Raw genomic sequence first — 57229 nt, forward strand, 5'->3', positions numbered from 1 at the left:
GGCTGCAAAGAAAACAGGAAAGGAGACCGCAACATTGACCACATCATAAACTACAGCGCATAACTGAAGGTGGGTCAAATCTCGGTGAAAATACCGGGTCAGTTCTCAGTGACAATCAACAGCTTCATATCCGATGATCCGGAAATGAGCCGGTTCTTTCCTGATCAAGCATTGATTGCCAAAGCCAAAGCGGGTCAAAAGAAACACTGGGAGTTGCTTCTGTCTGGCGAGTTTACACAGGAGTATTTTGACTCTGCCTATCGCATTGGCCGAATTCATCCACGGATTGGACTTCCCTTCCTTTTCTACCTTTCCGGCTATGCTCAGGCGACCTCGTACATACAAGAATCCTTGTTAAATAAGTATGTAGGTGGGCTCCGCCTGTTCAGTAAGCGAAACCTTCCGAAGATCATGGGCGCAATAGCCCGGGCCTTCGCACTGGACACGCATCTGGTTCTGGATGCCCATTTTGCGGCTGAAAAAGAAGAGCAAGACCTGGCATTCAAGTATCTGACGAACGGCATTCAGGAGATGGCCGCGCGCGATCTGACACAGTTGATCCCATCCTCCAAAGAGAGCGACTACCCTGTGCGCTACGATCCGGTTAGAGAAGCCTTCAACGGCTTGGTGCTATCGCAACGAGAAGTTCTCCAAAGAATTCAAGAATCTGCGGCGAACCTGAGTTCTCGGGCAGACGAAGTGGCCCAATCCGCAGAGGATCTTTCGCACCGCACGGAAACGCAGGCCGCGACCCTGGAAGAGACGGCGGCGGCAGTCGAAGAGATCAGTATGAGCATGCAATCTGCGGCAGAAGCCACGCACGAAACGAACCAGACCGTCAGCGAAACACGTCAAAGTGCCGATCACGGGAGCAAGGTGGTTCAGGAAGCAATTCTCAAGATGCATGAAATCCAAGAGTCTGCGAGTGAGATATCTCAGATCATCAATGTCATCGATGACATCGCCTTTCAGACAAACTTGCTTGCACTGAATGCAGGTGTGGAAGCGGCCCGTGCGGGGGACGCTGGGCGTGGATTTGCTGTTGTTGCCTCTGAAGTTCGCGGGCTTGCTCAACGCACTGCTGCATCGGCGAACGAAATCAAGTCATTGATCGAGGACAGCACCCGTCAGGTGGAAGGGGGGGTATCGCTTGTCAATGAAACAGGCAAAGCGCTGGAGAAAATGAGCGGCGATGTGAAACGAACGGTCGTGCTTACCTCCCAGGTTGCTAGTTCTGCTGAGGAACAGGCGACCGGGTTGTCGGAAATCAATCTGGGCGTCAGTCAACTTGATCAGGTCACGCAGCAGAATGCTGCGATGGTCGAGGAAGCGACGGCGGCCATGCTATCCATGAAGCAAGATGTCTCCATGCTTCATGGACTCGTCGGTTCATTTAAGATCGGTGACGCAGATGGCACACCGAGTTCAAAGATTGGCTCCCCTGAAATGGTTGATGCCGGATCAAACCTGAGAGTTGTTGGAACCTGACCCAAGCTGAGCCATGCGCGGATTGAGATTTCCAGATTGCCTGATGGGCAATTGATCAGCCCGCCTAATCGGTCCAGTTTGATTGTTGGTGCATGACCGGCCTTTGATCCATAGGGGTGACGGTTTAGGTTGATAAGCCTTTGCCCAACGCTACCGCTCTCCCTAAAGGGCGTTCGAAGTTACTCCCTTTAGGTGCACCACCACTTCAGAAATAATCCCGCTTCACTAGATTGACCTGGTCACCGCAAGACACGGCCAACTTTTGAATACCGCCTTATGTGCTGGAAGACCTGACCGCGAAGTCCCTCCGCCTGCCGCGGCGCGCTTGGGAAGTATGCCTGGCCCACTCCCTCCTGGCCCTAACCATTTCTGAGACAGCCAAGCGCAACAATGCACAACAACGCCAGGACGCGCCCATATGATAAATAGAGGCACCGATACCCGGCACCAAATCCAGTTCGCCCCATGCTTCCCAACCGGCACCATAACACGCTGCTTGAACTCAACCGGAAACCGAATTCCGTTAGCTATATACCTCTCTCATTGGTTCTGCGACGAGGTCAGCCGACGCAGCACAGATGGAAGCGCCTCTGGCAGATCTTCCGAAATCAAACCGGGGCCAAACTCTAGCGCGCAGTCCACATGTAGCCAGGCCGCCGCTTCTGCCGCCAACATTGGCCCAACCCCACGCGCCATAAGTCCGGTAATAAACCCGGCCAAGACATCTCCCGCCCCCGCCGTCGCCAGCCAGGGCGCGGCCCGTTCATCTTGGGCTGAATGCACTGAACAGCGCCCTTCCGGATCGGCAATCACCGTATCCGCCCCCTTGTACAGCACCACACAACCTGCCCTGGCGGCAGCCGCACGCGTCGCATCAACCTTGGAATAGGCCGGGCCGATCAGTGTCGGCGCTGCCAGTTTTTCAGCCAGATCCGGGAACAGTTTGGCAAATTCCCCTCCATGGGGCGTCATCACGCAGCCCGCGTGCAACAGATCAAACAAGACCTGCGGGTTTCGCTCAAACCGGGTGAGCGCATCTGCGTCCAAAACCGTAGCCCTCTGCGCTTTTAGCGCCGCAATCACCACCGCCTGCGTATCCATGCCGCGCCCAAGTCCCGGCCCCAAACAAAGCGCATTGAAACGCTGGTCCTCCAACAACTCAGTGATCCCATAGGCCCCATCAATCTGATGCAGCATTATCGCCGTCAATTGTGCGGCATTTTCAAACATGGCAGATCGCGGAGACCCCAGCGTCACCAGCCCCGCCCCCATGCGCAACGCCCCCCGCGCCGCCAGCCGGGCCGCACCGGTTTTGCCATGCCCGCCGGATAAGACAAGCGCATGGCCATGAGAATACTTATGCCCACGTTTCCCTTTGGCTAAACAATCACGGTGCGGCTGATCAACTGTGCGGCAGATAGCCCCGCGAGGGTCAGCGCCCCGCAGTGATGTTTCACCGAAAGCCAAGCCATCCCCAGCCCGCGCGCCCATAGCGTCAAGCCCGATGTCAGCCACTTTGACAGGCCCGCAACACTCGGGCCCGCGCGCGAGTAGATGGCCGATTTTTTTCCGATGAAAGGTAACGGTCAGCGCATAATCAGACCACAGATCGTCGCCCTCCTCCAAGAGCAGCTTGCCACTGTCAGCACAGAGTCCACTGGGCATATCAACGCCGACCCACCTTGCATGACCCACAGAAAGGCGACGCTGCAAAACGGATAGGGATCTTGAAATCCCCGCCCCGACCGACCGCACCAAACCCGTTCCGAACAGGGCATCAATGACCAGATCTGCTTGGCCTCTCCGCTCCGGATCTGTCGCCTCTTCCCCGGCACGATATTCGGGGAACGGCTTGACCTTTTCACAGGCCACCCAGCGTTCATAGTTGGTCTTTGCATCAGCTGGCAGCCTGTCGGGCTGCCCCAAAAGGAACACCTCCACCTCCCAACCGCATCTGCGTAACAAACGCGCCACCACAAAGCCATCTCCGCCATTGTTGCCTGGCCCGCATAGCACCACCGCTTTCATCTTGCCCAAAATACCTCGGGGGGGATCCGCAGGATCGGGGGCAGCGCCCCCCTCTTTCTTGCGATGCTCTTCCAGATCGCGCCCTGCGCCCACACCCGTGTCCTGTAGATCCAGCTCGGGCCAGGTCTCGAAAATGGCCGCGACCACCCCCTGCCCGGCACGTTCCATAAGCTCCAGCCCGGTCACCTCCGCGGCCTCAATCGCGGCCTGTTCAATGCTGCGCATCTGCGCGGCAGTCAGCAGTTCAGCCATGACACCCTTTCCTTGTGTTTGATTGGGCGATTCACTTTCGCACAATATTTAATCGCATCGCTCATTTTTTAATCGCTTGCATGCAAAACTGCAGCACCACAACACCTGAGACAGCACAGCGCATTGTCGTTCCCATTCAGAAATGATCTGAGGAGCTTCGACAAGGTTGTGAGGAGCCCCAGGCATGAAAAAGATTGAAGCCATCATCAAGCCGTTCAAACTGGACGAGGTGAAGGAAGCGCTGCAAGACGTCGGCGTTCAGGGCCTCTCCGTCATCGAAGTGAAGGGCTTTGGCCGTCAAAAAGGCCACACCGAATTGTACCGCGGCGCAGAATATGTCGTGGACTTCCTCCCCAAGGTGAAGATCGAAGTTGTGCTCGAGGCCGACCAGGTCGATGCCGCCATCGAGGCCATTATTGAGGCCGCAAAAACCGACAAGATTGGCGACGGCAAGATTTTTGTCTCTCCCGTTGAACAAGCCATCCGCATTCGTACCGGCGAGTCCGGCACGGACGCGCTGTAAACCGAATTACCTGACATTAAAATCAGAAGGACCAAGGGAATGAGCACAGAAGCAGTTCTCCAGATGATCAAAGACGAAGATGCGGCCTATGTCGACATCCGCTTTACCGATGTGCGTGGCAAGCTGCAGCACGTCACCGTGGATGTGGATCTGGTTGATGAAGACTTCCTTGAAGAAGGCTTCATGTTTGACGGCTCTTCGATTGCAGGCTGGAAATCGATCGAGAACTCCGACATGAAACTGATGGCAGACACCACGTCCGCCTATGTAGATCCTTTCTACGCCGAGAAAACCATCTGCATCCACTGCTCCATCGTAGAGCCCGACACCGGCGAAGCCTACGAGCGTGATCCCCGCGGCACCGCGCAGAAAGCCGAGGCCTATCTGAAGGCATCCGGCATTGGTGATGTGGCCTACATGGGCCCCGAAGCCGAATTCTTCCTGTTCGACGACGTGCGCTATTCCAACTCGATCAACAAGGTTTCCTATGAGGTCGACGCGACAGACGCCTCCTGGAACACCGATACAGAGTATGAAATGGGCAACATGGGCCACCGCCCAGGCCTCAAAGGCGGCTATTTCCCGGTAAACCCCACCGACGAAAGCCAGGATCTGCGCTCTGAAATGCTGTCGACCATGAAGCGTCTGGGCATGAAAGTGGACAAGCACCACCATGAGGTTGCGTCTTGCCAGCACGAGCTGGGCCTGATCTTTGACAGCCTGACCAAACAGGCCGACGAGATGCAGAAATACAAGTATGTGATCCACAATGTGGCCCACGCCTACGGCAAATCCGCAACCTTCATGCCCAAGCCTATCTATGGCGACAATGGCACCGGCATGCACGTGAACATGTCGATCTGGAAAGACGGCAAGCCGCTCTTTGCTGGCGACAAATACGCTGATCTGTCGGATGAAGCCCTGTATTTCATCGGTGGCATCCTGAAGCACGCCAAGACCCTGAACGCCTTCACCAACCCGGCGACCAACAGCTACAAGCGCCTGATCCCTGGCTTTGAGGCCCCCGTTCTGCGCGCCTATTCCGCGCGTAACCGGTCCGGCTGTGTGCGGATCCCATGGACTGAATCGCCCAAAGCCAAGCGCGTTGAAGCCCGTTTCCCTGATCCGGCCGCCAACCCCTACCTGTGCTTTGCAGCCCTCTTGATGGCTGGTCTTGACGGCATCAAGAACAAGATCGACCCCGGTGAGGCCATGGACAAGAACCTCTATGATCTGCCCGCCGAAGAGCTGGCCGATATCCCAACCGTTGCGGGTTCCTTGCGCGAAGCCCTCGACGCTCTGGCAGCCGACCACGACTTCCTGATCCAGGGCGACGTCTTCACCAAGGACCAGATCGAAGGTTATATCGCTCTGAAAATGGAAGAAGTTCAGACCTATGAGCACACGCCGCACCCTGTTGAATACGGCATGTACTACAGCTGCTAATCCCTTGTGATTAGACTGGTTTTGAAAGGGCGCCCCAATCGGGCGCCCTTTTTTCATTGCAGTGTTTACGCCACGGGCTGTGCAAGATGGGCGTGGGCGCGCTTGTCTCTTGAAGCAGATGCTTGGCTTCTGTAGGAAGGCGCGTTCCAGTCCCCTGAAGAGGAACCATCGAATGCCTGACACCGCCCCTGCGCCCACCGCGCCGATGACCCTTGGCATTGACTTTGGCACCTCGAATTCCGCTGCTGGGATCGCCGTGGGGGGGCGCCCTTTCCTGGTTGAAATGGAGCCCGGCGAAACCACTTTGCCGACAGCGGTGTTCTTTGAACCCAAACGCCCCATGCGCATTGGTCGCGCGGCGACTCGCGCGCTGATCAATGGGGAAGAGGGTCGTTTTATGCGCGCGCTCAAGAGCCTGCTGGGCACGCCGCTCTTGCGCGAAGAACGGCGGCTGAACGGAGAGGTCACCGACTTTATCAAAATCATCGCCCGATTTTTGGCAGAAGTGAAATCCCGCGCCGAAGCGGCCACAAATCAAAGCTTCACCTATGCGCTGTCCGGCCGCCCCGTGCATTTTCACAGTGCCGACCCGGCCCGCGACGCCCAAGCGGAAATCGACCTGCGGGATTGCTACCTCGCGGCCGGCTTTGAAGATGTGCAGTTCCTGTACGAGCCAGAGGCCGCCGTGCGCTCTGCCGCGCCGGCAGCGGGGCTGGGGCTGATCGTGGATATTGGCGGCGGCACCTCGGATTTCACCCTGTTTGAACAGGCCGCCAGTGGCGAGACGCAGATCCTGGCCTCGCATGGGGTTCGGCTGGGCGGCACCGATTTTGACCGCCAGATCAGTATTGATCATGTGATGCCGCTGTTGGGGCGGGGTGGCCAGATCCGCAACGCCTTTGGCAAGGATACCCTGCCCGCCCCCAACCGGTTGTTCAATGATCTGGCCACCTGGCAGATGATCCCCTTTCTCTATGCGGCCGACAGTCGCCGCGCTGCCCGTGATCTGGCCAAATACGCGGTTGAACCAGAGCGGCTAAACCGCCTTGTTTCAGTGCTGGAGGATGAGTTGGGGCACGATCTGGCCTTTGCGGTGGAACGTGGCAAGATCCTGACCAATGGTGCCGATACCAGCAACCCGCGCATCGATCTGCGGATCCTGGAACGCGGGCTGTCGGCCCCGCTGGCCCCGGCGCAGATGCAGCACAGCCTGGCCGCGATGATGGATCAGATCGCCCGATGCGCTGCCGAAACCCTGGCGCGCGGCGCTGTCACGCCAAGCCAGATCGACCGGCTGGTCATGGTGGGTGGCTCCTCCCTTCTGTCCTCGCTAGAGGCCGCACTCTGCCAGCTGTGCCCCAATGCCCAGATTGAAAACCACAATGCCATGACGGCGGTGGCCGATGGGCTGGCGCTCAGCGCCGCCGGGGCCTTTGCCTAGACCAAAAGCCCACAGGCAGACTGGCAGTGGCACGTCTGACCTGCCACTGCCCGATTGGGCAAGCAGGGCTCACTGGGAAGCAGGGCCAACTTTTCCCGCTGGATTTTACCAGCAGGCAGGCTAGGCTTTGCAGGCCCTTTTGCTTTCAGGATCCCATTTCATGCGCGTCTTTGCCTTGCCTGCCTTTGCCCTTTCTCTTGCCCTGACGAGCGCTGCCCATTCTGCCCCCTGCGGCAATACTGCTGCCGGGTTTGACAGCTGGAAAGCAGATTTTGCCAAACATGCCCGCCGTGCCGGGGTAAAGCCCGCCGGGTTGCAGGCCCTGGCACAGGCGCAATATGCCAGCCGCACCATCGCTGCCGACCGCAACCAGAAAAGCTTTCGCTACAGTCTGGACAAGTTCATGCAGATCCGTGGTGCCGCAACAATCGTGGCCCAGGGACGCAAGCGCAAAGCCCGCAACCCGGAGTTCTACGCCGCGCTAGAACGCAAATTCGGCGTCCCGGCCGGCGTTCTGATTGCCATCCACGGTATGGAAACCGCCTTTGGCAATTTCATGGGCGATAGCCAGGTGGTATCGGCCATTGTCACATTGACCTATGATTGTCGCCGCTCTGACTTCTTTGAACCGCACGCCCTGGGTGCGCTCAAACTGGTTGATCAGGGGGCTATAACCAGCGCCACCCTGGGCGCCAAACACGGGGAACTGGGCCATACCCAGTTTCTGCCCGGCAATGCGCTGCAGTACGGCGTCGATTGGGATGGCGATGGCCGGGTCAATTTCTACGACATGGGCGATGCCCTGGCCTCTACCGCGCGCTATCTGCAAAAGAATGGCTGGAAACGCGGCAGAGGATACCAAGAGGGACAGCGCAATTACCAGGTGCTAAAGCAATGGAATGCCGCCACGGTGTATCAACAGTCGCTGGCAATCATGGGGCGGCAAATTGATCAGTAACCAGTGCAGGCCCATCCGCACTGCCCTGCCGCGCAGCAACAGGGAATCTGTGGCGGGCTGAACAATCGTGCCCACATCCCGCAATTGTAGGGGATGCGGCATCAAAGTGGCCGCAGAGCGCCCATTTGTTGCCCCATTCTGGCGAACTGAAGCCAGGGCATACATACAAAAACCTGATTTTGTTTAATTTTTACGGATCATATGCCATTTGGCGAAAATCTGAAGTTTCATTCCCCTATTGACCCTGACTGCCTCACTTTTGATCCAGATCGCCGCCTATTGTTTCCCCAGAGCATCCCGAATGGAGGACCCTGACGGTGGCACAGATCGAGCATTACAAAGGCAAGCTGGGGTTTAACCACCGCAGCGAGGAAACACTGGCACTGGCGCTGACAGAGCTGCTGGACACGATGGAAGAGTTTGGCCATCCCGCACTGCAGATCACCGCCCGCGAGCCCCACCGCATTGGCCTGGACTGCGATCACTACCGTGTGAGCCTGCGTCTGCGCCGCATTCCCCTGCGGCTGGGGGTGCGCACCCCCAAAAACCTGCCAACGCCCGCCGCCTATATCGAACTCAAGATGACGCCCAGTTTTCATCAGGGCTGCGACCAGGAGATCACTGAAATTCTGCTGGCCGAGCTGTTGAAACGGCTGACACTGGCGCTGGATCCGCTGGTCATCTTTTGGCAGGAAACCGATAAAGCCCTGACACCGAAACAATTCCTTGGTGCCTTTGAACAGGCGGAAACCTGGGCAGAACCGGTGCTGGAACCCGATGCGACACACGCAGTAGAACCGAAAAAAGAACCGGCAGCCTTGGCTTGCGCGCAGGCTGCGCCACAGAACGATATGTCCAGCGCCACGGCAGATATGGTACCGCAGCCCCTGAAGCGGACCGCATCAGAACCCACAATCACGGACACGGATGCGGATGCGGCGCACAGCACAACAGGCAGAGCCCGGGCAGCCGCAGCCGACCGCCTTTGGAAGGCAGACAAGGCCCGCGCCGAAGCCGAGGCAGAGCGCGCCCGCGGACAAGCGCGCTTTGGCTCGCCGGATGCAGTCACCCCGGAGCTGGAGCGCCATCTTGATGAACTTCAGCCCCTTCCTGGCCGTGCAAGGCTCTCGCGTGCTGCAAAACCGGTGCCCGCTGTCGCGGCCCCACAGGTCAGCTATCAGTCGGTCTTTGGCAAAAACCGCCTGCACCGACTGCTGGCCCTGCCTCGTGCCACTGTTTCGACCCTGACAAACGGTCTGCGCGGGGTTGATCTGATCTTTTCTCTGCGGGCTGTGCTGACCGCCTTTGTGGTGTTGTTCCTGCATGGTTCGGGCATGGTGCAGGCCGCTGCCCGCGCTTTTCTACCCCAGTAATCCGCTTATCGCGCTGCGGATACACTACCCCACTGCGCCATGACATCCTGTTTGTGAACCATATAGGTATGGATCGAAAAGATCACCGCGCGGGTCTTGGGCAAGCGCAGGATCACCTGTTGTTCGCTGCGCATATAGGGCGCGTCGTCGGCATGGCTGTCGTCACGCGGGGCATTTTCCAACCGTGGCGCATGCAGATCGGGTGCCTGGTACCACAGCGCGTTGAACCGCCAAAGCGGACGCCCTACCTGAACCCCATCAAACAGGCGCTGAACACGGGCGGCGATATTGCCGTCATAGCTGTCCACAGTATGGTGAATGCCAATCAAAGGGCGCATGAATTTCTCGCGCAGCGTCCAACTGGCCGGAAAACACAGCACCGCCCCTGTCAGCACATGTTCGCGGCTGTCCTCATGCCGTTCCAGTATGCAGAAATCTTCCTGGCAGATCTGGCCCAGCGTGGCCAGCGGGTCTTGCCAGTCCAGGCTCACCGTAACCCCGTCGGGGCGCGTAACCTGGTCCCGGGCACCGCCATAGCGATGATCCAGCACCAGTTGCAACAGCTCTTGTGCCGCCGGAAAGGCCGCGGGATCCAGCTGCAGCACCTGATCGCGCGCCGCCGCCAGCAATGCTTCGCGTTCTGCCATCTGGCCTGCAAAGGCTTCATCCGGTTGCAACCAATCCGCCATCTGCAAAGGCGCGATTCCTGGCAGTTTGTTTTCGGCCAAAGGGTTATGAGGAATGGATTTTTGCAGAATCATATGCGTGGCCCCCGGCGTACTGTTGCGCATCTGCATAACAAATCCCGCCCCCAGGTTCGCGCAAAAACGACAGCGCTCTAGCTCAGGCTTTGGACCAGCATGCCTGCCGCAGCAAGCGCGATCAGAAACCCGGCCCCCACCTCTAACACAGGCACCACCTGTGCCGCCCGCCCGGCCCTTGTGAACAGCGCCAGCGCACTGCCGCGCAGCCCAAGCGCCGCCAAGCCGACAGCAATGGTCACCGAGGCCGTCCCCAGGGCCATGGCAAAGGCCCCTGCAACCCCAGCCAGAGCAATGCCCATCTGCCAGGTGATAATCAGCACGAACAGCGCCCCCGTGCAGGGCCTGACTGCGATGCTGGCAATCAATAGCAGGGCTTCTCGCCACCCCGAGACCGCCTCGACCTCGGCCAGGCTGGGGCCGTGGTGGTGGCCGCAGTCGGCGCAGGGCTGCGCTACCGGAGCAGCAGAGGGCGGCACATGGGAACAGTGCTGATGCCCGCCATGTGCATGCGGGCTTGTAGCAGGCTGGGGATCGCCAGTGCCATCTGCTGGATCCGACCGGCGGAACATCTTGCCTAGCCCCCGCAACAGAAGCCACAGACCAATGCCCGCAATCGCCGCATAGCTGACCGGAGCCATGGTGTCTTCGGCGATACCGATCATGCTGTCGCGGCCCAGCTGCAACAGCATGATCGCGCCATAGACCAGAACCACCGCCGTCACCGCCTGCCCCAGGCTGGAAACCAGTGCCAACACACCAAGACGCGCCCAGGGGATCGCCCGCGCCATGCCATATCCACCAATCAGGATCTTGCCATGACCCGGCCCAATCGCATGAAAGAACCCATAGGAAAAACAGACCAGCATCAACACCGACAAGGCCCCAGGTTCCGCCGCCCGCAGGGCCCGCAGGCTGCGGGCAATCTGGTTTTGAAACGCGCGCTGGTGTCCCGCTGCCCATTCCCCCAGTGGGGCCAGAACATCCTGCGCCCCCCACCAGAGCAGGAAACAAAGCACAAGACTTGCGGCCAGTAGGGCCAGGGGTTTTACGAGGTGGAGCATGAAACACGGATCTCTGTTGCGAACTCGCCGCCGATCAAGGGGAAGTCGTTTTCTTCCAAGTCGGCATTGGCATCCAGCCGCAACAGCTGCGCCTGCATCTGCGCCAAACCGCCGACGATATCTGGCTCTATCAGTTCCAGCAGGCATTCCCCTTGCTGTCGCGTAGGCAGGGTCACCGGCAGCGTGATATCATAGGCTGTGTAATAAGACGGATCAAAGGCTTTCATCGAAATCGGCCCCTGCCGCGATCTATCCCTGGGGGCGATGCGCCGAATATGACTGCTGATGATGCGCCCCTGATCCAGCGCGGTGGTCGCCTCCAGCGGCCCCGAAAGCGCCAAGAGTGCGCCCCCTGCATGAATTTCGAGATCGCCGTTAAATCCCTCGTCCCAGTTGGTATCGAAACCAATCAGCCGCGCCCGCTCTGCCGGGGTTAAGATCCCATCACCATCCTGATCCAGCTGCAGGTCTTCGGTGATCAAAAGCGAATAGAATTCATCATATTGCCACGTGACTTTTACCTGAGACAGACGGCCTGCATCGTCAAATTCCAAGGCAAACCCGGTATCCACAAAGATATGCGGATGCGCCGCGGCAGGCACAGGCAGCAGCACCGCTGCCAGCACCCCGGAATAGAAAAATCGAAACCTCATAAGGCGAGAGTCTATGGCGAGACCAGGCCCGCCGCAATCGCGCAGCCCAGCCCCAGGACGTCGCATCGGCAATAAGGCGCTGACAGGCCAGAGGTTTCCGGCGCCACCCTAAGGCATGCAACAGAAACAACACCCCAAACGATAGCGGCCGCACAGGCGGCCAGAGACCTGTGCCAGCAAGCACAGTGCATCACCTTCACGTGACCTTTCGCCCGACCGCCTTGTCGCCACGCCGATGACTGCGCAGTCTAGAGGGACCAAAAGCGAGAAAGCCCCCATGCCCACCGAAGCCATCACCTTTCCCGGCCATTCTGGCGATACCCTGGCCGCGCGGCTGGACCTCCCCAATGGGCCGGTGCTGGCAACGGCGCTCTTTGCCCATTGCTTTACCTGTTCCAAGGATATTCCGGCCGCGCGGCGCATTGCCGGACGTCTGGCCGCCATGGGCATTGCCGTATTGCGTTTTGATTTCACAGGCTTGGGCCATTCCGATGGCGAATTCTCCAATACCAGTTTCAGCTCTAACGTGGCGGATCTGATTGCCGCCGCGCAGTATCTGGCAGGGCGCGATATGGCACCTGCCTTGCTGGTTGGACATTCGCTGGGCGGTGCGGCCGTCTTGCGCGCTCGGGCAGGCATTCCCACCATCAAAGGCGTTGTCACCCTAGGGGCCCCCTTTGATCCGGGTCATGTCTCGCATCACTTTGACGCCGCCCTGCCTGAAATCCGCGCCAAAGGCCAGGCCGAGGTCTGCCTGGGGGGGCGCCCCTTTGTCATTACCCGCGATTTTGTCGAAGATATCTCGGCGGTGGCACTTGCCCCGGCCATCGCCGAACTGAACGCCGCCCTGCTGGTGATGCATGCGCCCCGCGATGACACCGTCAGCATCGACAACGCCGCCGATATCTTCACTGCCGCCAAACACCCCAAGAGCTTTGTCACCCTGGACAATGCCGATCATCTGATTTCGCGCAGCAAAGACAGCGAATATGCGGCAGAGCTGATTGCCACCTGGGCCGGGCGCTATATAGATTTGACCCCGCCCGCGCCGCCCCCCGGTGCCCCCGAAGGTGTGCTGCGCGTCACCGAGGCAGACCCGGACGGCTTTTTGCAAGACATCCAATCCGGCCCCCACCACCATGCCTATGCTGATGAGCCGCTGGCCTATGGTGGCACCAACCGGGGCATGTCGCCCTACGGCTTTGTCTCGGCCGGGCTGGGGGCCTGCACCTCGATGACCCTTCGCATGTATGCCCGCCGCAAAGGCTGGCAGCTTGATAGCGTCAGCGTTGATATAAGCCATGATAAAGTACACGCACAGGACGTGCTGCCCTCGGGGCCTGCCAAGATCGACCAGTTCATCCGTGTCATTCGCATTTGTGGCACCCTGAATGCAGAGCAACGCGCCAAGCTGCTGGAGATCGCTGATAAATGCCCGGTGCACCGGACCCTGGAACACAGCGCCAAGGTGGTGACAACGCTGGAGGAAGAGCACCCGATGATGTGACCGCCCGCGCCTGTCCCCTGGCAGGCCTGAACCAAGCCTCCACCACGCCACGAAATGATATTGATACATATCAAAGCGCCCCTCTCTGCTCCCTGTCATCTTGGCCATAGCAAAATGGACGACCAACCAATCTGAGGAGACAGGCATGGGACTTTTTTCGAAACTCGGACAGAGCACCGATCTGGTGGAAGGCATGGCGGAGCGACTGGGCGTTGACCTGATCGACGGTATCGCCAAGGATCCAGTGGGCGAGGCCCGCAAACTGCGCCGCGCCGTGCAAAATTGCAGCCATTGCACCAATCAGGTCGGCTGTTCCGACCTACAGGCTAGAAACAGCGAATTGGCCTCGGCACCGCAATATTGCCGTAACCGCGACACGCTGGCGCATATGTCCAAGCGCTAGCCTACCTCAGCACCACAGTTCTGTCCTAATGGCGGTCCCTACGCCACAAAGGGGCCGCTACTGCTTTGGCGTGGGCCAGTCTGCCCGCCCCGACAGCTATGACGCCTGCGCAGGATGCGACATATTTCATATTCACCTGCCCAGACTTGCCCAATTGGCCCGTCTGCCGTATGAGGCGCCCTATCAACTGGACAATCCCATAAAGGTGCTTTCGCCGATGATCCCTCGCTATTCCCGCCCCGAAATGGTCGCCATTTGGTCGCCCGAGACCAAGTTCCGCATCTGGTACGAGATCGAGGCCCATGCCTGCGAGGCAATGGCCAACCTGGGTGTTATCCCGCGTGAAAACGCTGATGCAGTCTGGAAAGCCAAGGATGTGGAATTTGATGTCGCCCGCATCGACGAAATCGAAGCTGTCACAAAACATGACGTCATCGCCTTTCTGACACATCTGGCCGAACATGTGGGCAGCGACGAAGCACGTTTTGTGCACCAGGGCATGACATCGTCGGATGTGCTGGATACCTGCCTCAATGTACAGCTCGTGCGCTCGGCGGATATCCTGATCAAGGATATGGAAGCCCTGCTGGCTGCCCTGAAGAAACGCGCGCTGGAACACAAAGACACCGTCCGTGTTGGCCGCAGCCACGGCATCCACGCCGAGCCCACGACCATGGGGCTGACCTTTGCACGTTTCTATGCCGAAATGGACCGTAACCTGGCGCGTCTGAAACTGGCCCGGACAGAAATTTCCACTGGCGCGATTTCCGGCGCGGTTGGCACCTTTGCCAATATCGACCCCGCCATCGAAGAGCACGTCTGCGCCGCACTAGGCCTGTCGCCCGAACCCATTTCGACCCAGGTGATCCCCCGTGACCGCCATGCGATGTTCTTTGCCACCCTCGGGGTGATTGCCTCCTCCATTGAAAACGTCGCCACCGAAATCCGCCACATGCAGCGCACCGAAGTGCTGGAAGGCGCGGAATTCTTCTCCATGGGCCAAAAAGGCTCTTCGGCGATGCCACACAAGAAGAACCCGGTTCTGACCGAAAACCTGACCGGTCTGGCGCGGCTGGTGCGTTCGGCTGTCATCCCGGCTCTGGAAAACGTCGCCCTTTGGCATGAACGCGATATCTCGCATTCCTCCGTTGAACGCGCCATCGGTCCCGACAGCTGCGTCACCCTGGATTTTGCCCTATCCCGCCTGACTGGCGTGATCGACAAGATGCTCGTTTTCCCAGAAAACATGCTGGACAACATGAACAAATTCCCCGGCCTGGTGATGAGCCAGCGGGTACTGCTGGCGCTGACGCAGGCCGGTGTGTCGCGCGAAGACGCCTATTCCATGGTGCAGCGCAACGCGCTGAAGGTCTGGGAAGAGCGGCTCGATTTCCGTGAGCTGCTGCTGGCGGATGCCGAAGTCGTGGCAGCGCTTGGTGTTGATGGCGTCGAAGAAAAGTTCAACATGGACTACCACACCAAACACGTCGACACGATCTTTAGGCGGGTCTTTGGCGACTGATTGACGCCTTTGGGTGTCATCGCCCAATCTGATCACAAGCACAAGAAACGCCCCCTTAAATTGAGGGGGCGTTATTGATTTTAAGCATATTTTTGCCTGAAACCGGCATTGGCAAACGTAACATTACAATAAAACGATATGGGCGATCATGCTTCCATTTGCGCAATTTGACGAAGAACTGGTTCTGTCCTGCGTGGAAGAGTACAGCCACCACACAGGCCAAACAAAACCATTTGCCATCACCTGCCTGGATCAATCGACCCGCTTTCCGACAGAACGTTTTGTCTTTGTGCTGTCGCAGGATGAGAAACCGCAGCTGGTATTGAAACTGGATTGCGCCCCCAAGGCAACCCGGCTGATCAAAGAGTTCAAGCTGCTGCAACAACTAGAGGCAGAGTTCGCACCAGAGGGGCGCCTGACGGTCATAAAGCCGCTGTACCTGTCCCCTCATGGGCATTTTCATGTTACTGCTTTTGCTGCTGGAAAAACCGCAAAGCAAAAAATCTATGCAGATCCTACCCCGGAACAGGCCCGGCAAGTCTATCGCCGCGGCGGGGAATGGCTGCATCGCCTTCATGCAAGCGCCCCGCAGGAACGGGCTGATATCTGGCTGAACTGGATGCTGGAAGAGGTTGAAAAACATCGACATCCCGGGGGGATTCAACCCTGCGCGAATAGCCTGAAACGGTATATTTCGATCATGCAGAAAGATCTGTCGCGATTTGATCATCGCCAAGGTACCACCGCGCTGAGCCATGGCGATTTTCATGGCGGAAATCTAATTTTGGCACAGGGTTGCAGCTATGGGCTCGACTTCACCGAAACCGATACCAAGCTTGCAGTTTATGACATCGTAGATTTTCTCAAGATGGATATCTTTGCCACTGCCCAGCCCGATCACATTGGCCCGGATGGCATTCGCACTAGCAGCCGAGAGATGTTCCTAAAGACCTATCGCCACCCCGTAGATGCAGAACTGTTGAGCTATTGTCTGCGCGGGCGCCTGCTGATCGAATGGGTCAAGATCAGCTGTGACGCCTATAACAGCAGCGCCTTTCAGCGCAAAAAGTTCAGCGCCTTGCAAGATCGCCTCTCAAAAGCCTTTGCGCAGCCTCTGCAGGGAAGCTGACGCCCGCATCAGGCGGTCACGTCAACGTGACCCGGTGCCATATGATACTTGTACCCCAGTCTAGGTTTTGCGCTAAACTACCCGCTATCTTGCCCTCGTCTCGCGGAGTTGCCCTATGCGTTACCTTGTTCTAGCCGCGGCCCTGAGCCTGCCCCTGCCCGCCTTTGCCGCCGGGGACAACACCTGGTCCCCGCCAACACCGACGGAGACAACAAAAACCTGCAAGGGTAAACGCGTCTGGGATGAAGACAAAGGGCGCTGTGTACGGCCCAAAGAATCCTCGCTCAACCAGGATGAGCTGTTTGATGCCTTGCGTGAACTCGCCTATGCCGGGCGCAACGCCGATGCCCAGGCGGTGCTGGCCACCATGCAGGATCAAACCGCAGCCCGCGTTCTGACCTACTGGGGATACACCCACCGCAAACTGGGGAACCGCAGCCTGGCCAATGCCTATTACGAACAGGCCATCGCCCAAAACCCCGACAATCTTCTGGCGCGCTCTTACATGGGGCAAGGCTATGTAGAAGAAGGCCAATTTGGCCTGGCCTTGGCGCAGTGGAAGGAAATCCGCGCCCGTGGCGGAAAGGGCAGCTGGCCCGAGGTGGCGCTGCTTCAGGCTTTGGAAACCGGTGCCACATCAAGCTATTGAGCTTCAGCATTTATTTACTGCTTATGGGGTAGTTTGAACCTGACCGAAAAAGAATCTTTTTGGCTAGGGTGCTAGAATGCTGCAAGATGATATGTTGGCGCTACCAATGTCCACCGGTATGGGTGGCGACATGGGTGGAATGGGGGACTTCTCTGCTCCTGCTCCGGTGGCCATGGGGGGCGGTGCCGTAACCACTCCAAAGCTCAGCGGTAAGGCCAAGGCCGCCATCGTTGTGCGGCTACTGCTAAATGAAGGCGCAGATATTCCAATCGAAGACCTGCCAGACGAACTGCAGATGGAATTGACCCAGCAGATGGGTAAGATGCGTCTGGTGGATCGCGACACGCTCTATGCGGTTGCCAGTGAATTTGCAGAAATGCTCGACAATGTCGGGCTGACCTTTCCCAATGGCCTGGCTGGGGCGCTTACGGCAATGGACGGGCGCATCAGCCGCCATACCGCCAGCCGCCTGCGCAAAGAGGCCGGTGTGCGCCAGTTTGGCGACCCATGGGAACGCCTGAAGGCCCTACCGCCAGAGGATCTCGCCGCACTGGCCGAGGCCGAAAGCATTGAGGTCGCCGCCGTTCTGCTATCCAAGCTCGACACTGCCAAGGCGGCACAAATGCTGGTACACCTGCCCGGGCCCGTGGCGCGCCAGATCACCTATGCTGTCAGTCACACCAGCAACGTCACCCCAGAAACAGTTGATCGTATTGGGCTTTCCCTTGCGGGTCAGGTCGACGCGCGGCCAGATCTGGCCTTTTCGTCCACCCCCGGCCAGCGGGTTGGCGCAATTCTCACCGAGGCCGCCGCCGCCAAGCGCGAAGAGGTTCTGTTTGCACTGGAGGAAGAAGACCAGGAATTCGCCACCGATGTGCGCAAATCCATCTTTACCTACGCGCTTTTGGCACAGCGGATGCAGCCGCTGGACGTGCCAAAACTGATGCGTATCCTGGCCGCGCCAGATGTCATCACCGCAATCGCTTTCGCCTCGGATCCCGACGATGTTGCCACCAGCGAGTTCCTGCTAGACAATATGTCCAACCGTATGGCCAACAATATCCGCGAAGAAGTGGCCGAACGGGGCAAGGTCAAACGCGCCGATGGCGAAACAGCCTTTGGCCTGATTGTTGGGGCCATGCGTGATCTGATCAACACCGGCGAGATCGAACTGATCTCGGAAGAGGACGAAGAGGCATAGGAGCATAGAGGGGCGGAAAACCGCCCGCTTTCATGCCAAAGCAGAGGGCAAGGGACAACAGTTGTGTCCATGTTCACCCAAGGTTATGATCCGTTTCTGATCCATGATCCCTGCAGGCTGCGCCCCTATGCCCCAAGACCCTTCGCACCTTTCCTTCAAACAACGTGCCACCTATTTTTCCAGCAATCTTGCCCTGCGCGGGATTCTGGGCATGGCAGGACTGGTGCCCTATCGCTGGCGTATTCCGCTGATTGGCAAGCTGGTCTCTGCACTTGGGCCGGTGGTTGGCTTTGATCGCAGGGTGCGTGAAAACCTGGCCCTGACCTGCCCCGAACTTGATGAGCCAGAGGTCGCGCGCCTGTGCCGTGAGGTGGGCGATAATGCCGGGCGAATGATCACCGAACTCTATGCTGGAGGGCCCTTTATTACACGGGCAACCGCAGCGCCAATCACCGGGCCGGGGCTAGAGGCACTGGAGGCCGCGCGGGCAGCGGGTCGGCCCGTTATTCTTGTCACCGGTCATTTTGGGAATTATGACGCTGCCCGCGCCGGGCTGATCGCGCGCGGCTTCTCCATGGGGGCGTTGTATCGACGTATGGCGAACCCCTATTTCAACGCCCATTATGTACGTGCCATGGAACGCGTTGGCACGCCGATGTTTGAACAGGGCAAACGCGGCATGGTGGAAATGGTACGCCATCTGAAAAAAGGCGGCATCATTGCGATTGTCGCCGACCTGCATGTGCATGGCGGCGAACTGATTGATTTCTTTGGCAAACCTGCAGTGACCTCAACCGTGCCTGCAGAACTGGCGCTGAAATATGGCGCGGCGCTGATCCCAGTTTATGCGGTGCGGCAGGAAAACGGCCTGGATTTTGAGATCATATTAAACCCTGAAATCGCGCCGAGCGACCCGGTCACAATGACCAAGACGATCTGCGATGACCTCGAAAGCCTGGTCCGGCGGCATATGGGGCAATGGTTCTGGATCCACCGCCGCTGGAAACCCTATGTGCCGCTTCCAAAGAAGCCACACCCCGACAGCACCATAGAGAAAAATTGATACGATACAGATCGTTACCGAGATAGGTTAATGCATTGAACCGCAGGCGGCTGGCTTTGGCTCATTGCGCGATCCCTGCCGCAGCCAAAACCGCGCCATAGGGGGCGTTCTGCACCAAAACGGCCCCCGGCAACCCCTTGGCATAGGGCACGGTAAAGACGGCTGCCGCCTGCCCGTCCCAGGTTGCGACCTGACGCAGATCCTCAACGATATTGGCATAGTCGATGCGCCGCCCTGCCAATTCCCCTCGGGTAATATCTACGGTTTTCATGGGGGTATAGCGCAGAACATAGATCGCGACGGGGTGATCTGGCAGGCCCTCCCGCGCGCTCACCGAAAGCGACAGTTCGTCGCCGCGCCGCTGCACCTGCAAGGCAACCGGACGCGCAGTACCGTGTTGCACCGCGATGGCATCTGACAGCGCCATCGCATCGCCGCCCAGGATATCTTTTTGCCCCATCACGACCATCTGCGGGGTATAGATCATCTTGCGTCCCGCTGCATGGGCATAGCCTTTTTGCCGCTGGGTATAGTCGGGGCTGGCAAAAATATCCTTCCAGCCAATGTAATCCCAGTAATCCACGTGCAGCGCCAGCGCGAGGACATCACGCCGCCCGGCCAGCTGCTCTAGCAGCGCATCTGCCGGTGGGCAGGACGAACACCCCTGCGAGGTAAACAATTCCACAACCACTGGTTCGGACACAGAGACGCCCGTCTCTTCGGCCTGGGCCTGCGCCGGAAGGGCAAGGCCGATGGCCAGGGCGAGGGCCGCAAGGGCCGCAAGGGATTTCATGGCTGCTCCATCCTGATCTGAACGCCCCAGAGATACTGCGCCAGGGGCGTAAAGGCCAATCAATCATTCTTGAAGCGGTAAACGGTCAGCGGCCGGTATGCCGCCAAGGCGCAAAGGCACTGACCGACAGAAAACTGTGACCAATCGGCTATTGAATGCCCCCAGTGGCAATGGCAACAATGGGGCAAGTCCCGATCAACAGCTTGCAACTGAACACCAAGGGAGCCAGATATGCCCATCATCGTCGGACAGGACACAGCCAAAACCCGCCGCAGCCTGCGCGCAGGGGACAAGTCGATCTCCTACTACTCTATCCCTGCTGCCAGCGAAGCTGGGCTTGGCGATTTCTCCAAACTCCCCGCCGCGCTCAAGGTGGTACTGGAAAATCTGCTGCGATTTGAAGACGGCGGATTTTCCATCTCGCTTGATGATATCAGGGCCTTTGCAGACTGGGCCGAAAATGGTGGCAAGGCAGCGCGCGAAATCGCCTATCGCCCGGCGCGGGTCTTGATGCAGGATTTCACCGGGGTGCCTGCCGTTGTCGACCTGGCGGCGATGCGCGATGGTATCAAGGCGCTTGGCGGTGATGCGCAAAAGATCAACCCGCTTACCCCGGTGGACCTGGTGATTGACCATTCCGTGATGATCGACGCCTTTGGCACGCCCCGCGCCTTTCAGATGAATGTCGACCGCGAATATGAACGCAACATGGAACGCTACCAGTTCCTGAAGTGGGGCCAAGGTGCCTTTGACAACTTTCGTGTGGTCCCCCCCGGCACCGGGATCTGCCACCAGGTCAATCTGGAGTATCTGGCCCAGACCATCTGGAGCGATACCGACCAGAACGGCGAGGACGTCGCCTATCCCGATACGCTTGTAGGGACAGACAGCCATACCACCATGGTGAATGGCATGGCGGTGCTGGGCTGGGGCGTTGGCGGTATCGAGGCCGAAGCCGCAATGCTGGGACAGCCGATTTCTATGCTGATCCCCGAGGTTGTCGGCTTTGAACTGACAGGCCATTTGGTGGAAGGCACCACCGGAACTGATCTGGTGTTAAAAGTGGTCGAAATGCTGCGTGCCAAGGGGGTTGTTGGCAAATTTGTCGAATTCTTTGGCACGGGGCTAGATCACCTGCCCTTGGCTGATCGTGCCACAATTGCCAATATGGCCCCTGAATATGGTGCCACCTGCGGCTTTTTCCCAATCGACGGCGAGACCCTGCGCTATATGGAAAACACCGGCCGCGACAAGGATCGTATCGCCCTGGTCGAAGCCTATGCCAAGGCAAACGGCCTGTGGCGCGATGCCTCTTATGCGCCGATCTACACCGATAGGCTGCACCTTGATATGGGCAGCATTGTGCCGGCCATTTCCGGCCCCAAACGGCCGCAGGACTATACCGCGCTTGATCAGGCATCCAGGGCCTTCCTGAACGTGGTCAACGAATACCGCGGTATCGACACCTCGAATGGGGCGGCGAACATGGCCTCCGAAGGTCCGACCCCTACCGGGTCTTCTGACCTGCGCAAATCCGTCAAGGTCAAGGGCGAGGATTACGAATTGCGCGACGGCTCGGTGGTGATCGCTTCGATAACATCCTGTACCAACACCTCGAATCCCTATGTCATGATCGGTGCCGGGCTGGTGGCGCGCAAGGCGCGCGCACTGGGCCTGGACCGCAAGCCCTGGGTCAAGACTTCACTGGCGCCGGGCTCGCAGGTCGTGTCGTCCTATCTGGACGCCGCCGGTCTGACCGAGGATCTGGACGCCATCGGGTTCAACCTGGTCGGCTATGGCTGCACCACCTGCATCGGCAACTCTGGCCCGATCCAGAAAGAGCTGAGCGAAGCCATCGCCGAGGGCGACCTGATCGCCACCTCTGTGCTCTCCGGCAACCGCAACTTCGAAGGCCGCATCAGCCCCGATGTGCGCGCCAACTACCTGGCCTCGCCGCCGCTGGTGGTGGCATATGCATTGGCGGGCACAATGGATATCGACCTGACGTCTGAACCGATTGCCAAAGGGCAGGATGGTCAGGACGTCTATCTGAAAGACATCTGGCCCTCGACCAAGGAAATCGCCGATCTGGTCGAGACCACCGTCACCCGCCAGGCCTTTGAGGAAAAATATGCCGAGGTCTTTACCGGCGATGAAAAATGGCAGGCGGTAGAAACCACCGAGGCCGAAACCTACGACTGGCCCCCCCAGTCGACCTATATCCAGAACCCGCCCTATTTTCAGGGCATGGGGCAAGAGCCCGGCACCATAGAAAATATCAACAACGCCAAGGTTCTGGCAATCTTGGGCGATATGGTCACTACCGATCACATTTCGCCTGCGGGCAGCTTTGCCACCACCACTCCGGCTGGGCGCTACCTGCTGGAACACGGCGTTCAACCGCGCGAGTTCAACTCTTATGGGTCACGCCGGGGCAACCACGAGGTGATGATGCGCGGCACATTTGCCAATATCCGCATCAAGAACGAAATGCTCACCACCAAGGATGGCACGGTCGAAGGCGGCTATACCAAAGGCCCTGATGGCAGCCAGATGTCGATATTCGACGCCGCAATGGCCTATCAGGACAGCCAAACGCCGCTGGTGATCTTTGGCGGCGCGCAATATGGCGCCGGCTCCAGCCGCGACTGGGCGGCCAAGGGGACGGCCCTGCTTGGGGTCAGGGCGGTCATCGCAGAAAGCTTTGAGCGCATTCACCGCTCGAACCTGGTGGGCATGGGGGTCATTCCCTTTGAATTCACCAATGGCGACACCCGCAAAAGCCTTGGCCTTACAGGTGAGGAAACCATCACTATCCTCGGTCTCGACAGTGTCACGCCACAGCAGCAGCTGCCCTGCGAAATCACCATGGCGGATGGCACGGTCAAGGTGATCCCCCTGAAATGCCGTATCGATACCGCCCCCGAGATCGCCTACATCGAAAACGGCGGCGTGCTGCACTATGTGCTGCGCAACCTGGCCAAATCTGCCTGATCTCAAGCAGCCAGCCAAGCAGACGGGCGCGATTTCTGCGCCCGTCTTTTGCGCAACACAGGATACGCGCCGATGAAAACCGTTCTGGTCACTGGCGGTGCCTCGGGCATCGGCGCCGCGATTTCTGCGGCTTTCGCCCCCACCCACAACTGCGCCCTGACCTGGTGCCACCGAGCCCCCGCCGCACAAACGCGACAGCAGACCCTGATCATTCAGGCGGATCTCACGCAGGAGGGCAGCGCACAGCAGGTTGTCGACGCTGTCTTGGCCCGGTTTGGCCGCCTTGATGTTATCGTCAATAACGCAGGCTCCCTGGCCGCCAGCCCCGTTGCCGAATTTGACGCAGCACAGCAACGGGCGATTCTGGAGCTCAATCTGCTTGCACCAGAGGCGATCCTGGCGGCGGCCCTGCCCCATCTGCAGCCCGGAGCCGCAATTGTCAGTATTTCCTCGGTCAATGCGGTACTGCCGCCAAAGGGCCATGTCACCTATGGCGCCAGCAAGGCCGCACTCAACCTCTGGACCCGCGCAATGGCCAAGGAACTTGGCCCTCGGGGCATTCGCGTCAACGCGGTAGCCCCCGGCGCGGTGAATGTACCCGAAGCACCCCGCGATGCAGAATTGACCCGCCGCTTTACCGATGAAACAGCGCTTGGCCAACTGGCAACCCCCAGCGACATCGCAGCCGCAGTCACTTTCCTCGCCTCAGATGCCGCCCGCGCAATCACCGGAGAAATCCTGACCGTATCCGGCGGCTACCGTCTGTGACCGCTGCACAGCCCCTGTGGATCGCTGCGCAATTGCCGACAGCATCCTGATCCGGCAGGGTAAGAGCATGAAACAGATAGAAACCATCCGGGGCTATCATGCCCATGTCTATTTCGAGGCCGAGAGCTTAGAAATAGCCAAAGCCCTGTGTACCAAAGCTGCCGAACTGTTTGGCGTCAAAATGGGGCATCTGCATGAACGCCCCGTTGGACCACATCCGATGGGGTCTTGTCAGCTGGGCGCAACACCTGCGCAATTTTCCCAACTGCTGCCCTGGCTAGTCCTGAACCGCCAGGGATTGATCATTTTTGCCCATCCAGAAACAGGCCAGGAACTTGCTGATCACCGCGACCATGGCATCTGGCTCGGCACCGGGTTGACGCTCGACCTGTCGATCTTTGCCTGACGCCGCCGTTTCGCAGGGAACCAAAGCTTTGCCACCAACAGGAAAACCAATCGTGACGATTGCCGCTACTGGCCGCGGGCTTTTTCGATCGCAGGGCCGAGGGTGCTTTCGATAACCCGCTGGGTCACAGGGCCCGCAAAGCGCAGGATGATCTTGCCCTCGCCATCCACTACATAGGTTTCCGGCACGCCGTAGACCCCCCAATCCAGCGCCATGCGCCCCTGTTCATCGCGTCCGATCGCGGCATAGGGGTTCCCCAGCTCTTGCAGGAAACCTTCAGCGTTTTGCAGCTGGTCCTTGTAGTTGACCCCGTAGATCTTGATCCCGGACTCAGCCAAAGCAGTCAGACTGGGATGTTCCACCCGGCAAGGGGCGCACCAGCTGGCCCAGTAGTTGACCAGCTTCACCTCTCCATCGCGCAGGGTTGCGTCGTCGAACAGCGGCTTGTCGGCAAATTGGGTCAACACCACGGGCGGTGCCTGCTGCCCCTCGCGGGCCGAAGGCAGGCTATCGGGATCATCACGGTACATGCCGACCACAGCCAAGCCAACAAAGCTGGCAAAGACCGCCACTGGCAAAACCATCAAAGGGGAAACCTTAGCCATCGCGCCGCATCCTTTGTTCCAGATCTTCCATGATGCGCCGCACCCGCTTGCCGCGCCACAGGGTCAGGACCACCAGCACCCCCAACAACAGAAGTGAGGCCGCATAGGCCGACAGTACTGTCTCGCCATATTTTCCAAGATCAGGCCACATGATCAGGCCTCCTGCCGTTGCCGCGCCAAAAGCGCCTTGATGCGCCGGGCACGAATTTCAGTCCCGGTGCGGTAGAACACCAGCGCAAGAAAGAACAGAGCAAACCCCGCCATGCAGACATAGAGCGGGTTGGAAAAGGCATCCGCGACGTTCTCTTTTTCATCCAGCGACAGCGACGCCCCCTGATGCAGACCTTGGTTCCAGAAATTCACCGCATAGCGGCTGAGCACCGCAAAGACCGTGCCCACAAGGCACAGAATTGCTGTCAGATCGGCTGCCGTATCAGGGTTATCAATCGCTTCCCACAGGGCGATATAGCCGAGATAAAACAAAAACAGCACCAGGAAAGAGGTCAGCCGTGGATCCCAGGCCCACCAGGTGCCCCACATCGGTTGACCCCAGATTGCCCCGGTGGCCAGCGCGATCAATGTCATCACAATGCCCACAGGGGCAGCGGCCTTGGCGGCCAGCGCACTGACGTGATGGCGGCGCACGACCCAGATCAGCGAGGCCACCAACATCATGAACCAGGCATTGATCGCCATCAGGGCGGCGGGCACATGCAAAAAGATGATCTTGACCGTTGACCCCTGACGATAGTCATCCGGGGTGAAAAAGAACCCCCAGATCAGCCCGACCGAGATCAACACCCCCGAGCTAAGCCAAAGCACCGGCATCACCCGTTCTGAGCTTTGCAGGAATTTTCGCGGATTGGCATATTCCCAGATCGACATATTGGCTCTTTCGTTTGGTCAGTGTGTTTCGTGAAATCGCTAGCGCAGATTGATACGCAAAACTGCAGCACTGGCAAAGGGCATCAGGGCAATAACCCCGGCGGAAATCCCCGCAAGCATCAGCAAAGGCGTCTCGACCCCCATGCCCATGGCACCGCGCCGGGCAGCCTCGGCGCCAAAGATCAGCGTCGGCACATAGAGCGGCATCACCAAGAGCGACAGCAGCAGCCCGCCGCGCTTCAGCCCCACTGTCAACGCCGCGCCAAAGGTCCCAATCACCGACAGCGCCGGCGTCCCCAACAAAAGCGAGACCACCAGCCAGCGATACCCGTCCAGCGGCAGGTTCAGCAAGACCCCCAGCAGTGGTGCGGCCAAAACCAGCGGCAATCCGGTGGTGATCCAATGGGCCAGCGCCTTGATGCTGATAACCGCTTCCAGCGGCAGCGGCGCGGTGGCCAGCAGATCGAGAGACCCATCTTCCCAGTCCAGCGCCAGCAGACGGTCGAGCGACAACAGGCAGGACAACAGCGCCCCCAGCCACAACACGCCCGGCGCAATCCGCGCCAAAAGATCCGATTGCGGCCCCACTGCAAAGGGCACCAATACGGTGACGATCAGGAAAAAGGCCAGCCCCAGCCCAAAGCCGCCGCCCGCCCGCACCGCCAGGCGCAGATCCCGTATCAACAGCGCCATCATAGGAAGGCCCCGTCGAAATCATCCAGCGCCAGCGGCTTGGCCCGATACGGCCCAAGATCCAGAACATCTGCCGCAAGCCCAAGGTCGATATGGGTAGCAATCAGCGCCAACCCGCCGCTGGCCAAATGCGCCTGCACGGCCGCCGCAAACAGCGCCACCGAAGCCTGGTCCAGGCTTACCGTGGGTTCATCCATCACCCAGATTGGCCGCCCGGTCACCAGCATCCGCGACAGGCCCAGACGGCGTTTCTGCCCGGCAGACAGCGTCCCGGCAGGACGGTCATGCAGCGCCGTCAAATCATAGGCCGCAAGCGCCGCCTCGATAGAGCGGGTGCCAAAAACACTGGCCCAGAACTGTAGGTTCTCTGTCACCGTCAAGGCGGACTTCAGACCGTCGGAATGGGCCGAATAGGCGATCCGGTCTTCGCCACCGCGCACCTCGCCCCCCAGCGGTGGCTGCAACCCGGCGATACTGCGTAGCAGGGTTGTCTTGCCAATTCCATTGGGGCCACGCAGGATCAACGCCCCACCGGGGCGCAGTATGAAACTGACCCCTTCCAGCACCGGCAGGCCGCCACGGGCAATGCACAGATCTGATACATTCAATGACATGAATACAGGCTTACCCTATTGTTTGGGGGCACAAAAGTCACAAACCACCATCGCGCACCTTGCGCCAGATCAATTCAAACGATCCAGTGCCATGGACCTGCGATACAGGCCAGTTAGACAGGCAGAACGGCAAGCGCAATCCGTCGGCCCTCTGACAGCAGGACATTATAGGTCCGGCAGGCCGCAGGAGAGTTCATCACCTCGACCCCGACGCCCACGCCTTCCAGCGCGCTACGCAGCGCGGCGGGGATATGGGCGATCTCGGCGCCGGTGCCGACCAGCAGCACATCCACCTGCCCCTCAAGGGCCAGCAAGCCCGCGTCATCCTCATAGCCAGCCCAGGGGGCAAGCGAGGTGGCGGAGACCAGCAGCGCGCCTTCATGCACTTCTCCGCCGACGCGGAAAAAACCAGGACCATAGCCATCAATCGGTCTCGCTTCGCTAAAGGTCACTTCATTCAGCTGCATGGAAACCCCTTTCATTCGGCGGCCCGCAGGCGGCGCATTTCGCAGGCCCCTAGCACGGAGCAATCAATGCCATGCCTATCACCAAACAGCCAATCGAGGCGAGCCTGTCTTGGCTGTTTTTTGACGCGACGATGTGACCTATGCGGCCCACCAAAACGGAAAAAGCCGCGGAACAGATCCGCGGCTTCATCCTGGTTACTCGAAACGCTGGCCTGGGGCCCTAGGCATCCACATTGGCAAACTGGTTGCCTGCGGTATTGCTTGGCTTGCTCCAGTCGCGTTTGACGCCCAGCCACAGCAAAATGGTCGAGGCCACAAAGATCGACGAATAGGTGCCGACGATGACACCCCAGATCATCGCAAAAACAAAGCCGCGAATCACATCCCCCCCCAGCACATAGAGCGAGATGAGCGCCAGCAGGGTGGTGACCGAGGTCATCACCGTCCGGCTAAGGGTTTCATTGATCGACAGGTTCAGAACCTCGGCCAGATCCTTCTTTTTGTAGCGGCGCAGGTTTTCACGCACCCGGTCAAACACCACAACCGTATCGTTGAGCGAGTAGCCCACGATGGTCAGCAGGGCAGCGATGATTGCGAGGTCGAATTTGATCTGCAATTCGGAAAACACCCCAATGGTCAGCACCACGTCATGCACCAGGGCCACAACCGCGCCCAGGGCAAACTGCCATTCAAAGCGCAGCCAGATGTAGATCAGAACCGCGCCAATCGCCAGCACCACCGCCAAGACGGCAGTTTGCACCAGCTCGCCGGAAACCTTGGGGCCGACAGATTCGACCGAAACAAATTTGATGCCCGGCGCCACCGCATCCAGCGCCGCTTGCAGCGACTGGATCACCTCCCCTGAAATTGCCTCACCATCGGCCTGGGCCTGAATGCGGATCATGGCAACGTGCTGGTCTTCCTCGAAGGTCGGGTCAAACACCTCTGTGATCGAGACATCGCCCAGTTCCAGCGGCGCAATGGCATCGCGGTATTGGCCTACATCAATTGCCGTGCTGCTTTCGCTTCGCACTGTGGTGCCACCGCGAAAATCGATGCCAAAGTTCAGCCCCTGCAGGCCAAAGGACGCCAGCCCGACAAGCATCATAAGGGCAGAAATACCCAGCCAGATCTTCCACTTACTGAAGAAATCGAATGAGGTTCCCTCGGGTACAAGTTTCAACCGCATGATTACACCTCAATCTGTTTGGGACGACGACGTTCAAACCACATCACAATCATCAACCGGGTCACAAAGATCGCGGTAAAGACCGAGGTCAAAATGCCCAGTCCCAGCGTGATCGCAAAGCCGCGCACCGGACCAGAGCCCATGGCGAACAGGATCACGGCGGTGATGAATGTGGTGACATTGGCGTCCAGAATAGCGCTCAGCGCCTTGGAGTAGCCTTCGTCAATGGCGCGGGCCGGGCCACGACCTGCCTTCAGCTCTTCGCGGATCCGTTCAAAGATCAGCACATTGGCGTCCACCGCCATACCAACCGTCAACACGATACCGGCAATCCCCGGCAGCGTCAGCGTTGCGCCAATCAGACTAAGGAAGCCAAAGATCAGCGCCACGTTCAGCACCAATGCCACATTGGCAAAGATGCCAAACAGTCCATAGCTCAGCGCCATGAAGACCAGAACGCCGATAAAGGCGACGATCGTCGCAACCTTGCCGGCATCAATGCTGTCCTGGCCAAGTTCTGGGCCGATGGTACGCTCTTCCAGGAATTCCAGCCCCGCAGGCAGGGCACCTGCGCGCAGCAGGATGGCCAGATGGGTGCTTTCCTCGATGGTGAAATTGCCGGTGATGATGCCGGACCCACCTGGGATATGCGACTGGATCACCGGGGCCGAGACCACCTCGTCATCCAGTACAATGGCAAAGGGAGAGCCGATGTTTTCTGCCGTGTAATCACCAAACTTGCGCGCACCAGAGGTGTTGAACCGGAAATTCACCGCCGGGCGACCGTTCTGGTCAAAGGCAGGCTGCGCGTCGACAAGCTGTTCGCCGGTGACCACAGGTGCTGCTTCGACCGTGTAGTAGGTGCCTGGTTCATCCAGTGACGGGATCACCTTATTGCCTACACCCGCCGCCGCATCCGCGTCAGATCCGCGACCGACAACCGGGTTAAAGGTCAGCTGCGCAGTGGTGCCGATAATCGCCTTCAGCTCAGAGGCCGATCCAATGCCGGGCACCTGGATCAGGATCCGATCTGCACCTTGACGCTGAATGGTGGGTTCACGGGTGCCGACCTCGTCGATCCGGCGACGCACGATTTCCAGCGACTGGCGCACGGTACGATCATCGGATGCCAGGCGCTCTGCTTCCGACAGTTCCACGGTGATCAGGTCGCCGCTTCCCGAGACAGTGATATCGGAGGCCCCGGCCCCGGTCAGCGTGGTGATCGGGTTAGCCAGGCCACGCAGGATCTGCAGCGCCCGGCTCATGCCGTCGGGTTTAGAGATCTTCAGGCGAATCTGCCCGTCCGGTGCTTGCTGGCGGCGAAAGCTGCCAACCGTGTCGCGCTCGGGGCGCAGCGCATCACGCACTTCAGGCCAGAGCGCATCCATACGGGCGGCATAGACATCCGCCACTTTGACTTCGGCCAGCAGATGCGCGCCACCGCGCAGATCGAGGCCAAGGTTCACCAAGGATGACGGAAGGTAAGATGGCCATTGCGCCACGACCTCTTGCCGTTCGGGGCTGTCACCTTTGGCGATAATTTCTGCTGCAGCATCGTTTGACTGCTCGACGCGGGTATAAAACCCATTTGGCAGGGCAAGCAAAAGGCCGGTCACACAGACCAGCCAGATGAGAACCCTTTTCCAGAGATCAATTTGAAGCATTGCCCTGCCTTTTCAGTTTGTTAAAGGGGGCTTATTAAGCTGCCGGCTCGGTCTTGGTCAGAACCTGGGCAATGGTGGATTTCACCACCCGTACCTTGACACCTTCGGCCAGTTCAACTTCGACTTCGTTGTCGTCCTTGACCTTGGCAATCTTGCCAATCAGGCCACCCTGGGTGACCACCTGATCGCCACGACGCACATTAGACACCATGGTCTGGTGCTCTTTCATCTTTTTCTGCTGCGGACGGATCAGCAGGAAATACATGATCGCAAAGATCAGAATAAGCGGGAGGAACTGGCCAATCTGGTTCATATCCAAGGGGGGTTTTCCTTTTGTCTATTCAGCGCCCCTATCGGGCTGGCTGTTAATTTGGCGCGAACCTATGCGCTCGCCCCCTGCAATGCAAGGCAGCGGCAAAGCCGGGACAGGACAGAACCCGCGTTTTTGGGACTTGCGACAACAATTCCTGCCTTTTCCCCGCCGCTCTGGCCCTGGGCTCTTCCTCTTTGGCACCACCTACGGCATAGGTTGGCTATTGATTCAAAAAACCGTCGAGGAGCCGACACCATGCATGACATCCGTGCAATTCGCGAGAATCCATCCGCTTTTGACGCCGCTTTGGCGCGGCGTGGCGATGCCGGTGTGTCCTCCCAGATCCTGGAACTGGACGAGGCGCGCCGCGCCAAGATCCAGGCTGCCGAAGAGGCCCAGGCGGCACAGAACAAGGCGGCAAAGGAAATCGGTGCCGCCAAGGCCAAGGGCGACACTGAAACCTTTGAACGCCTGCGCGCCGAAGTCGCCGAGAAAAAGGCCATGGTTGCCGCCCTGCAGGCCGAAGCCAAAGAGCTGGTGGCCAAGCAGACAGACATGCTGGCCCGGATTGCCAATCTGCCCGCCGATGATGTGCCTGATGGCGCTGATGAAGATGACAATGTCGAAGTGAACCGCTGGGGCACCCCGCGGGAATTGGATTTCACCCCCAAGGAACATTTTGAAATCAAAGGCGTTGTCGGCGCGATGGATTTTGAAACAGCCGCCAAGACCTCTGGCGCGCGCTTTGTTTTCCTTAAAGGCGGCGTTGCCCGCATTCATCGTGCCCTGGCTCAGTTCATGGTCGATACCCATGTGGACGAAAATGGCCTGACCGAGGTGCAGACCCCGGTGCTGGTACGCGATGAAGCAATGTATGGCACCGATAAGCTGCCCAAGTTTGGCGATGACAGCTATCAAACCACCAATGGCTGGTGGCTGGTGCCAACCTCCGAGGTCACGCTGACCTATTCGGTGGCTGGTGACGTTCTGGAGGCCAGCGACCTGCCAATCCGCATGACCGCCCACACCCAGTGCTTCCGCTCCGAAGCGGGATCGGCGGGCCGTGACACATCCGGCATGCTGCGCCAGCACCAGTTTGAAAAGGTCGAGATGGTTTCGATCACCCACCCAGAAGAATCGGACGCCGAGCAAAAGCGCATGCTGCGTTGCGCCGAAGGCCTGCTGGAAAAACTGGGCGTGCCCTATCGCACAGTGGTGCTCTGCACTGGTGACATGGGCTTTGGTGCGCGGCGCACCTATGACATCGAAGCCTGGCTGCCCGGACAGGATACCTACCGCGAGATCTCCTCGGTCTCCACCACCGGGGCCTTTCAGGCGCGCCGCATGAACGCGCGGTTCCGTCCGGCGGATGGTGGCAAGCCAGAGTTCGTGCATAGCCTCAATGGTTCTGGTCTGGCGGTGGGGCGCTGCCTGATTGCCGTGCTGGAAAACGGCCAACAAGCGGATGGCTCTGTCATCCTGCCAGAGGTGCTGGCCCCATATCTGCGAAACAAACTGACCCTCACCGCCGAGGGCGATCTGGTTTGAACCAGGCGCGCTGATGCTGTGGTGGAATCGCACCCCACCTGCATAAAATATCAAAGCCGAGGGCCCCGAAATGGCCCTCGGCTTTGCCTTTCCCCCCTATGCAAAAGGGGGGGCGGTTGAAATCTGGAAAAACTGCCAAGCTGGCGCTGGCGCGGCGGCCCTGCATCAGGGCTCTATTTCTTTGATTTCTTTTTGCTTGCCGATTTGGACCCGGATTTGGGTTTCTTGTCCTTTTCGTTGGGTTTGTCCTTCGCCTTGCGCTCCAGCTCGGCCAGGGCAGCCTTGGCATTGGCTTTCTCTTGCTCGATTGCGCGGCGCGCGTCGGCCTTCACTTTTTTCGCCTTGGCACGGGCCTTTTCCTTGGCCTCAGCAAACTCCGCCATCAGGCTTTCGGCCTTGCGCGCTGCCTTCTTTGCCTTTGCCTTGGCCTTGGCAGCCTTTTGCTCGGCTGCAACGCGCCCCGCTTCGGCTGCTGCAAGGGCTGCGCCTAGATCTTCGTCGCTTGACGGTTGCGGTGCCTTGGCCGGTGTTTCCGCCCTCGCTGCCGGTTTTGCCACCTTTCCCCCGGCGCCGGGCTGCACCAGGCTATCGGCTGCCGAATGCACCTCAGCCGCCTGTTTCAATCGCGCCGCACGGGCTGTTCCAATGCCGGGAACGGCTGTCAGGCTTGCCAGAGGGGCTGACAACACCGCGTCGATTGAGGCCAGCCCATGGTCCTGCAAGGTCTTCGCCAAAGCCGGGCCAACCCCGGACAAATTAGTCACATCGCGCATCGTTGCGGTACTCCTCATTGAAAATTAGCCTTCCACGCCCCGCTGGACGATCTGTTCGCCGGTTGATCACGCTGGAAAAGGAACCAACCGTTTGCTCTCTTCATCCCAGAGCTTGAGCGACAGCGCATGCAGCGCCTCGCCAAACTTGATCCGCCGCAGCGCATATTCCGCAGGCAGCCCGTAGTGGCATTCCCGCAAGCGATAGCAGGGGATGCGGGCGTTGAAATGGTGAATGTCATGCAGCGTGATATTGGCCACGGCGAAGTCGAAGAACCAACCAAAATCCAAACAGGAAGAGCCCTGCAAGGCCGCCTCTGCCGGGTTCAGATCTGGCCGTCGATCCCAGTATGTGTCTTCGAAATTATGTTGCAGATAGACCAGAAACACTCCGATCATGCCACCAAGAAAGGAAAAGCCAAACCAGATCACCACCCCCTGCTTGCCCGCCAGCTGGTACAACAGGACAAGCAGCAGCCCGATGACGATATTGTGCAGGATCACACCAAGGGCGCCAAACTGGCCGCTGTTCTTGGGCCAGCGATAGCGAATGAAATAGGTGAAAGCGGCCCCCAGTGGCACCAACACCACGGGATTGCGATAGAGCCGATAGCACAGCCGCTGCCAGACGCCCGCCCGCTGCCATTCTGCCAGGGTCATGGTATGGATCTCACCGGTCTCGCGGTGTTCCAGATTGCCGATATTGGCATGATGCAGGTTGTGATTCTGCTTCATCACCTCAAAGGGCGCAAAGGTGAAGGGCGACAACAGATGGCCCGCCAATTCATTCTGGCGCCGGGTTTCAAACAGGGAATGGTGACCGGTGTCATGCTGCAGCACATAGAGCCGCACCGCGGCAAAAGCAAAGACCACCCCGGCAGGCAGCAGCACATACCAGGTGGATGCAAAGCGGATCGCCAGGAATAACGCGGCAAAATAAACCGCAAAGGTGCCCAGAAAATTGCAGAGCGCCCATCGGTTGTCTGACTGGGCATAGCGCCGGGTATAGGTTCTCAGATCCATGCGGCCCTCATAAATATTCATTGTAACGCCTGGATAAAAAATGCAGGCGAAGAAATTTCAAAACAGTCGTATCGACGCCCCTGCCCGTCATACCGCCCGGGGCTGGCCCGGCGATGCTCGGCATCAATAGTTAACCTAGCAAAGCAAAAGATTAATTCAATCAACTTTGGGGAGAGCCCACGTCCAGCCCGGTCCTGTGCCAGAAAACAAAAACCCCCCGCACCCAACAAGGGTCCGGGGGACTTTTTCAAATTACAAATACAGGCGCGTTACTGGCCCTGTGCGCGCAGGGTCAGACGCGGCGTCCGGAAATATGTTTGCGCAGCTTGGAAGGCGGTGCCTTTTTGCGCCCCTTAAAGGGGTTCTGATCGTTCTGGCCACGCATGGTCAGACGGATTGGCGTGCCCGGCATGTCAAAATCCTGCCGCAACCCATTGACCAGATAGCGGGTATAACTCGCAGGGATCTTGTCGGGATGCGAACACATCACCACAAAGCCCGGTGGCCGGGTCTTGGCCTGGGTAATGTAACGCAGCTTGATACGCTTGCCCTGCGGCGCAGGCGGCGGGTGCTGTTCCAACATCCCGGTCAGCCAGCGGTTCAGCGCTGCGGTGGGAATACGCCGGTTCCAGACATCATGCGCCCGCATCACAGCCGCGTGCAGACGGTCCAGCCCCTTGCCGGTCTTGGCCGAAACCGTCACCAGCGGCGCACCGCGCAGCTGCGGCAGCAGCCGGGCAAAGCTTTCCTTGAGGGCGGCGAGCTTTTCTTGCTTGTTGCCCTCTACATCCCATTTGTTGACCGCAACAACCACGGCGCGGCCTTCGCGTTCGGCCAGATCTGCGATCCGCAGGTCCTGCTGCTCAAACGGGATTTCGGCATCCAGCAGGATCACCACCACCTCGGCAAACTTGACCGCACGCAGCCCGTCAGAGACAGATAGTTTTTCCAGCTTTTCCTGCACCTTGGCCTTTTTGCGCATGCCTGCAGTATCAAAGATACGCATTGGCGTGCCGCCCCAGTCAATCTGCAGCGAAATGGCATCGCGGGTGATGCCGGCCTCGGGTCCGGTCAGCAGGCGGTCCTCTCCCAGGATCTTGTTGATCAGCGTTGATTTCCCGGCATTTGGTCGGCCAACCACTGCCACCTGCAGCGGTTTTTCCCGCGTTGGCACCGGCACTGGCGGGGCGGTTTCCGCGTCCCAGTCTGCGTCGTCTTCGATATCGAGATCAACAACGGGCGAATGATCCACCGCATCCGCCTCGAATTGGTCCGCCAGGGGCACCAACTCCGCATAGAGATCGGTCATGCCTTCGCCGTGTTCGCCGGACAGGCGCAGAGGTTCCCCGAGGCCAAGGCCATAGGCTTCGATCACGCCAGCCTCGGCGGCATTGCCTTCGGCCTTGTTGGCGGCCAGGATCACATGGGCTGATTTGCGGCGCAGGATTTCGGCGAACATCTCGTCCACCGGGGTGACCCCGGTGCGGGCGTCAATCATGAAGAGGCAGATATCCGCCATATCGACCGCCCGCTCGGTCAGGCGCCGCATGCGCCCTTCGAGGGAATTGTCGGTGACATCTTCCAGACCTGCGGTATCAATCACGGTAAAGCGCAGGTCCCCCAGACGGGCTTCGCCTTCGCGCAGATCGCGCGTTACACCGGGCTGGTCATCAACCAGCGCCAGCTTTTTGCCTACAAGGCGATTGAACAGGGTGGACTTGCCCACATTTGGACGGCCCACAATAGCGAGGGTAAAAGACATCGGACCCAACTTTCAGCGTTTGAGACGCGCCCCATAGCGCATCTATGCGGCCACGGCCAGAGCCGATTGCGCATTAGCGATAGGCGAGCAGGTTCCCCTTGCTCGTCACCACGTAAAGAGTATTGCCCACGACGACCGGCGCAGCGGTGGCGCCACCAGGCACTTCGATGCTTCGGATCTGGCTACCATCGCGCGGATCAAAGAACCGCAGCAATCCGTCATTCGACGCGACAACAATCTGCCCACCTGCCAGCACCGGCCCATAGTGGGCGACGATTTCGCTGCGCTTGCCGGGTTTGTCTTTCAGATAGCCCGGCAGGTCAACCGCCCAGAGAGTTTCACCACTGTCAGCGTTCAGTCGCAGCAGCTGGTTGCGGTCGCTGATCTGGAACAGGCTGTTGCCCACGGGCCAAACCGGGCCGATCGCGCCCTGCTGTGCGGTCCAGATCCGGTCACCGTTGGCCGTGTCAAAGGCCACGGTACGGCCAGAATGGTTGCCCACATAGGCGCGCTGCCCCACCAGAACCGGGGATCCGGTAACATCGCTGATCCGCGCCAGGGTAGACCCGGTGCGCTGTCCGGCGACAGAGGCGCTCCAACGGCGCAACCCGCCACGGCGGAAGGTCGCCACCAGATCACCAGAGCCAAAGGCAAAGATCACCAGATCCTTGGTCAGCACAGGCGCCGGGGCACCCAGCACATTCGACGGGCTTGGCGCGCCTTCGACCTGCCATGCAATGCGGCCATCCTTGGCATGGACTGCCCAGCCGGTATCATCCCCGGCCACCAGATAAACCAGACCATCGCGTACCCTGGGCTCACCCGAGCCGGTCGCGTCCAGTTCCTGCCGCCAGATCTGTTTGCCACTTGCAGCATCCAGAGCCGTCAACACCCCATAGCCGGAAGAAATATAAAGTACCCCGTCGGCATAGGCCATACCGCCACCGGTGGCCTGGCCTTCTGAATCCCGTGCGGGCAACAGATCGCTGGCCCAGAGCACCTGCCCCGCCGGCGACACGGCAGAAACCCGCGCGGCGCTGTCCATGGTGTAGATGCGTCCCGCCGCGACAACCGGGCGGGTGGTGATGCGCTGTTTGCGGGAATCACCTGCGCCAATCGGCGCAGACCAGGCCAGCCGCGGCGCGGCCGCCAGGGCCGGGTTCGTGGTGCGGTATTCTGGATTGCCATGCCCCTGCGCCCAGGTGGTATTTGCAACCTGGCGCGGCAGTGAAATCGCCACCGACTGATTGACCACATCTGCGTCAAGCTCGGGCCGGATCGCTTCGCGCTTGCCAGGCAAGATCACCTCTGGCTCGGTGCAGGCTGTCAGCCCAAGCGCCAGGGCGCTGCTGCACAGCAAGACCCGAACCAAAGAAAAGGAGTTAGCTGCCATCATGACCCTGCCCCGTACCCGTTGTTTGTTTCCACAGGATTATCCCTGCGGTTTTCGTTAACCTTCAGATGCTGCGCCTGTGTCCAGCACCCCACCCAGAGCCACAATCACTTGCGACGCCCGCTCTTTCAAGTCTGCAGTGACACCTGCGTCCTCGACAATGCCTTTCAGCCGCGCAAGTGCTGCTTCGGCGTTGCCCTCTTCGATATCCAGCAGCGCCAGCTGTTCTGTCGCCAGCAACGCAAGCGGTGCGCCAGGCTGGGCCAGGGCTTCAAACTGCATGCGCCGCTCGGAAATTTCCAGGCTGTCGTGTTGCAGCCCAAGCGCCTTGAAGCTAGCGACATGACGGTAGATCAGCGGCAGATCCGCATTGACCGCCACCGCCTGAAGACGGGCCACCGCCGCATCTAGCTGATCGGCCTCGGCCAGGGCACCGGCCTGCAGCATCGCCAGAATCGCAGCACCGCCCGGCGTTTCCGCAGACAGCCCAGACAGAGCCGTCGCACGGGCGGCGGCATCGTCATCGGCAGAAAGGGCGGCAATCATGCCATCCCCCAGCGCCTGCGCGGCCGCCTGTTCCTGCGCCTTGGAATATTCACGGTAGGCCGCGCCGCCGACGATCAGCGCCACCGCCAAGCCACCGATCCAGCCATAGCGCTTCAGCATCACGAACAGGCGGTCGCGGCGTACCTCTTCCGTAACCTCATCAATAAAGCTGTCAGTGTCGCTCATGGTATTTGCCCCTGAAGTGCGCACCTGCCCCCCAAACTTGGACCAGACGCAAAATCTCTTTTGCCCCTCATATCCTGCCTGTAGCACCAAGCCAAGTGCCCGATTACGGGGGGAATTGGTGCAAACCGGCACATTTTGGCAATAAATGTGATCTGAACTGTTCCGTTTAGTGTGGACAATACCTAGATGCCCATTATCAAGTCACAGCAGATCTGGCGGGATCTCTGGTGTTTTCTGCACCAGCGCTTTGCTAAACTAAATCCATTTGAAAGGCCTGAGATGAAATTGATCCCCCTGATAACTGCGATTCTGGTGTCACTTGGACTTTATTATCTTGTCATCCAGCGCGACACCCTGCTTGCCTTTTCGCGCGGAGAGGCGGCGCAGGCACCGCTAGAGTCTGCCGCGATGGCCCCCGAACAGGCGACACAGGCAGAGGCAGCACCCAGTGAAATTTCAGGTGAAAATCGAATTGGCGTGGTGGCGCTGCACAGCAAGGCGCAGGTCTTTGACAGCGCAGTAATCCTGCGCGGCATGACCCAGGCGGTCCGTCAGGTGGAACTGCGGGCAGAGACCTCTTCGACCGTGATTTCTGAACCCCTGCGCAAAGGCGTGCAGGTCGCCAAGGGCGATGTGCTGTGCAAGCTGGACCCCGGCACCCGGCCCGCCGCGCTGCTTGAGGCGCAGGCCCGACTGAGCGAAGCGCGGGCCAATATGCCCGTATCCGAGGCCCGCCTGGACGAGGCGAATGCCAAGCTGAACGAAGCCAAGATCAACCTTACCGCCTCCGAGAAACTCTCGGCGGGGGGCTATACCTCAGAGACCAAGCTTGCCGCCTCTCGCGCGGCGGAACGGGCCGCTGTTGCCGGGGTAGCCAGCGCCAGGGGCGGGCTGGAAACCGCCCGTGCAGGTATTGAATCGGCCATTGCCGCAGTTGCCACCGCGCGCAAGGAAATCGAACGGCTGACCATTCTGGCGCCCTTTGATGGCCTGCTGGAAAGCGACACGGCTGAATTGGGCAGCCTGGTGCTGCCAGGCGATCATTGCGCCACCGTGATCCAGCTTGACACCATCAAGGTTGTTGGCTTTGTCCCCGAAACCCAGGTCAACCGGGTAATCCTTGGCGCGTCGGCCCAGGCCGAACTGGCCACCGGTGCACAGGTCCAGGGCAAGGTCACCTTTGTCAGCCGCTCGGCCGATCCGGCGACCCGCACCTTTGAAGTGGAAATCTCGGTCGCCAATCCTGATCTGGCCATCCGCGACGGCCAGACCGCCAATATTGCCATTTCCGCCCAGGGATCTAGCGCGCATAAACTGCCGCAATCTGCGCTGACCCTGAACAAGGATGGTCAGCTGGGTCTGCGTATTGTGCGCCCGGACCAAACCGTTGGCTTTGCCCCCGTCAGGCTGCTGCGCGATGAGGCCGATGGCGTCTGGGTGGCCGGCCTGCCCGAAACCGCAGATGTCATCATCACCGGGCAGGACTATGTCATCTCGGGTGTCGCTGTCGCCCCCAGCTATATTGAGGCAGACCAATGATCGGCGTCGTCTCCTGGGCCGCTGACAGGGCCCGCATGGTCATAGCCTTCATTCTGATCTCCATTCTGGTCGGCGGCTTTGCCTATTCCAGCCTGCCCAAAGAGGGCGAGCCGGATATCGAAATCCCGGCGCTGTTCATCTCGGTGTCGTTTCCCGGCATTTCCGCCGAAGACGCCGAGAGCCTGCTGGTGAAGGTGATGGAAACAGAGCTGGCCGATCTGGACGGGCTCGACAAGATGAGCGCAACCGCCGCCGAAGGCTATGCCGGCGTGGCGCTGGAATTCGACTTTGGCTGGGACAAGACTGCCGTGATGGCGGATGTGCGCGACGCCATGACCCGCGCCGAGGCCGAATTCCCCGATGGGGCCGAAACCTATTCGTTGAACGAAATCAACTTCTCTGAATTCCCCATCGTCATCGTCAACCTGACCGGTGATGTCCCGGAACGCACCATGGCGCGGATCGCCAAAGATCTGCAGGATGAGATCGAAGCCCTGGATGCGGTGCTGGAGGCTGGTATCGCCGGCAACCGCGATGAGATGGTCGAGGTGGTGATCGACCCGCTGCGGCTGGAATCCTACAACATCACCGCGGTAGAGCTGATCAACGTGGTGCAGAACAACAACCAGTTGATTGCCGCTGGCGAGGTGGAAACCGAACAGGGCACCTTCTCGGTCAAGATCCCCTCTTCCTTTGATGATGTGCAGGACATCTACGGGCTGCCGGTGAAAACCAATGGCGATCGCATCGTTACCCTGGGGGAACTGGCCCAGATCAATTTCACCTTTGAAGACCGCGCCGGAACCGCCCGGTTTGATGGCCATGATACGGTTGCCTTGCAGGTGGTAAAGCGCAAGGGTTTCAACCTGATCGACACCGTTGATCTGGTCAAGCAAACCTTGGCAAAGGCCAAGACCAAATGGCCCCCCGAACTGCAGGCGGCGGTGACCCTTGGCACCTCAAACGACCAGAGCCGGGTTGTCGGATCCATGGTGAGCCAGCTGGAAGGGTCAGTCCTGACCGCCGTGGCGCTGGTGATGATCGTGGTACTGGGCTCGCTTGGCAGCCGGGCGGCGCTGTTGGTGGGCTTTGCCATCCCGACATCCTTCCTGTTGTGCTTTGCCTTCCTGGCCGTGATGGGGGTCTCGATCTCTAACATCGTGATGTTTGGCCTGATCCTGGCGGTGGGGATGCTGGTGGATGGCGCCATCGTGGTGGTGGAATATGCCGACAAACGCATCAGCGAAGGCACCGGCCCGATGCATGCCTATGTTGAGGCGGCGCAGCGCATGTTCTGGCCGATCGTATCCTCGACGGCGACCACGCTTTGCGCCTTTTTGCCGATGCTGTTCTGGCCCGGTGTGCCCGGGCAGTTCATGGGCATGCTGCCGGTCACCCTGATCTTTGTTCTGTCGGCCTCGCTGGTGGTCGCATTGATCTACCTGCCGGTCATGGGCGGGTTGTCGGGCCGTATCAGCCGGATATTTGATCACAGTTCTGCCGGGCTGCGCGCGATTGCGCCATGGTGGTGGCTGCGGGCGCTGCTGGTGCCGCCGACCCTGTGGGGCATGTTTGCCGGCGCTATGCAGATGCTGAACCCCAGCTATCTGCTGCCAGATGGCACCCCGCCACTGATGGGGCTGGCTGCTGGCGGTGTGGTTTTCATCGCCTCTGCCTTTGCTGCCTCTATCACCCTGGGCGCCACCAAGATCACCCGCAAGCAACGCAGTGTTCAAGCGGGCTATCACCACACGCCATTTGGCTATGTGATCAAGTTCATCGCCGGCAATCCGGTGATGCCGGTTATCACGCTGGCAGTTGTTGCCTTTGGCATTATGACTGTCTTTGGAAAGTTCAGCGAAAACAACTACGGCGTGGAATTCTTTGTTGAATCCGAGCCCGAACAGGCCACCGCCTATGTGCGGGCGCGCGGCAACCTCAGCCTGACGGAACAGGATCTGATGGTACAGCGGGCCGAACAGACCATCTTGGCGCATCCCGCCGTGATCAATGTGTTCTCCTTTGCAGGCGAAGGCGGGCTGGCCACTGGCGGGCCAAGCAACAACCAGGCCCCTGCCGATACCGTCGGCCAGGTACAGTTCGAAATCACCCCCTGGGAAGATCGCCCAACCCAGAGCGAAACCTGGTTCTTTGGGCTGCTCACCCGCGAGGTCACCGCCACCAAGTATGATGGCAATACGGTGATCGACGAGTTGAATACAGAGCTGGCAAAGATCCCTGGCTTCTTTGTTGAAATCAACGCCCTGGAACAGGGGCCCGGATCGGGGAAGCCGCTGCATCTGCGCATTCGCGGCGACAGCTGGGAGGCCCTTACCGCCTCTACCCTGACCGCGCGCGCGCAGTTTGATGCAACCCCCGGCCTGACCCTGGTGGAAGACAGCCTGCCCCTGCCCGGTATCGATTGGCAAATTGATGTCGACGTGGAAAAAGCCGGTCGCTACGGCGCCGATGTCGCCACCGTGGGGGCCATGGTGCAGCTGGTGACGCGCGGTATCTTGCTCGATTCCATGCGGGTCGACAGTTCAGACGAGGAGATCGAGATCCGCGTCCGCCTGCCCGATGCAGACCGGGTGTTGTCAACGCTGGATACGCTGAAGGTACGTACCGAGGACGGCCTTATCCCGCTCTCCAACTTTATCACCCGCAAACCAGTGCCGAAACTGGCGCAGATCAACCGTGTCGATCAGGAACGCTACTATGACGTGAAAGCGGATGTGGAACCGGGACTGAGCAGTGTCCAGGTCCCCAACGCAGACGATACGGGGCTGATCACACTGGCGCTGATCAAGGCCATCCCCGAGGGGATGGAGGCCAAGGGCGAAATCGTGACCGCCGCCAATGGCACCGACTATACCCTCTATGAACTTTTCGATGCCGACAGTACCGACGCCCTGCAAGCGGCCCTGGATGAAGGTGCCAAGCTGACGCTGGTCAACGCAAACGAACGCATCGCCAAGATTACGGAATGGCTGGACACCGATCCGCTGGATCGCCGGGTCACCTGGGAATGGACAGGCGATCAGGACGAACAGGCCGAGTCCGGAGCCTTCCTGTCCAAGGCCTTTGCCGGGGCGCTTGCCTTGATGTTCGTGATCCTGCTGGCGCAGTTCAATTCCTTCTACAACGCCGTTCTGGTGCTGCTGGCGGTGGTGCTGTCCACCACTGGCGTGCTGATCGGCATGATGGTGATGCAGCAGCCCTTTTCGATCATCATGACCGGTACCGGCATCGTGGCCCTGGCGGGGATTGTGGTGAACAACAACATTGTTCTGATTGATACCTATCAAGAATTCAGCCAGCACATGCCCCGGATCGAAGCGATCATTCGCACCGCCGAGGCCCGGATCCGTCCAGTTCTGCTGACCACCGTGACCACCATGGCCGGCCTGGCGCCGATGATGTTTGGCATCAGTCTCGATTTCATCGACGGCGGCTATTCCATCAACAGCCCCACCGCGCTGTGGTGGAAACAGCTGGCAACCGCTGTGGTCTTTGGCCTTGGCATTGCCACGGTGCTGACCCTGGTGGTGACCCCTTCCCTGCTGTCGATCCGGGTCTGGCTGTCCACCTACCTGAGCTGGCTGGGACGACTGCTCGCGCGTCTGACTGGCGGGCGTTCCGGCCAGGTTGCACAAGACATGCAACTGGAAAAGAAGGCCCGCAGACTGCCAACCAGCGAAATCCAATGGGGCCAGCTGGACAGCCAACCCACTGCCACCACCAGCAAAAGCGGCGATAAACCGGCCAAGTCAGAACCGGATGACAGCCGCCTGCAAGCGGCGGAATAGCTATCGGCTGAAATTGCCACCCAGATACCAAAGGCGCCAGTCGACTGCCCGCCCCCTCAGTATCTGGGGCAGATCAAATGGCGAGAGCTTGTGGAGAAGGTGAACAGAAGACACACAGCTCCCGAAAGAATCTTCGGGAGCTGTGATACAAGCCGTTTTGGGACCATACCAATGGCCGGTCTGCGGGCTTTACTGCGAATAAAATCAATCGGGTAAAGGTCACTTTTTCAATTCACCGCAGAAAGAACACCGCTGCCATTAGCAGGCCAATAGCTGTAATGGCGTAGCGAAGCAGATCAGTTCTGGCGATCCGGCGGCTGACATTCGCGCCGAGATATCCGCCGAGGGTCGCGCTGACGGCCATCACCAGCGCCGGTTTCCAAGCGATCAGTCCAGCGGCGATGAAGGTCACGGCCGATACCAGTGAGACCACAGCGGACAGCACATTCTTCAGACCATTCATCCCGTGTAGATTGACATAGCCGATGAAACCGAAGGCCGCCAACAGCATGATGCCAAGGCCCCCGTTAAAGTATCCGCCGTAGATCGATACTGCCAGGATGGTCGCGACAGAGGCCGCAACGCCTGCGCTCCCAACGCCACCTTGCTGAATTTGGCGCAACAGGTAAGGACCCAGGGCGAACAGCACGGTTGCCAGGAGTAAAAGCCACGGAACGACCCACAAAAACGTATCGCCCGGTGTAATGATCAAAAGAAGCGCGCCCAAAACGGAGCCGATCATGCCAACAACTGCAATGGCCCATAGCGACAGTGCCCCCTCGCGCTGCATATCGTGCCGAAAGCCCCATGCGCTGCTGATATAGCCCGGCAGCGCCGTGAGGGTGGCCGTGGCATTCGCGCTGACGGGAGGAACGCCAACATAGATCAGCGCAGGCAGGCTCAGGAATGTCCCGCCTCCGGCTACGGCGTTGAGAAGGCCTGCGGCGAAGCCTGCCCCGGCAAGAAGTAGAATTTCAAGCAGTGTCATGTTCGATGGTCGCCTTTCGCGGTCAGCGGTATTTTATCGTGGCCCGATTCTGGGTCCATACTGGTTCGGCCCCAGCATCGGGCGCTTGCTTTTTAGTCTTCGTCACTGCGCGGGTCTGCCGCACATGCCACCATGCACGCCACCGCTGAAACACCGTCCGATTGTCAGGGTATTGGAAGAGGACAACGCATTCTTTTGCGCGTTCGCGTTCCACCTTTTGTGCCGCTTCCAGTTTGCGGAATACCTGCGCTTCAATTTCTTCATCGCTGAGGATCGGTAAAGAGGTCCCGAAGCCTCTGTTCTGCATGTTCATAGGTCCGTCCTCCTTTTTTGGTGACAGTCTTTCTGGACGTGAATAGATTGGCCCGCAAATTGGTCTGGATTGGAATGATGTATGGGCAGACGTACCAAGGCCGTCCTGGCAGATTTGCGGCAAGCCATTGAAACGCTGGCACCTGTGGCCGGGGATCGACTGCCGCCGGAACGTGAACTGCGCGCGCTGTTGGCGTGCAGCAGGGAGACCCTGCGGGGATGCTACACAATCCTTGAGGCCGAAGGGGAAATCTGGCGGCATGTTGGACAAGGAACCTTTCGTGGGAGTCGCCCGGTTCACATGCCCATTCGAGACACAGTTTTGATCGAGGGAGCGACGCCGCTTGACGTGATGAGCGCACGTCTGTTGCTGGAGCCGCAAGTTGCCGCTGAAGCTGCTGCAAAAGCCGATGCGGCGGACATCGCGCACCTTCGCAAGAAGGTTGCTGAGGGCCGCGCGGCACGTGACAGAGCTGCCTGTGAACAGGCCGATGATGCGTTCCACCGCGCCATTGCCGAGACGTCTCGCAACCCGGTTCTTGTCGGATTTCTCATCTATCTGTCCGGTGCCCGCCGCCGAATCGCATGGCAGCGGGAGTGGGACCGCACCTATCGCAGTATCGCACCTGATGAGTTCCAGACCACCCACAGTGATCAGCACGACGCGGTTGTGGACGCGATAGCTGCGGCACAACCAAAGAACGCAGCCGACGCGATGCAAAACCACCTGAGAACCATTGAAGCGGCAATGGCTATGCGCCCGGAATAGGAAATATCCGCAAGCGATCATTCATTGACGACGCAGCATCATGCACTTGGGACTCCACGCTGTCGTTCGCCGCGATTTCGCCCTCTCTTGCAAAGGGCTGGCGTCCATCGGGGCCTTTTCATTTCATGGCCTCTGCTTGGCCGACCTTCCTGATACCGATGCCGCCAGGTCGAACGATCGGTACCGCAGCAGGCTATCAGAAGTGGTGTTTGCCATATGTCAGCGCAGCGCAATTTGTTGAGGTTATCGGCTTTGGGGGCTGTGTCCACTTTGGTTGGCTTGCAGAGGTTTGATCCTGAAACGAGTTCGATATTCCCCTGCGCTCAGACCCGAATGCGCCTTGAACAGTCGGTTGAAAGCGGAAACATCCTGATAGCCGACCCGCCAGCAAATCTCTGTCACTGGCAGCGTTGTGAGTTCCAGAAGTCCCTTTGCCTTTTCAACTCTCAGCTCCTGAACATAGCGGTTTACAGAATAGCCTGTGCTGTTTGAAAACTTGCGATGCAGCGACCGCTCGGACAGCCCCGCCTGAAGCGCAAGGGCATGTACGGACTGATCTGCATCCGGGTTGCCTTCCATCCAGATTTGCAAGGCGCGAATGGTCTGGTCACCGTGTCTCATATTCGGGCGAAAGGACCGATAGTTGCGCTGTTCCCGGCCTGTCGGATCAATCAGCATCTGGCGGCAGGTGCGCGATACGGCATTGGGGCCAAGCCAGCGACCGATCAGGTGAATTCCCAGATCCACCCAGGCCATGACGCCCCCGGCCGTTACAATATCGTTGTCGTCCAACAAAATCCGTTCAGGGTTGAGCTGCACCCTGGGGAAGGTCGATTTGAAATCCGCCTCAAGGGCCCAATGCGTCGTGGCTGGGCGACCATCCAGAATACCCGCATGCCCCAGCCAGTACCCCCCTGCACAGACCGAACACATAATCGTGCCAGAAAGATGCTGTTTGCGAAGCCAGTTGTGCAGGTTCCGCGCGTCGCCACCTCTTTCCCCCACCAGGTTGGGCGGCAGGATAATGGCATCGACGTCTTCGGCATCAGCAACCGAGGATGGTGTCACAACCCGGTGGCGGATCCTGCGCCCGGCGTCTTTGTCGACATGCCTGTTGGCCACATCAAACATTTCACCCAATCCATGCAGCGCGGATTGTTGAACACCCTCATAGGCGATGATTGCGACATTTGGCGTATTTGGCACATTAGTTGTCATATCCGCCAATCGTATTTGCGGCGGGCAACGCTGTAAACATGGAATGCAATAGAACCACCGTTGAAATGAGGACCCTATGACCGTTTCCGCCCTGCTCTTGATTGATATCCAAAACGACTATTTCCCTAGCTTTACGGGAGCAAAGATGCCCCTGCCGAACATGGACGCCGCGACGGCGCAGGCGGCGGGTTTGCTCGCGGCGGCGCGCCGCAGCGGGACAATAGTGATCCATGTCAAACATGTGATGGCATCAGATGCCGCTCCGTTCTTCCATCCAGACACCCCCGGCGCAGAGCTGCATGCAAGCGTCGCACCACATTCTGCGGAAACAGTGATTGAGAAGACCCGGCCAAACAGTTTTGTCGGTACAAATCTTCAAGAGCTGTTGCGCGAGGCGCGGGTTGAACACCTTACCATCTGTGGCGCCATGAGCCAGATGTGTATCGACGCAACCGTGCGCGCTGCTGTCGATCTTGGCTTCAAGGTCACCCTGGCCCATGATGCCTGCGCAGCCGCAACGGTAGAGCACAATGGAGTCACTGCATCGTCTGACATGGTTCAGGCTGCAATCATGGCACCGCTGGCAGCCAGCTACGCCGAGGTTCAGCGCGCTTCGGAATGTGTTGCCAGACTGCAGGAGTGATCTTCATTCGAAACGCCGCATCAGCAACATCGGGCTCGGGGCGGCGTTTGCGTTCCGGGCCTTGTGGCGCTGGAAACGGTAACAGGGGCAGCTGCACAAGCGGAAAACCGGTTATCGCAGGGCCGTCTCATCGGCCCCGACCTTGTCGATCTTGCCCTGTGCCTCTGCTGTCTCTGTGACGCTGGCCACCAGTTCCGGGTGCACTTTCTGTGCCCTGGGCGTGTGCTGCAACACCACCTGGATCGGGAAGTGATCTGATCCGACATGGCCCAGGCGATCAAACGAGACGAGGGTGAAATCGCCCGAGCAAAACACATGATCCAAAGGCCAGCGCAACGGCGGGATCCCGGCGTGAAAGGTATTGAACAACCCGCGCCCGATCCGCGGATCAAGCAGGCCGCTTACCTTTTGAAACAGCCGCAGGCTCGGTGACCAGGGCACATCGTTCAGATCCCCCATCACCACCACGCTGCCAGCGGCGGGGTCCAGCGTCTTGGCCACCAAGAGCAGCTCTCCGTCGCGTTCAGCGGAGGTTGGATTTTCGCTGGGGCTGGGCGGTGCGGGATGCAGACAGTGTAGCGCCACCCGATGACCAGACCCCAGGATCACATCGCCATGGATCGAGGGCACCGCCTCTTCTACCAGAAACCGCACCCGGGTGTTTTGCAGCTCCAACCGGGAAAACAGCACGATACCATAGAGATTATCCAAGGGGTGTTTCACCATATACGGATAGTCCGGCAGCAGGCTTTCCAGCTCTGCCTGCCACCAATCATCAGTTTCCACCGCCAGGAACAGATCAGGCTGGCACCGCCGCACCATCGCAAGCACCGCCTGCGATTGCCGGTTGGGTGTCAGAACATTGGCAACGACCATGTTCAGCTGATCCTTGGGGCGCATCTGGCGTGCCCTCTGGATCTGTTTGGGAAACAACGTCGTATAGGGCAGAATACGGGCCAGCTGCAGTAGGCTACAGCCGCAGAGCACCGCCAAAGCGGCCCTGTCCCAAATGCTGTCCCAGCCAAACAGGGTAACATAGATGGGCAGTGCGCCCCAGCTAAGCACCGTGATTTGCAGTGCAGGAAACTCGACGCCGCGCACCCACCAGCCATCGTGCTTGATCAATGGCACCAGGGTCAACAGCGCCACCAGGCCAATCAGCAACAACATCGCCAGCGTTTCAGCCATACCCGCCTCCTGTCTTGTGCTCGGGATGGCCCCCCCGGCCCCACCCTGGCAAGCAGAACGCCAGCCGGGCCGCTTTCACCCTAGCCGACCGAACTGGCTGAATCATCAGATTGCTGGCCTTGCCAAAGTTGCGCGTAGCGTCCCCCCTGCGCCAAGAGCATATCGTGGCTGCCCTGTTCCGCGATTTCGCCCTTTTCCAACACCACGATAAGATCGGCCTCGGCGACGGTCGACAGACGGTGGGCAATGGTCAGCACCGTGCGCCCCTCTCCGGCCCGCTGAAGCGCGTCCTTGATATCTTGCTCGGTATTGGTATCCAACGCCGAGGTGGCCTCGTCCAGGATCAGGATCGGCGGGTTCTTCAGTAGGGTCCGGGCAATCCCAACCCGCTGTTTCTCGCCACCCGATAGCTTCAGCCCGCGCTCTCCGACCTGGGTCGCATAGCCAGCGGGCAGGCTCATGATAAAGTCGTGGATCTGGGCGTCGCGGGCGGCCTGTTCGACCTCGGCCTGGCTGGCGTTGGATTTGCCATAGGCAATGTTGTAGCCGATGCTGTCATTGAACAACACGGTGTCCTGCGGCACCACGCCAATGGCGGCATGCAGGCTGTCCTGGGTTACATCCCGGATATCCTGGCCATCAATGGTCAGGCAGCCATCGGTGATATCGTAAAACCGAAACAGCAGCCGTCCGATGGTGGATTTTCCTGATCCGGTTGCCCCCACAATGGCCACGGTCTGTCCAGCCGCTGCGGTCAGTGAGATCCCTTTCAGGATCTCGCGGTCGCTGTCATAGCCGAAACGCACATCCTGCAGCCGGATCTCGCCACCATTCACCTGCAATGGCTTGGCCCCTATCTTGTCGCTCACATCGGCGGGCTGTTCCAGCAGATCAAACATTTCGGCCATGTCGACCAGGCTCTGACGGATTTCACGGTAGACCGTGCCCAGAAAATTGAGCGGCACGGTGATCTGGATCATGTAGGCATTCACCATGACAAAATCGCCAACGGTGAGGCTGCCATTCTGCACCCCCATGGCTGCCATCACCATCACGGCAACCAGACCGGCGGTGATGAACAGGCTTTGGCCAAAGTTCAAGAAGGCCAGCGAATAGGCGGTTTTCAACGCAGCACTGGCATAGGCCCGCATAGCGCTATCGTAGCGCTCGGCCTCGCGGGTCTCTGCGCCAAAATACTTCACCGTTTCATAGTTGAGCAGACTGTCGATGGCCTTTTGGTTGGCGTCGGTATCCTGGCGGTTCATCTCGCGGCGCAGCTTGACCCGCCATTCGGTGATGGCAAAGGTAAACCAGACATAGAGCCCGATGGTGATGGAAACTGCCGCCAGATAGCGGGCATCAAACAGAACCGTCAGGATCACCGCCACCAGCGTCAGCTCCAGCACCAGCGGACCAATGGAAAACAGCAAAAAGCGCAGCAGGAATTCAACGCCCTTGACGCCGCGCTCGATGATCCGGCTAAGGCCGCCGGTCTTGCGGGTCAGATGATAGCGCATCGACAGACGGTGAATATGGGTGAAGGTTTCCAGCGCCAGATGCCGCAGGGCGCGCTGCCCCACCGGCGCAAAGATCGCGTCACGCAGCTGCTGGAACCCGGTGGTAAGGACCCGCGCAACCCCATAGGCCACGGTCAGCCCCACCGCCCCCAGAGCCAGGGGCGGAACACCTTCAGCCGCAAGACTATCCACCGCCCCCTTGTAGAGCATCGGCGTATAGACCGCGATCAACTTGGCCAGCACCAGAACCACAAGCGCCAGCACCACCCGTCGTTTGACCCAGAGATGTTTGCTTGGCCACAGATAGGGGCCCACCCGTCGCAGGGTGCGCAGGCCCGACTGGCGCTCTTCGCGGGCCGTTGGGCCGTCTGCCTGCCGGTCTGTTGACGTCTCAGCTTGGGTCATTGGTCACGTTTCCTTGGCTCGCCGCGGGTCGTCGTCCTGCGCCGCCCATCTGCCGACATCGGCACAGGGGCGGGAATAGGCATGGTCAAGCCTGACTGATAGAGGCCGGAACCCGGAAACACCAGTGCCGCAGCCGCCAATGGCAGGGCGGCCCGGTCATTGGCCCAACAGATAGCGGCCAACTGGCCCGCCAGGTGGGGTCTTGCACTGCGCCCCAGCCCAGAGCGGGGCCCTGCGCCTTATCAATCGGGAATGGAAAAAACCTGGCCGGGGTAAATCAGGTCCGGGTCGCGAATGGCCGCCTGGTTGGCCTCAAACACCCGCACATACAGGAACCCACTGCCGTAGCGTTCTTGCGAGATCGCCCAGAGCGTATCGCCTTCCTGCACGGTAATGGCCCGCACCAGCGGTGCCTCTGTACTGATGCCAGCCTCGCTGGCCGGTGCCTGCAAGCGCTCCGGGGCTTCGCGTTTAAAGGGGGTTTCCAGACGGCTGAGCACCACGCCTTCGGCGCTGACTTCATCCAGGCGCAGCGTATAGACGCCTGGCCTGATCGCCAGAAGATGCCCGGCCCAGGTGCCGTTTTGCGCTGCGGTGAAGGCCCCCGCCGCGCGATTATCCAGATAGACCCGCACCTCGGTCGCTGCACGGGCGCGGCCTGCCAGCTGCACCTCGCCACTGTCCGAATAGCCGATGGTATCCAGCACCACCTTGTCCTGTGGCTGCTGGGTGGCGGGTTGCACCAGGGTCACGCCCTCGGCATCGGCCCGCAGAACAGCCACCTGGGCGGGCTGGGGCTGCGGCGCAGGCTGGGTTTCAACCGCCAGTGTTGGCTCTGCCCCGGCCACAGAGGCTTGCCCCGCCACGTCCCTGACCTCTGGCGGCGCGGGTTCACGGGACGCATCTGCCGTCTGGCTTGTGAGTTCGGGGGCCGAAGCTGCAGCTTGCGACGGGGTGGTGGCCCGGGGCGCAGTGCTTGCGATGCCTTCAGGTGTCTGCGCCAAAGCTGGCGCCTCTGGATCAGAGCTATCGTCTGAACGGTTTGCGGCAATACTGGTCTCTGCTACGTCGCCTGTTGTGCTGCCCGTGGTGCTGGCTGCCGTACCACCTGTTGCCGTCTCGGATTCCGCCAGCTGTGGCGCTATGTCGGGAACAGGGCTGGCGGGAACAGGTCCGGCGGGTGCCAGAATAAAGCTGGTTTCTGACAGGCGTTGCTGCCCCTCGGCCTCGGCGCGCAGGGAAATGACCCGCGCCTGGCGGCTGGGCGGAATCTGGGCAAACGCGACAAAATCACCGCCTGCCTGCACCTCGACCTGCTGCAGAACCTCGCCGTCCAGCAGAATGGCGACCTGCCCCCCGGCAACGGCGCGCCCGGCAATGACGGTATCGCCTGTGGGATCAACCCGTACAAGATCGAGCTGCGGCGCATCAATCAACGCGGCGGGCGTCTCGGCAGCCGCCTGTGGGGCTGTCGTCGCATCCGCCGATTGCATCGCTACAGCCGCAGCCGACGCAGTGTCCGCCGCCGGTGGCTCATCCTGTGCTGCGGTGGCTTGCCCCGACTGGGCAGGTTCTGCCGGATCTGGCTGTTGAGACAGGCCCTTGATCACCTCTGGCGGCTGCGCGGAAGGCGAGATCGTCACAGGCTGACCCGCAGATGTGCCCTGCTCTGCTGCTTGGTCACCTTCTGTCGTGAGGTCAAAAACGCCCAGCCACAGAATAGCGGCACCGCCCAGTACGACAACTGTCGCGGCAATGCCCCCCAGCGCCGTAGCACTCAGCCCGCCTGTTACACCCGTCTCAGCCATCTTCTTCCTTCCTTCAGCGCCTCCGACATACCAGATGTCGGCCCCGCATCACGCGCCCGGTTGAGGCAGCCTATCAATCCCGCTATCAAGGGTCAAAACACCAGTGGTGTTTCCCCTTGAAATATCAGCGAAAGGCACCGACATGAGCATAAAATCCGTCTGTGTGTATTGCGGATCCCGATCCGGGGCAATGCCCGCCTATACACGCGCCGCCGAAACCCTGGGAGCGTTGCTCGCAGCACGCGGGTTGCGGCTGGTTTACGGTGCCGGAGATGTCGGCCTGATGGGCACGGTCGCCCGTGCCGCCCAACAGGCCAAAGGCGAGACATTTGGCGTCATTCCCGAACATCTTGTCAAACGCGAGGTGGGTAAATCCGATCTCAGCACATATGTCGTCACCGAAACCATGCACGAACGCAAAAAGGTGATGCTGTACAATGCCGATGCGGTGATCGTACTGCCCGGCGGCCCCGGATCACTGGATGAGCTGTTCGAAGCCCTGACCTGGCGCCAGTTGGGACTGCATGACAAACCCATCGTGATCCTGAATGTCGAAGGCTACTGGGACAGGCTGCGCGACCTGATTGATCACATGCTGGCGCAGGGCTTTGCCGATGCCTCCATGGGCGCCTTGCTGGACTGGGTCGACACCCCAGAACAGGCGCTGGATCTGCTGAACGGCTAAAGGGCAGCGCGCTGCGCCTCTTGGGCGCTGCGACGCGATTTCCGCAGTGCCCCAAAAGAGAAAATCAACACTGCCGACCAGATCAGGCCAAAGGCCGCGCCGTGCCAGGGGGTAAAGAGTTCACCAAAAATCACTGTTGCCACAAAGGCCTGCAGCGTCGGATTAAGGTACTGCAACACTCCGACGCTGCCCAGGGCCACCCGCCGCGCCGCAAAACTGAACAGGATGAGCGGCATCCCCGTCAAGGGCCCGGAAACCATCATCAGCGCCGCATCATGCCAACTGTTTTGAAAACCGCCTCCGCCCGTGGCTGCAATCACCAATAGCGCAAGCGGGTAAAGCAACAGGACCTCAGCGGTGACAGAGACCACCGGCCCGGTATCAAGGCGTTTTTTAACCACACCATAGATGGCAAAGCTGATCCCCAGCACCAGGGCAATCCAGGGTGCGACGCCCAGTCCATAGGTCAGCACCACAACGGCCAGCGCCGCCAGGCCAATCGCCAGGATCTGCGCCCGGCTCAGCTGCTCGCCAAAAAACAGACGGCCCAGTACCACGCTTACCAGCGGGAAGATATAATAACCCAGCGAGGCCTCGGTGGCGCGTTCTATCTGGACCGAAGTGATAAAGATGAACCAGTTCAGCGAAATCATCGCTGTGGCCAGCAGCAGCACACGCACCCGCGCCCAATCGCGCAGCACCTCTAGCAACTGGGGCAGCCGCCCCTGCACTGCCAGCACAGAGGCAAAAAACACCCCCGACCACAGGATACGATGCGACAGCACCTGTTCGGGCGGCACATGCGCCAACTGTTTATAGAACAGCCCGGACAACCCCCAGATGCAGCAGGCTGCAATCATGGCAAAAACGCCCTTTGTCGCTTCGGTCATTCCAGCGGTCCTTTTGCAGCGCCCGACCTTCATCAGGATCCCCTAAACCAACAGCGCCCGACCAAATGGCCGGGCGCTATCGTCACAAATATGATCGCTTCTGAACTTAGCCCAGACGCGATGCAACGTTTTCCCAGTTGACCAGGTTGTCAAGGAAGTTGGCCAGGTAAGCAGGGCGCTTGTTGCGGAAATCGATGTAGTAGGAATGCTCCCATACGTCGCAGCCCAGCAGCGCGGTCTGGTCAAAGCACAGTGGGTTCACACCGTTTTCGGTCTTGGTCACTGCCAGCGAACCGTCAGCATTCTTCACCAGCCAGGCCCAGCCAGAGCCGAACTGGCCCGCGCCGGCAGCCGAGAACTGCGACTTGAATTCGTCAACCGAACCAAAGCTTTCAACAAGTGCTTTTTCCAGCTCACCAGGCATGGCAGAGACACCAGGCCCCATCATTTCCCAGAACTGGTTGTGGTTCCACAGCTGCGAGATATTGTTGAAGATACCATTTTGCGCCACAGACGATGCGTCATAGGTGCCCTTGATGATCTCTTCCAGCGACTTGCCGTCCCATTCGGTGCCGACAATCAGCTTGTTGCCGTTGTCGACATAGGCCTTGTGGTGCAGATCGTGGTGGTATTCCAGGGTTTCTGCCGACATGCCCTTGGCGGCCAGCGCGTCATGTGCATAAGGAAGATCGGGAAGTTCAAAAGCCATATTGGACCCCTGTCATAAAAAGTGTTGCGTTCCTGTGCAGATACATGCGGCGCAGCGGCAGGCAGGTCAAGGGCCAAGACAAGAAAACAGCGCATGGTCGATGTGCAAAAATGAAGGTATTCGAGATGATCGCCAAGACCTGGACGGCCGCGCGCAAGACGTTCTACCGCGCCCGCGGCTACTATGCCGGTTCTCTCAACGGGCTGCCCTTTCGGCTGGATCCCTACCATTCCAAGTTCTGGCGCAAGGCCTCTGCCGGCAGGTGGGAACCGGAAACCTTTGCGGTCCTGGACGCCTACTTGAACAAGGAACAGGATTATCTGGATATCGGGGCCTGGATCGGCCCAACCACCCTATATGGGGCCGCGCGTGCCCGCCGCGTCTATTGTTTTGAACCCGATCCAGTGGCCTTTCGCTATCTCGCCTGGAATCTAGAACTGAACGGCGTGCAGAATGTTTCCGCCTTTTCCGTCGCGCTCAGCCGGGGGGTCGGTATTGCCCGTATGGCGTCTTTTGGGGGCGAGGCCGGCGATAGCATGACCAGCCTGTTGACCGACGGCGACCATGGGTCCGATGTGATAACCCTGGGCTGGAAAGATTTTTCCGATGCCACAGATCTGAGCAAGGTCTCGCTGGTGAAAATGGATATTGAGGGCGCAGAATTTGATGTACTGCCCAGCCTGCTGCCCTGGCTGAAAGCACATCGTCCCGCGCTCTACCTGTCGACCCACGCCCCATTTCTGGATGCCGCGACCCGGCAGCACCGCATGCAAGAGCTAGCCGATAGCCTGTCGTTCTATGACACCTGCCTGGAAGATAACGGTCGTGCATCCGGTTTTGACACCCTGACGCAACAGCGCGCCCTGACACAATTTCCAACCTTCTTGTTCAAGGGCTGATTGCGCGCGCGGCCCACGCTGACATGGGGCCCCTGTCAGGGCCGGATCAACGCCGCCTAGGACGGCGCATAATAATTTCGCCAGGACCGGGGCAGCTGCTCGACCGAAGAACAGGTTCCAAAGGCGCGCGGTGCAACCTCATCCTGTGACAGACTTGTCAGCATCTGCAGCGCAACCTTCATATTCTTCAGGTTCAGAACGATCCGGTAGCGATCCTGGAAACTGCCCGTCGTCGCACTGCCATAGGTCTGCGCGTCCCGCTCCGTCGTCCAGTCCAGCAAGTAGGATCCTGCGCCGCGTTGTTCCAAATTCGCAAAGAAAGCGCTGCCCTCTCGTGTCGCCTTGACCCGCGCTGAAGTGCCATTTTGGGAAAAGCGCATAGAGACCCGCAACGGGATTTCACCCACCGCCTGCCCTGTGGCATCCCCCAGCGGGGTGAAGGTGCAGACGTAGGTTTCCGAAGCCGAGGATTGACCACTAAACAGGGCCAGAAAAACAACAAATAGACTGCGTAAATACACGCTCATATGATCCTCAAACACTCAACAAAACGGAAAAAGACTGCTGCAAACGCGCAGCAGGTGCCAATGGCCAAGGTAAATCCTATGCCTGAACTCTATTTTCCGGTGCTTAGCATGAGAAGCATTTAACGCAAAGAAAAAACCGGGTAGATTTGCATTTTGAACATTCAGCACTGTGCGGCCAGCCTGTCCCAAGCCGCCGCAAGCGCCCAACGGCGCAGGCTACATTCCCTGCTTAGCGATCAGCCCTGCGCCAAGGACCCGTCAGCCAAACGGTGCGAACTGTCGAACTATGCCATCTGTCAAAACCCACAAAAACCGAGTGCCGCCAAATTTGATTTGACGGCACCACAGGGTTTTCATCTTCATCGCCCAGACGGCAGCTGCCGCCCAGGCGCGGGCAGTATCAGGTCAATAGACCCCCACTGCAGACTGCGGGTGGGCTGCACCAGCCAAAAGCTGGAACATATAGCCGCCAACAGAGCGGAAGCAGACAAGGCGGAAACTGTCTTCTTCGCCGCCGTCTTCCAGCCAGAAAGCCGCCGCCACCTGGGCGGTGCGACTGCGGCGGAAATCGCCCGGCGCAAAGGCCTGTGACGACAGATCAACCGGGCTGATCTTGGCCAGAACCTCACGCGCGCCCGCCCCAGAGATGCGGAAGTAAGAGCGCGCATCCGACACATTGGCCGCCAGCGCATGTTCGCCTTTCAAGGCCTGTGCCAGCTCGGCTGTTTTGGCCACGGCATCGCCATAGGGCACCAACAGCAGCAGCTCATCCGGGGACATCCAGGCCGCTGCGCCGCCCTCAACCACCGAGATCTTGCGCTGCTCTGGCACCTCGGCACCGGTGGCCGCCTTGACCGCCGCCTTCAGAGTTTTGGAAGACAGATCGCCGCGCAGGGTGATCATCCCCTGCAGGCCTGCGTCTTCGACAGTTGCGATTCCGGTGAACTGGGCACCATTGGTGGCAGTGACAGGACTAGACATTCTGCTTCTCCCCTTCCTTGTCGTAGAAGACCGGATCGACGATCTTCGCACTGTAGACCTTGCCGTCGGTTCCGGGGAACTCAAGCACCTCGCCCATACGTTTGGGCCCGTGCTTGACCAGCCCCATCGCAATGCCGCGGTCCAACGTGGCGGAATGATAGGTCGATGTCACCCGGCCAATCATGTTCTTTTGGCCATTGGCATTGATACCGTTGCCAAGCGCATAGGCACCATCGGGCAGTACCGACCCATCAGTGGTTTC

At 59.5% G+C, this 57229-nt stretch carries 53 protein-coding genes (1 of these 53 cut by a window edge); 23 read left to right on the forward strand and 30 right to left on the reverse strand.

Features of this window, described 5'->3' with window-relative positions; genetic code table 11:
• Positions 1-108 precede the first annotated feature (108 nt).
• Positions 109-1488, forward strand: coding sequence for a globin-coupled sensor protein (locus tag P2081_RS08015; protein ID WP_278922361.1), 1380 nt, complete (start codon positions 109-111; stop codon positions 1486-1488).
• A 540-nt stretch (positions 1489-2028) separates the two neighbouring features.
• On the opposite strand, the gene P2081_RS08020 is transcribed toward P2081_RS08015, so the two are convergent.
• Positions 2029-3768, reverse strand: a complete 1740-nt coding sequence (locus tag P2081_RS08020; RefSeq protein WP_278922362.1) for an NAD(P)H-hydrate dehydratase — start codon at positions 3766-3768, stop codon at positions 2029-2031.
• A 184-nt stretch (positions 3769-3952) separates the two neighbouring features.
• Between P2081_RS08020 and P2081_RS08025 the strand changes: the two genes are divergently transcribed.
• The 5 genes from P2081_RS08025 to P2081_RS08045 all read left to right on the forward strand — a co-directional run bounded on the left by P2081_RS08025 (position 3953) and on the right by P2081_RS08045 (position 9509).
• On the forward strand, positions 3953-4291 hold the full coding sequence (locus P2081_RS08025) for a P-II family nitrogen regulator (protein WP_232402261.1): 339 nt from the start codon (positions 3953-3955) through the stop codon (positions 4289-4291).
• 39 nt (positions 4292-4330) lie between these two features.
• Positions 4331-5737 carry a type I glutamate--ammonia ligase gene (gene glnA / locus P2081_RS08030; RefSeq protein ID WP_278922363.1) on the forward strand — a complete coding sequence of 469 codons (1407 nt, stop codon included), beginning with the start codon at positions 4331-4333 and terminating at the stop codon, positions 5735-5737.
• Between the two features lie 172 nt (positions 5738-5909).
• The gene (locus tag P2081_RS08035; protein ID WP_278922364.1) at positions 5910-7178 is read left to right on the forward strand and encodes an Hsp70 family protein; all 1269 of its coding nucleotides are present in this window, start codon (positions 5910-5912) and stop codon (positions 7176-7178) included.
• Positions 7179-7338: 160 nt separating this feature from the next.
• Positions 7339-8136, forward strand: coding sequence for a lytic murein transglycosylase (locus P2081_RS08040; protein WP_278922365.1), 798 nt, complete (start codon positions 7339-7341; stop codon positions 8134-8136).
• Between the two features lie 317 nt (positions 8137-8453).
• A complete protein-coding gene (locus P2081_RS08045) occupies positions 8454-9509 on the forward strand; it encodes a hypothetical protein (protein WP_278922366.1) in 1056 nt (351 codons plus the stop codon).
• 5 nt (positions 9510-9514) lie between these two features.
• Here the strand turns inward: P2081_RS08045 and P2081_RS08050 are convergent, their stop codons facing one another.
• Genes P2081_RS08050 through P2081_RS08060 form a run of 3 tightly spaced genes read right to left on the reverse strand, consistent with a single transcriptional unit; the run spans position 9515 to position 11987 of the window.
• A complete protein-coding gene (locus tag P2081_RS08050) occupies positions 9515-10306 on the reverse strand; it encodes a heme-dependent oxidative N-demethylase family protein (RefSeq protein ID WP_278922367.1) in 792 nt (263 codons plus the stop codon).
• Between the two features lie 41 nt (positions 10307-10347).
• Positions 10348-11334: a nickel/cobalt transporter gene (locus P2081_RS08055; protein ID WP_278922368.1), complete on the reverse strand. Its 987-nt coding sequence runs from the start codon at positions 11332-11334 to the stop codon at positions 10348-10350.
• Positions 11319-11987 (reverse strand): DUF1007 family protein, encoded by a 669-nt coding sequence (locus tag P2081_RS08060; protein ID WP_278922369.1) that lies wholly within the window; start codon positions 11985-11987, stop codon positions 11319-11321. Before P2081_RS08060 ends, P2081_RS08055 begins: the two co-directional genes overlap by 16 nt.
• A 277-nt stretch (positions 11988-12264) precedes the next feature.
• Between P2081_RS08060 and P2081_RS08065 the strand changes: the two genes are divergently transcribed.
• From P2081_RS08065 to P2081_RS08095, 7 genes are all read left to right on the forward strand, one after another.
• Positions 12265-13494 carry a bifunctional alpha/beta hydrolase/OsmC family protein gene (locus P2081_RS08065; protein ID WP_278922370.1) on the forward strand — a complete coding sequence of 410 codons (1230 nt, stop codon included), beginning with the start codon at positions 12265-12267 and terminating at the stop codon, positions 13492-13494.
• A gap of 145 nt (positions 13495-13639) precedes the next feature.
• Positions 13640-13897, forward strand: a complete 258-nt coding sequence (locus P2081_RS08070; RefSeq protein WP_278922371.1) for a DUF6455 family protein — start codon at positions 13640-13642, stop codon at positions 13895-13897.
• Between the two features lie 217 nt (positions 13898-14114).
• Entirely contained in the window at positions 14115-15419 is a 1305-nt protein-coding gene (purB, locus tag P2081_RS08075; RefSeq protein WP_278922372.1) for an adenylosuccinate lyase, read from the forward strand.
• 148 nt (positions 15420-15567) lie between these two features.
• Positions 15568-16548: a phosphotransferase family protein gene (locus P2081_RS08080; RefSeq protein ID WP_278922373.1), complete on the forward strand. Its 981-nt coding sequence runs from the start codon at positions 15568-15570 to the stop codon at positions 16546-16548.
• A 115-nt stretch (positions 16549-16663) separates the two neighbouring features.
• Complete coding sequence (locus P2081_RS08085) at positions 16664-17197, forward strand: hypothetical protein (RefSeq protein ID WP_278922374.1); 534 nt, start codon at positions 16664-16666, stop codon at positions 17195-17197.
• Positions 17198-17273: 76 nt separating this feature from the next.
• A complete protein-coding gene (locus tag P2081_RS08090; protein WP_278922375.1) occupies positions 17274-18398 on the forward strand; it encodes a flagellar motor switch protein FliG in 1125 nt (374 codons plus the stop codon).
• 127 nt (positions 18399-18525) lie between these two features.
• Positions 18526-19461, forward strand: a complete 936-nt coding sequence (locus tag P2081_RS08095) for a lysophospholipid acyltransferase family protein (protein ID WP_278922376.1) — start codon at positions 18526-18528, stop codon at positions 19459-19461.
• A gap of 61 nt (positions 19462-19522) precedes the next feature.
• On the opposite strand, the gene P2081_RS08100 is transcribed toward P2081_RS08095, so the two are convergent.
• Positions 19523-20254: a DUF1223 domain-containing protein gene (locus P2081_RS08100; protein ID WP_278922377.1), complete on the reverse strand. Its 732-nt coding sequence runs from the start codon at positions 20252-20254 to the stop codon at positions 19523-19525.
• A 231-nt stretch (positions 20255-20485) separates the two neighbouring features.
• On the opposite strand from P2081_RS08100, the gene acnA reads away from it, so the two are divergent.
• The 3 genes from acnA (at position 20486) to P2081_RS08115 (ending at position 24422) form a co-directional block, all read left to right on the forward strand.
• Positions 20486-23248, forward strand: coding sequence for an aconitate hydratase AcnA (acnA, locus tag P2081_RS08105; protein WP_278922378.1), 2763 nt, complete (start codon positions 20486-20488; stop codon positions 23246-23248).
• Between the two features lie 72 nt (positions 23249-23320).
• A complete protein-coding gene (locus P2081_RS08110; RefSeq protein ID WP_278922379.1) occupies positions 23321-24016 on the forward strand; it encodes an SDR family NAD(P)-dependent oxidoreductase in 696 nt (231 codons plus the stop codon).
• Between the two features lie 67 nt (positions 24017-24083).
• Positions 24084-24422 (forward strand): DOPA 4,5-dioxygenase family protein, encoded by a 339-nt coding sequence (locus tag P2081_RS08115; RefSeq protein ID WP_278922380.1) that lies wholly within the window; start codon positions 24084-24086, stop codon positions 24420-24422.
• A 65-nt stretch (positions 24423-24487) separates the two neighbouring features.
• Here the strand turns inward: P2081_RS08115 and P2081_RS08120 are convergent, their stop codons facing one another.
• From P2081_RS08120 to yajC, 9 genes are all read right to left on the reverse strand, one after another.
• Entirely contained in the window at positions 24488-25027 is a 540-nt protein-coding gene (locus P2081_RS08120) for a DsbE family thiol:disulfide interchange protein (protein WP_278922381.1), read from the reverse strand.
• Positions 25020-25178 (reverse strand): heme exporter protein CcmD, encoded by a 159-nt coding sequence (ccmD, locus tag P2081_RS08125; protein WP_278922382.1) that lies wholly within the window; start codon positions 25176-25178, stop codon positions 25020-25022. Before ccmD ends, P2081_RS08120 begins: the two co-directional genes overlap by 8 nt.
• A 2-nt stretch (positions 25179-25180) precedes the next feature.
• Positions 25181-25912 carry a heme ABC transporter permease gene (locus P2081_RS08130; protein ID WP_278922383.1) on the reverse strand — a complete coding sequence of 244 codons (732 nt, stop codon included), beginning with the start codon at positions 25910-25912 and terminating at the stop codon, positions 25181-25183.
• Positions 25913-25951: 39 nt separating this feature from the next.
• Positions 25952-26608: a heme exporter protein CcmB gene (gene ccmB / locus P2081_RS08135; protein WP_278922384.1), complete on the reverse strand. Its 657-nt coding sequence runs from the start codon at positions 26606-26608 to the stop codon at positions 25952-25954.
• Complete coding sequence (ccmA, locus tag P2081_RS08140) at positions 26605-27219, reverse strand: heme ABC exporter ATP-binding protein CcmA (RefSeq protein ID WP_278922385.1); 615 nt, start codon at positions 27217-27219, stop codon at positions 26605-26607. The genes ccmB and ccmA overlap by 4 nt, the downstream gene beginning before the upstream one ends.
• 113 nt (positions 27220-27332) lie before the next feature.
• On the reverse strand, positions 27333-27686 hold the full coding sequence (locus P2081_RS08145) for an Mth938-like domain-containing protein (protein WP_278922386.1): 354 nt from the start codon (positions 27684-27686) through the stop codon (positions 27333-27335).
• Between the two features lie 220 nt (positions 27687-27906).
• Positions 27907-28875, reverse strand: coding sequence for a protein translocase subunit SecF (secF, locus tag P2081_RS08150; protein ID WP_278922387.1), 969 nt, complete (start codon positions 28873-28875; stop codon positions 27907-27909).
• 2 nt (positions 28876-28877) lie between these two features.
• The gene (secD, locus tag P2081_RS08155; protein ID WP_278922388.1) at positions 28878-30539 is read right to left on the reverse strand and encodes a protein translocase subunit SecD; all 1662 of its coding nucleotides are present in this window, start codon (positions 30537-30539) and stop codon (positions 28878-28880) included.
• 34 nt (positions 30540-30573) lie between these two features.
• Entirely contained in the window at positions 30574-30852 is a 279-nt protein-coding gene (gene yajC / locus P2081_RS08160) for a preprotein translocase subunit YajC (protein WP_036785718.1), read from the reverse strand.
• 255 nt (positions 30853-31107) lie between these two features.
• Between yajC and serS the strand changes: the two genes are divergently transcribed.
• Positions 31108-32400 (forward strand): serine--tRNA ligase, encoded by a 1293-nt coding sequence (gene serS / locus P2081_RS08165; RefSeq protein ID WP_278922389.1) that lies wholly within the window; start codon positions 31108-31110, stop codon positions 32398-32400.
• Between the two features lie 173 nt (positions 32401-32573).
• On the opposite strand, the gene P2081_RS08170 is transcribed toward serS, so the two are convergent.
• The 5 genes from P2081_RS08170 to P2081_RS08190 form a co-directional block, all read right to left on the reverse strand.
• Complete coding sequence (locus P2081_RS08170; protein ID WP_278922390.1) at positions 32574-33191, reverse strand: helix-hairpin-helix domain-containing protein; 618 nt, start codon at positions 33189-33191, stop codon at positions 32574-32576.
• Positions 33192-33239: 48 nt separating this feature from the next.
• Positions 33240-34193 (reverse strand): fatty acid desaturase, encoded by a 954-nt coding sequence (locus tag P2081_RS08175; RefSeq protein WP_278922391.1) that lies wholly within the window; start codon positions 34191-34193, stop codon positions 33240-33242.
• Positions 34194-34485: 292 nt separating this feature from the next.
• A complete protein-coding gene (der, locus tag P2081_RS08180) occupies positions 34486-35955 on the reverse strand; it encodes a ribosome biogenesis GTPase Der (RefSeq protein ID WP_278922392.1) in 1470 nt (489 codons plus the stop codon).
• 73 nt (positions 35956-36028) lie between these two features.
• On the reverse strand, positions 36029-37351 hold the full coding sequence (locus P2081_RS08185) for a PQQ-like beta-propeller repeat protein (protein ID WP_278922393.1): 1323 nt from the start codon (positions 37349-37351) through the stop codon (positions 36029-36031).
• A gap of 54 nt (positions 37352-37405) precedes the next feature.
• The gene (locus P2081_RS08190) at positions 37406-38080 is read right to left on the reverse strand and encodes a hypothetical protein (RefSeq protein ID WP_278922394.1); all 675 of its coding nucleotides are present in this window, start codon (positions 38078-38080) and stop codon (positions 37406-37408) included.
• A 279-nt stretch (positions 38081-38359) separates the two neighbouring features.
• On the opposite strand from P2081_RS08190, the gene P2081_RS08195 reads away from it, so the two are divergent.
• Both P2081_RS08195 and P2081_RS08200 read left to right on the forward strand, forming a co-directional pair.
• Positions 38360-39619, forward strand: a complete 1260-nt coding sequence (locus P2081_RS08195; protein ID WP_278922395.1) for an efflux RND transporter periplasmic adaptor subunit — start codon at positions 38360-38362, stop codon at positions 39617-39619.
• The gene (locus P2081_RS08200; RefSeq protein WP_278922396.1) at positions 39616-43428 is read left to right on the forward strand and encodes an efflux RND transporter permease subunit; all 3813 of its coding nucleotides are present in this window, start codon (positions 39616-39618) and stop codon (positions 43426-43428) included. Before P2081_RS08195 ends, P2081_RS08200 begins: the two co-directional genes overlap by 4 nt.
• Before the next feature lie 232 nt (positions 43429-43660).
• On the opposite strand, the gene P2081_RS08205 is transcribed toward P2081_RS08200, so the two are convergent.
• Together P2081_RS08205 and P2081_RS08210 are read right to left on the reverse strand one after the other, a co-directional pair.
• The gene (locus P2081_RS08205; RefSeq protein WP_278922397.1) at positions 43661-44416 is read right to left on the reverse strand and encodes a sulfite exporter TauE/SafE family protein; all 756 of its coding nucleotides are present in this window, start codon (positions 44414-44416) and stop codon (positions 43661-43663) included.
• Between the two features lie 22 nt (positions 44417-44438).
• On the reverse strand, positions 44439-44729 hold the full coding sequence (locus tag P2081_RS08210; protein ID WP_278922398.1) for a hypothetical protein: 291 nt from the start codon (positions 44727-44729) through the stop codon (positions 44439-44441).
• An 81-nt stretch (positions 44730-44810) separates the two neighbouring features.
• On the opposite strand from P2081_RS08210, the gene P2081_RS08215 reads away from it, so the two are divergent.
• The gene (locus tag P2081_RS08215; protein WP_278922399.1) at positions 44811-45497 is read left to right on the forward strand and encodes a FadR/GntR family transcriptional regulator; all 687 of its coding nucleotides are present in this window, start codon (positions 44811-44813) and stop codon (positions 45495-45497) included.
• Positions 45498-45740: 243 nt separating this feature from the next.
• On the opposite strand, the gene P2081_RS08220 is transcribed toward P2081_RS08215, so the two are convergent.
• Positions 45741-46715, reverse strand: coding sequence for a GlxA family transcriptional regulator (locus P2081_RS08220; RefSeq protein ID WP_278922400.1), 975 nt, complete (start codon positions 46713-46715; stop codon positions 45741-45743).
• A 76-nt stretch (positions 46716-46791) separates the two neighbouring features.
• Here P2081_RS08220 and P2081_RS08225 point away from each other — a divergent pair, with 76 nt between their 5' ends.
• The gene (locus tag P2081_RS08225; protein WP_278922401.1) at positions 46792-47358 is read left to right on the forward strand and encodes a cysteine hydrolase family protein; all 567 of its coding nucleotides are present in this window, start codon (positions 46792-46794) and stop codon (positions 47356-47358) included.
• Between the two features lie 111 nt (positions 47359-47469).
• Here P2081_RS08225 and P2081_RS08230 read toward each other — a convergent pair whose 3' ends face one another.
• From P2081_RS08230 to P2081_RS08240, 3 genes are all read right to left on the reverse strand, one after another.
• Complete coding sequence (locus P2081_RS08230) at positions 47470-48546, reverse strand: endonuclease/exonuclease/phosphatase family protein (protein WP_278922402.1); 1077 nt, start codon at positions 48544-48546, stop codon at positions 47470-47472.
• Positions 48547-48626: 80 nt separating this feature from the next.
• Positions 48627-50468 (reverse strand): ABCB family ABC transporter ATP-binding protein/permease, encoded by a 1842-nt coding sequence (locus P2081_RS08235; protein WP_278922403.1) that lies wholly within the window; start codon positions 50466-50468, stop codon positions 48627-48629.
• 242 nt (positions 50469-50710) lie between these two features.
• Positions 50711-52276 (reverse strand): LysM peptidoglycan-binding domain-containing protein, encoded by a 1566-nt coding sequence (locus P2081_RS08240; protein ID WP_278922404.1) that lies wholly within the window; start codon positions 52274-52276, stop codon positions 50711-50713.
• 142 nt (positions 52277-52418) lie between these two features.
• On the opposite strand from P2081_RS08240, the gene P2081_RS08245 reads away from it, so the two are divergent.
• Positions 52419-52961, forward strand: coding sequence for an LOG family protein (locus tag P2081_RS08245; protein WP_278922405.1), 543 nt, complete (start codon positions 52419-52421; stop codon positions 52959-52961).
• Here P2081_RS08245 and rarD read toward each other — a convergent pair.
• Together rarD and P2081_RS08255 are read right to left on the reverse strand one after the other, a co-directional pair.
• Positions 52958-53851 (reverse strand): EamA family transporter RarD, encoded by an 894-nt coding sequence (gene rarD, locus P2081_RS08250; RefSeq protein WP_278922406.1) that lies wholly within the window; start codon positions 53849-53851, stop codon positions 52958-52960. The genes P2081_RS08245 and rarD overlap by 4 nt on opposite strands.
• 106 nt (positions 53852-53957) lie before the next feature.
• Positions 53958-54560: a superoxide dismutase gene (locus P2081_RS08255; RefSeq protein WP_278922407.1), complete on the reverse strand. Its 603-nt coding sequence runs from the start codon at positions 54558-54560 to the stop codon at positions 53958-53960.
• Positions 54561-54670: 110 nt separating this feature from the next.
• Here P2081_RS08255 and P2081_RS08260 point away from each other — a divergent pair, with 110 nt between their 5' ends.
• Complete coding sequence (locus P2081_RS08260) at positions 54671-55459, forward strand: FkbM family methyltransferase (protein ID WP_278922408.1); 789 nt, start codon at positions 54671-54673, stop codon at positions 55457-55459.
• A 56-nt stretch (positions 55460-55515) separates the two neighbouring features.
• On the opposite strand, the gene P2081_RS08265 is transcribed toward P2081_RS08260, so the two are convergent.
• The 3 genes from P2081_RS08265 to P2081_RS08275 form a co-directional block, all read right to left on the reverse strand.
• A complete protein-coding gene (locus tag P2081_RS08265; protein ID WP_278922409.1) occupies positions 55516-55986 on the reverse strand; it encodes a hypothetical protein in 471 nt (156 codons plus the stop codon).
• Between the two features lie 405 nt (positions 55987-56391).
• Positions 56392-56967, reverse strand: a complete 576-nt coding sequence (locus tag P2081_RS08270) for a sarcosine oxidase subunit gamma (protein ID WP_278922410.1) — start codon at positions 56965-56967, stop codon at positions 56392-56394.
• Positions 56960-57229, reverse strand: the 3' end of a protein-coding gene (locus P2081_RS08275) for a sarcosine oxidase subunit alpha family protein (RefSeq protein WP_278922411.1). Its footprint extends 2763 nt past the window's final position; only the last 270 of its 3033 coding nucleotides appear in the window; its start codon lies off the right edge, out of view; it ends in the stop codon at positions 56960-56962. Before P2081_RS08275 ends, P2081_RS08270 begins: the two co-directional genes overlap by 8 nt.

Origin of the sequence: Pseudophaeobacter profundi (genome assembly GCF_029697505.1) — a bacterium.
Lineage (GTDB): Bacteria > Pseudomonadota > Alphaproteobacteria > Rhodobacterales > Rhodobacteraceae > Pseudophaeobacter > Pseudophaeobacter profundi.

What these genes read in the sequence shown, in the direction of transcription:
- P2081_RS08220 (WP_278922400.1), bottom strand. Translation starts at nt 46,715, where the DNA reads ATGACAACTAATGTGCCAAATACGCCAAATGTCGCAATCATCGCCTAT.
- P2081_RS08190 (WP_278922394.1), bottom strand. Translation starts at nt 38,080, where the DNA reads ATGAGCGACACTGACAGCTTTATTGATGAGGTTACGGAAGAGGTACGC.
- P2081_RS08145 (WP_278922386.1), bottom strand. Translation starts at nt 27,686, where the DNA reads ATGCAGCTGAATGAAGTGACCTTTAGCGAAGCGAGACCGATTGATGGC.
- P2081_RS08110 (WP_278922379.1), top strand. Translation starts at nt 23,321, where the DNA reads ATGAAAACCGTTCTGGTCACTGGCGGTGCCTCGGGCATCGGCGCCGCG.
- P2081_RS08195 (WP_278922395.1), top strand. Translation starts at nt 38,360, where the DNA reads ATGAAATTGATCCCCCTGATAACTGCGATTCTGGTGTCACTTGGACTT.
- P2081_RS08225 (WP_278922401.1), top strand. Translation starts at nt 46,792, where the DNA reads ATGACCGTTTCCGCCCTGCTCTTGATTGATATCCAAAACGACTATTTC.
- secF (WP_278922387.1), bottom strand. Translation starts at nt 28,875, where the DNA reads ATGCGGTTGAAACTTGTACCCGAGGGAACCTCATTCGATTTCTTCAGT.
- P2081_RS08245 (WP_278922405.1), top strand. Translation starts at nt 52,419, where the DNA reads ATGAGCATAAAATCCGTCTGTGTGTATTGCGGATCCCGATCCGGGGCA.
- P2081_RS08255 (WP_278922407.1), bottom strand. Translation starts at nt 54,560, where the DNA reads ATGGCTTTTGAACTTCCCGATCTTCCTTATGCACATGACGCGCTGGCC.
- P2081_RS08205 (WP_278922397.1), bottom strand. Translation starts at nt 44,416, where the DNA reads ATGACACTGCTTGAAATTCTACTTCTTGCCGGGGCAGGCTTCGCCGCA.
- P2081_RS08095 (WP_278922376.1), top strand. Translation starts at nt 18,526, where the DNA reads ATGCCCCAAGACCCTTCGCACCTTTCCTTCAAACAACGTGCCACCTAT.
- P2081_RS08260 (WP_278922408.1), top strand. Translation starts at nt 54,671, where the DNA reads ATGAAGGTATTCGAGATGATCGCCAAGACCTGGACGGCCGCGCGCAAG.
- P2081_RS08170 (WP_278922390.1), bottom strand. Translation starts at nt 33,191, where the DNA reads ATGAGGAGTACCGCAACGATGCGCGATGTGACTAATTTGTCCGGGGTT.
- P2081_RS08050 (WP_278922367.1), bottom strand. Translation starts at nt 10,306, where the DNA reads ATGCAGATGCGCAACAGTACGCCGGGGGCCACGCATATGATTCTGCAA.
- yajC (WP_036785718.1), bottom strand. Translation starts at nt 30,852, where the DNA reads ATGAACCAGATTGGCCAGTTCCTCCCGCTTATTCTGATCTTTGCGATC.
- P2081_RS08210 (WP_278922398.1), bottom strand. Translation starts at nt 44,729, where the DNA reads ATGAACATGCAGAACAGAGGCTTCGGGACCTCTTTACCGATCCTCAGC.
- der (WP_278922392.1), bottom strand. Translation starts at nt 35,955, where the DNA reads ATGTCTTTTACCCTCGCTATTGTGGGCCGTCCAAATGTGGGCAAGTCC.
- P2081_RS08130 (WP_278922383.1), bottom strand. Translation starts at nt 25,912, where the DNA reads ATGTCGATCTGGGAATATGCCAATCCGCGAAAATTCCTGCAAAGCTCA.
- P2081_RS08040 (WP_278922365.1), top strand. Translation starts at nt 7,339, where the DNA reads ATGCGCGTCTTTGCCTTGCCTGCCTTTGCCCTTTCTCTTGCCCTGACG.
- P2081_RS08055 (WP_278922368.1), bottom strand. Translation starts at nt 11,334, where the DNA reads ATGCTCCACCTCGTAAAACCCCTGGCCCTACTGGCCGCAAGTCTTGTG.
- P2081_RS08060 (WP_278922369.1), bottom strand. Translation starts at nt 11,987, where the DNA reads ATGAGGTTTCGATTTTTCTATTCCGGGGTGCTGGCAGCGGTGCTGCTG.
- ccmA (WP_278922385.1), bottom strand. Translation starts at nt 27,219, where the DNA reads ATGTCATTGAATGTATCAGATCTGTGCATTGCCCGTGGCGGCCTGCCG.
- P2081_RS08185 (WP_278922393.1), bottom strand. Translation starts at nt 37,351, where the DNA reads ATGATGGCAGCTAACTCCTTTTCTTTGGTTCGGGTCTTGCTGTGCAGC.
- P2081_RS08020 (WP_278922362.1), bottom strand. Translation starts at nt 3,768, where the DNA reads ATGGCTGAACTGCTGACTGCCGCGCAGATGCGCAGCATTGAACAGGCC.
- P2081_RS08085 (WP_278922374.1), top strand. Translation starts at nt 16,664, where the DNA reads ATGCGTTACCTTGTTCTAGCCGCGGCCCTGAGCCTGCCCCTGCCCGCC.
- P2081_RS08080 (WP_278922373.1), top strand. Translation starts at nt 15,568, where the DNA reads ATGCTTCCATTTGCGCAATTTGACGAAGAACTGGTTCTGTCCTGCGTG.
- glnA (WP_278922363.1), top strand. Translation starts at nt 4,331, where the DNA reads ATGAGCACAGAAGCAGTTCTCCAGATGATCAAAGACGAAGATGCGGCC.
- P2081_RS08230 (WP_278922402.1), bottom strand. Translation starts at nt 48,546, where the DNA reads ATGGCTGAAACGCTGGCGATGTTGTTGCTGATTGGCCTGGTGGCGCTG.
- P2081_RS08215 (WP_278922399.1), top strand. Translation starts at nt 44,811, where the DNA reads ATGGGCAGACGTACCAAGGCCGTCCTGGCAGATTTGCGGCAAGCCATT.
- P2081_RS08035 (WP_278922364.1), top strand. Translation starts at nt 5,910, where the DNA reads ATGCCTGACACCGCCCCTGCGCCCACCGCGCCGATGACCCTTGGCATT.
- P2081_RS08065 (WP_278922370.1), top strand. Translation starts at nt 12,265, where the DNA reads ATGCCCACCGAAGCCATCACCTTTCCCGGCCATTCTGGCGATACCCTG.
- rarD (WP_278922406.1), bottom strand. Translation starts at nt 53,851, where the DNA reads ATGACCGAAGCGACAAAGGGCGTTTTTGCCATGATTGCAGCCTGCTGC.
- P2081_RS08200 (WP_278922396.1), top strand. Translation starts at nt 39,616, where the DNA reads ATGATCGGCGTCGTCTCCTGGGCCGCTGACAGGGCCCGCATGGTCATA.
- P2081_RS08115 (WP_278922380.1), top strand. Translation starts at nt 24,084, where the DNA reads ATGAAACAGATAGAAACCATCCGGGGCTATCATGCCCATGTCTATTTC.
- secD (WP_278922388.1), bottom strand. Translation starts at nt 30,539, where the DNA reads ATGCTTCAAATTGATCTCTGGAAAAGGGTTCTCATCTGGCTGGTCTGT.
- P2081_RS08070 (WP_278922371.1), top strand. Translation starts at nt 13,640, where the DNA reads ATGGGACTTTTTTCGAAACTCGGACAGAGCACCGATCTGGTGGAAGGC.
- P2081_RS08265 (WP_278922409.1), bottom strand. Translation starts at nt 55,986, where the DNA reads ATGAGCGTGTATTTACGCAGTCTATTTGTTGTTTTTCTGGCCCTGTTT.
- P2081_RS08025 (WP_232402261.1), top strand. Translation starts at nt 3,953, where the DNA reads ATGAAAAAGATTGAAGCCATCATCAAGCCGTTCAAACTGGACGAGGTG.
- P2081_RS08120 (WP_278922381.1), bottom strand. Translation starts at nt 25,027, where the DNA reads ATGGCTAAGGTTTCCCCTTTGATGGTTTTGCCAGTGGCGGTCTTTGCC.
- ccmB (WP_278922384.1), bottom strand. Translation starts at nt 26,608, where the DNA reads ATGATGGCGCTGTTGATACGGGATCTGCGCCTGGCGGTGCGGGCGGGC.
- purB (WP_278922372.1), top strand. Translation starts at nt 14,115, where the DNA reads ATGATCCCTCGCTATTCCCGCCCCGAAATGGTCGCCATTTGGTCGCCC.
- P2081_RS08100 (WP_278922377.1), bottom strand. Translation starts at nt 20,254, where the DNA reads ATGAAATCCCTTGCGGCCCTTGCGGCCCTCGCCCTGGCCATCGGCCTT.
- ccmD (WP_278922382.1), bottom strand. Translation starts at nt 25,178, where the DNA reads ATGTGGCCTGATCTTGGAAAATATGGCGAGACAGTACTGTCGGCCTAT.
- P2081_RS08270 (WP_278922410.1), bottom strand. Translation starts at nt 56,967, where the DNA reads ATGTCTAGTCCTGTCACTGCCACCAATGGTGCCCAGTTCACCGGAATC.
- acnA (WP_278922378.1), top strand. Translation starts at nt 20,486, where the DNA reads ATGCCCATCATCGTCGGACAGGACACAGCCAAAACCCGCCGCAGCCTG.
- serS (WP_278922389.1), top strand. Translation starts at nt 31,108, where the DNA reads ATGCATGACATCCGTGCAATTCGCGAGAATCCATCCGCTTTTGACGCC.
- P2081_RS08175 (WP_278922391.1), bottom strand. Translation starts at nt 34,193, where the DNA reads ATGGATCTGAGAACCTATACCCGGCGCTATGCCCAGTCAGACAACCGA.
- P2081_RS08240 (WP_278922404.1), bottom strand. Translation starts at nt 52,276, where the DNA reads ATGGCTGAGACGGGTGTAACAGGCGGGCTGAGTGCTACGGCGCTGGGG.
- P2081_RS08235 (WP_278922403.1), bottom strand. Translation starts at nt 50,468, where the DNA reads ATGACCCAAGCTGAGACGTCAACAGACCGGCAGGCAGACGGCCCAACG.
- P2081_RS08090 (WP_278922375.1), top strand. Translation starts at nt 17,274, where the DNA reads ATGCTGCAAGATGATATGTTGGCGCTACCAATGTCCACCGGTATGGGT.